The organism is Paenibacillus sp. FSL K6-1122 (genome assembly GCF_037977015.1).
GTDB classification, from domain to species: domain Bacteria; phylum Bacillota; class Bacilli; order Paenibacillales; family Paenibacillaceae; genus Paenibacillus; species Paenibacillus amylolyticus.
Window position 1 is genome coordinate 173,014 of record NZ_CP150272.1, and the last position, 57,671, is coordinate 230,684.

The 57,671-nt window shown below is 45.9% G+C and carries 47 protein-coding genes, 1 tRNA gene and 1 other RNA gene (2 of these 49 only partly in view); 42 read left to right on the forward strand and 7 right to left on the reverse strand.

All coding sequences use genetic code 11. The annotated features are described in order from the left end of the window. The 10 genes from NSQ20_RS00845 to NSQ20_RS00890 form a co-directional block, all read left to right on the forward strand. On the forward strand, positions 1-1,367 hold the 3' portion of the coding sequence (locus NSQ20_RS00845) for a tetratricopeptide repeat protein (protein ID WP_340031609.1). It extends 367 nt beyond the left edge of the window; only the last 1,367 of its 1,734 coding nucleotides appear in the window; its start codon lies beyond the left edge, outside the window; it ends in the stop codon at positions 1,365-1,367. Positions 1,368-1,538: 171 nt separating this feature from the next. Next, complete coding sequence (gene trxB / locus NSQ20_RS00850) at positions 1,539-2,498, forward strand: thioredoxin-disulfide reductase (RefSeq protein ID WP_340031610.1); 960 nt, start codon at positions 1,539-1,541, stop codon at positions 2,496-2,498. 162 nt (positions 2,499-2,660) lie between these two features. Then, positions 2,661-3,692: an AI-2E family transporter gene (locus tag NSQ20_RS00855; protein WP_036616412.1), complete on the forward strand. Its 1,032-nt coding sequence runs from the start codon at positions 2,661-2,663 to the stop codon at positions 3,690-3,692. Positions 3,693-4,140: 448 nt separating this feature from the next. Beyond that, positions 4,141-5,091 carry an ROK family glucokinase gene (locus NSQ20_RS00860; RefSeq protein ID WP_340031611.1) on the forward strand — a complete coding sequence of 317 codons (951 nt, stop codon included), beginning with the start codon at positions 4,141-4,143 and terminating at the stop codon, positions 5,089-5,091. 51 nt (positions 5,092-5,142) lie between these two features. Further along, positions 5,143-6,042, forward strand: a complete 900-nt coding sequence (gene rapZ, locus NSQ20_RS00865; RefSeq protein ID WP_017691251.1) for an RNase adapter RapZ — start codon at positions 5,143-5,145, stop codon at positions 6,040-6,042. Positions 6,043-6,055: 13 nt separating this feature from the next. Beyond that, positions 6,056-7,042, forward strand: a complete 987-nt coding sequence (locus NSQ20_RS00870; protein WP_017691250.1) for a YvcK family protein — start codon at positions 6,056-6,058, stop codon at positions 7,040-7,042. 6 nt (positions 7,043-7,048) lie between these two features. Further along, positions 7,049-7,987, forward strand: a complete 939-nt coding sequence (whiA, locus tag NSQ20_RS00875; protein ID WP_036616210.1) for a DNA-binding protein WhiA — start codon at positions 7,049-7,051, stop codon at positions 7,985-7,987. Between the two features lie 254 nt (positions 7,988-8,241). Then, a complete protein-coding gene (locus tag NSQ20_RS00880) occupies positions 8,242-8,511 on the forward strand; it encodes an HPr family phosphocarrier protein (RefSeq protein ID WP_017691248.1) in 270 nt (89 codons plus the stop codon). 157 nt (positions 8,512-8,668) lie between these two features. Then, complete coding sequence (locus NSQ20_RS00885) at positions 8,669-9,421, forward strand: SIMPL domain-containing protein (protein ID WP_047841458.1); 753 nt, start codon at positions 8,669-8,671, stop codon at positions 9,419-9,421. Between the two features lie 387 nt (positions 9,422-9,808). Continuing rightward, positions 9,809-10,906, forward strand: coding sequence for a DUF4163 domain-containing protein (locus NSQ20_RS00890; protein ID WP_340031613.1), 1,098 nt, complete (start codon positions 9,809-9,811; stop codon positions 10,904-10,906). A 167-nt stretch (positions 10,907-11,073) separates the two neighbouring features. Here the strand turns inward: NSQ20_RS00890 and clpP are convergent, their stop codons facing one another. Continuing rightward, positions 11,074-11,670: an ATP-dependent Clp endopeptidase proteolytic subunit ClpP gene (clpP, locus tag NSQ20_RS00895; protein WP_017691245.1), complete on the reverse strand. Its 597-nt coding sequence runs from the start codon at positions 11,668-11,670 to the stop codon at positions 11,074-11,076. A gap of 176 nt (positions 11,671-11,846) precedes the next feature. Continuing rightward, a tRNA-Arg gene (locus NSQ20_RS00900) sits at positions 11,847-11,921 on the reverse strand. Between the two features lie 458 nt (positions 11,922-12,379). Here NSQ20_RS00900 and NSQ20_RS00905 point away from each other — a divergent pair. The 27 genes from NSQ20_RS00905 to NSQ20_RS01035 all read left to right on the forward strand — a co-directional run bounded on the left by NSQ20_RS00905 (position 12,380) and on the right by NSQ20_RS01035 (position 45,056). Further along, complete coding sequence (locus tag NSQ20_RS00905) at positions 12,380-13,405, forward strand: sugar-binding domain-containing protein (RefSeq protein WP_036616216.1); 1,026 nt, start codon at positions 12,380-12,382, stop codon at positions 13,403-13,405. Between the two features lie 106 nt (positions 13,406-13,511). After that, a complete protein-coding gene (gene gap, locus NSQ20_RS00910) occupies positions 13,512-14,519 on the forward strand; it encodes a type I glyceraldehyde-3-phosphate dehydrogenase (RefSeq protein ID WP_017691243.1) in 1,008 nt (335 codons plus the stop codon). Positions 14,520-14,670: 151 nt separating this feature from the next. Continuing rightward, positions 14,671-15,852, forward strand: coding sequence for a phosphoglycerate kinase (locus NSQ20_RS00915; RefSeq protein WP_036616219.1), 1,182 nt, complete (start codon positions 14,671-14,673; stop codon positions 15,850-15,852). A 36-nt stretch (positions 15,853-15,888) separates the two neighbouring features. Next, on the forward strand, positions 15,889-16,641 hold the full coding sequence (tpiA, locus tag NSQ20_RS00920; protein ID WP_340031614.1) for a triose-phosphate isomerase: 753 nt from the start codon (positions 15,889-15,891) through the stop codon (positions 16,639-16,641). 1 nt (position 16,642) lies between these two features. Further along, the gene (gene gpmI / locus NSQ20_RS00925) at positions 16,643-18,187 is read left to right on the forward strand and encodes a 2,3-bisphosphoglycerate-independent phosphoglycerate mutase (RefSeq protein WP_036616224.1); all 1,545 of its coding nucleotides are present in this window, start codon (positions 16,643-16,645) and stop codon (positions 18,185-18,187) included. A gap of 239 nt (positions 18,188-18,426) precedes the next feature. Beyond that, a complete protein-coding gene (eno, locus tag NSQ20_RS00930; protein ID WP_036616228.1) occupies positions 18,427-19,713 on the forward strand; it encodes a phosphopyruvate hydratase in 1,287 nt (428 codons plus the stop codon). A gap of 211 nt (positions 19,714-19,924) precedes the next feature. Continuing rightward, positions 19,925-20,158, forward strand: coding sequence for a preprotein translocase subunit SecG (gene secG / locus NSQ20_RS00935; protein ID WP_036616231.1), 234 nt, complete (start codon positions 19,925-19,927; stop codon positions 20,156-20,158). Between the two features lie 560 nt (positions 20,159-20,718). Further along, positions 20,719-23,514, forward strand: coding sequence for a ribonuclease R (rnr, locus tag NSQ20_RS00940; RefSeq protein WP_340031615.1), 2,796 nt, complete (start codon positions 20,719-20,721; stop codon positions 23,512-23,514). A 260-nt stretch (positions 23,515-23,774) separates the two neighbouring features. Continuing rightward, the gene (gene smpB / locus NSQ20_RS00945; RefSeq protein ID WP_036674736.1) at positions 23,775-24,257 is read left to right on the forward strand and encodes an SsrA-binding protein SmpB; all 483 of its coding nucleotides are present in this window, start codon (positions 23,775-23,777) and stop codon (positions 24,255-24,257) included. Between the two features lie 597 nt (positions 24,258-24,854). Continuing rightward, positions 24,855-25,219, forward strand: a transfer-messenger RNA (tmRNA) gene (gene ssrA / locus NSQ20_RS00950). An 87-nt stretch (positions 25,220-25,306) separates the two neighbouring features. Beyond that, a complete protein-coding gene (locus NSQ20_RS00955) occupies positions 25,307-25,504 on the forward strand; it encodes a hypothetical protein (protein WP_340031617.1) in 198 nt (65 codons plus the stop codon). Next, positions 25,497-25,709, forward strand: coding sequence for a dephospho-CoA kinase (locus NSQ20_RS00960; RefSeq protein WP_235200845.1), 213 nt, complete (start codon positions 25,497-25,499; stop codon positions 25,707-25,709). Before NSQ20_RS00955 ends, NSQ20_RS00960 begins: the two co-directional genes overlap by 8 nt. A 113-nt stretch (positions 25,710-25,822) precedes the next feature. Continuing rightward, complete coding sequence (locus NSQ20_RS00965; protein ID WP_235200846.1) at positions 25,823-26,068, forward strand: hypothetical protein; 246 nt, start codon at positions 25,823-25,825, stop codon at positions 26,066-26,068. A 538-nt stretch (positions 26,069-26,606) separates the two neighbouring features. Next, positions 26,607-27,533, forward strand: a complete 927-nt coding sequence (locus NSQ20_RS00970) for a metal-dependent hydrolase (RefSeq protein WP_036616243.1) — start codon at positions 26,607-26,609, stop codon at positions 27,531-27,533. Between the two features lie 130 nt (positions 27,534-27,663). Then, complete coding sequence (locus NSQ20_RS00975; protein WP_340031619.1) at positions 27,664-28,371, forward strand: uracil-DNA glycosylase; 708 nt, start codon at positions 27,664-27,666, stop codon at positions 28,369-28,371. Positions 28,372-28,478: 107 nt separating this feature from the next. Then, positions 28,479-28,841, forward strand: a complete 363-nt coding sequence (locus tag NSQ20_RS00980) for a hypothetical protein (RefSeq protein ID WP_036616245.1) — start codon at positions 28,479-28,481, stop codon at positions 28,839-28,841. A 638-nt stretch (positions 28,842-29,479) separates the two neighbouring features. After that, entirely contained in the window at positions 29,480-31,510 is a 2,031-nt protein-coding gene (locus NSQ20_RS00985; protein WP_036616249.1) for a sensor histidine kinase, read from the forward strand. Further along, the gene (locus NSQ20_RS00990; RefSeq protein ID WP_036616252.1) at positions 31,501-33,267 is read left to right on the forward strand and encodes a response regulator; all 1,767 of its coding nucleotides are present in this window, start codon (positions 31,501-31,503) and stop codon (positions 33,265-33,267) included. The genes NSQ20_RS00985 and NSQ20_RS00990 overlap by 10 nt, the downstream gene beginning before the upstream one ends. A 153-nt stretch (positions 33,268-33,420) precedes the next feature. Continuing rightward, complete coding sequence (locus NSQ20_RS00995; protein ID WP_036616255.1) at positions 33,421-34,734, forward strand: extracellular solute-binding protein; 1,314 nt, start codon at positions 33,421-33,423, stop codon at positions 34,732-34,734. Between the two features lie 147 nt (positions 34,735-34,881). Then, positions 34,882-35,751 (forward strand): sugar ABC transporter permease, encoded by an 870-nt coding sequence (locus NSQ20_RS01000; RefSeq protein ID WP_036616257.1) that lies wholly within the window; start codon positions 34,882-34,884, stop codon positions 35,749-35,751. Between the two features lie 15 nt (positions 35,752-35,766). Continuing rightward, positions 35,767-36,642: a carbohydrate ABC transporter permease gene (locus NSQ20_RS01005; protein ID WP_081746063.1), complete on the forward strand. Its 876-nt coding sequence runs from the start codon at positions 35,767-35,769 to the stop codon at positions 36,640-36,642. 186 nt (positions 36,643-36,828) lie between these two features. Further along, positions 36,829-37,470, forward strand: a complete 642-nt coding sequence (locus tag NSQ20_RS01010) for a polysaccharide deacetylase family protein (protein ID WP_036616259.1) — start codon at positions 36,829-36,831, stop codon at positions 37,468-37,470. Positions 37,471-37,602: 132 nt separating this feature from the next. Next, complete coding sequence (locus NSQ20_RS01015; RefSeq protein ID WP_036616261.1) at positions 37,603-40,407, forward strand: AAA domain-containing protein; 2,805 nt, start codon at positions 37,603-37,605, stop codon at positions 40,405-40,407. A gap of 116 nt (positions 40,408-40,523) precedes the next feature. After that, the gene (locus NSQ20_RS01020; protein WP_340031621.1) at positions 40,524-41,777 is read left to right on the forward strand and encodes a mechanosensitive ion channel domain-containing protein; all 1,254 of its coding nucleotides are present in this window, start codon (positions 40,524-40,526) and stop codon (positions 41,775-41,777) included. 383 nt (positions 41,778-42,160) lie between these two features. After that, positions 42,161-42,610, forward strand: a complete 450-nt coding sequence (locus NSQ20_RS01025; RefSeq protein WP_127546376.1) for a hypothetical protein — start codon at positions 42,161-42,163, stop codon at positions 42,608-42,610. A 181-nt stretch (positions 42,611-42,791) separates the two neighbouring features. Continuing rightward, the gene (locus NSQ20_RS01030; protein ID WP_340031622.1) at positions 42,792-44,036 is read left to right on the forward strand and encodes a macrolide family glycosyltransferase; all 1,245 of its coding nucleotides are present in this window, start codon (positions 42,792-42,794) and stop codon (positions 44,034-44,036) included. Between the two features lie 165 nt (positions 44,037-44,201). Beyond that, positions 44,202-45,056, forward strand: coding sequence for an aldo/keto reductase (locus tag NSQ20_RS01035; protein WP_340031623.1), 855 nt, complete (start codon positions 44,202-44,204; stop codon positions 45,054-45,056). A 117-nt stretch (positions 45,057-45,173) separates the two neighbouring features. On the opposite strand, the gene NSQ20_RS01040 is transcribed toward NSQ20_RS01035, so the two are convergent. After that, on the reverse strand, positions 45,174-48,347 hold the full coding sequence (locus tag NSQ20_RS01040) for an alpha-mannosidase (protein ID WP_051447420.1): 3,174 nt from the start codon (positions 48,345-48,347) through the stop codon (positions 45,174-45,176). Positions 48,348-48,546: 199 nt separating this feature from the next. On the opposite strand from NSQ20_RS01040, the gene NSQ20_RS01045 reads away from it, so the two are divergent. Next, positions 48,547-49,470 carry an AraC family transcriptional regulator gene (locus NSQ20_RS01045; RefSeq protein ID WP_340031624.1) on the forward strand — a complete coding sequence of 308 codons (924 nt, stop codon included), beginning with the start codon at positions 48,547-48,549 and terminating at the stop codon, positions 49,468-49,470. A 201-nt stretch (positions 49,471-49,671) separates the two neighbouring features. Here the strand turns inward: NSQ20_RS01045 and pdxA are convergent, their stop codons facing one another. From pdxA to NSQ20_RS01065, 4 genes are all read right to left on the reverse strand, one after another. After that, positions 49,672-50,673: a 4-hydroxythreonine-4-phosphate dehydrogenase PdxA gene (gene pdxA, locus NSQ20_RS01050; RefSeq protein ID WP_340031626.1), complete on the reverse strand. Its 1,002-nt coding sequence runs from the start codon at positions 50,671-50,673 to the stop codon at positions 49,672-49,674. After that, positions 50,670-51,965 (reverse strand): four-carbon acid sugar kinase family protein, encoded by a 1,296-nt coding sequence (locus NSQ20_RS01055; RefSeq protein ID WP_340031627.1) that lies wholly within the window; start codon positions 51,963-51,965, stop codon positions 50,670-50,672. The genes pdxA and NSQ20_RS01055 overlap by 4 nt, the downstream gene beginning before the upstream one ends. Before the next feature lie 95 nt (positions 51,966-52,060). After that, positions 52,061-53,047: a 2-keto-3-deoxygluconate permease gene (locus tag NSQ20_RS01060; protein ID WP_091038675.1), complete on the reverse strand. Its 987-nt coding sequence runs from the start codon at positions 53,045-53,047 to the stop codon at positions 52,061-52,063. A gap of 166 nt (positions 53,048-53,213) precedes the next feature. Further along, positions 53,214-54,896, reverse strand: a complete 1,683-nt coding sequence (locus NSQ20_RS01065; RefSeq protein WP_340031629.1) for a PrpR N-terminal domain-containing protein — start codon at positions 54,894-54,896, stop codon at positions 53,214-53,216. 228 nt (positions 54,897-55,124) lie between these two features. Between NSQ20_RS01065 and NSQ20_RS01070 the strand changes: the two genes are divergently transcribed. The 4 genes from NSQ20_RS01070 to NSQ20_RS01085 form a co-directional block, all read left to right on the forward strand. Continuing rightward, positions 55,125-55,343, forward strand: coding sequence for a hypothetical protein (locus tag NSQ20_RS01070; RefSeq protein ID WP_340031630.1), 219 nt, complete (start codon positions 55,125-55,127; stop codon positions 55,341-55,343). A gap of 305 nt (positions 55,344-55,648) precedes the next feature. Continuing rightward, entirely contained in the window at positions 55,649-56,353 is a 705-nt protein-coding gene (locus NSQ20_RS01075) for a PspA/IM30 family protein (RefSeq protein ID WP_340031631.1), read from the forward strand. A 36-nt stretch (positions 56,354-56,389) separates the two neighbouring features. After that, positions 56,390-57,421 carry a hypothetical protein gene (locus tag NSQ20_RS01080; RefSeq protein ID WP_047841485.1) on the forward strand — a complete coding sequence of 344 codons (1,032 nt, stop codon included), beginning with the start codon at positions 56,390-56,392 and terminating at the stop codon, positions 57,419-57,421. Beyond that, positions 57,418-57,671, forward strand: partial view of a TPM domain-containing protein gene (locus NSQ20_RS01085; RefSeq protein ID WP_340031633.1) — the start only. It continues 547 nt past the right edge of the window; 254 of the gene's 801 nt are visible here — the first part of the coding sequence; it begins with the start codon at positions 57,418-57,420; its stop codon lies off the right edge, out of view. Before NSQ20_RS01080 ends, NSQ20_RS01085 begins: the two co-directional genes overlap by 4 nt.

The window sequence follows — 57,671 nt, forward strand, 5'->3', positions numbered from 1 at the left end:
AAGGTCAGTTCATGACGGAAGCCGAAGAGATGATGGAGCTTCTGTATTATGAGCTGGATCGTCCGACCAAACTGAATCGAATCAAATCACGCAAAGGTGTAGTGGAGCACGATCAGGCACGGGAACTGCTGGAAGAAGGAAAATTTGCACAGGCTGCTGAATTGCTCGAAGGCATGTCCTCTGATTATCCTGATTACTTGGCTGCCCGTAACAATCTGGCACTCGCCTACTATTATATGGGTCTGTTTCCCAAAGCAAAAGAGACTATTGCCGAAGTGCTTGAACAGGAACCAGGGAATCTGCATGCACTCTGTAATCTGGCCATTTTCCATCAAAATGAGAACCGGGCTGATCAAGTGCTGCTTCTGATCAAAAAATTGCGGGTCATCGTGCCATTCCAGCACGAACAAGTCTACAAACTGGCGACAACGATGGGGATTCTGGGCCAACACGATACGGCTTATGTTCACTTCCGGCGTTTGCTCAAGGACGAAGAGACAGCTGCTGATCCGGCACTTGCTCACTATGCAGCCGTGGCGGCTTATAATACAGAACGTTATGATGCTGCTGACCGTTTATGGCATCATGTGTCCAAGCTTGATCCGGGTTCCGAAGTATCCCGGTATTATCTGTCAGGTCTTGAGGCTGTAAAACAAGGCGAGCAAGAGCCAGAGAAGCTAAGTTATCACTATCATCTGCCATTTGATGAGCAATTCAGACAGTGGGAGAACTACGGTAGTGGCATACCTGAAGAAATGAAGAATGATCCACTGATTCGCTCATCCTTCTTCTGGGCATTGCGTCATGGTGATCGGGCAACCAAGCTACAGGTTATTCATGCGCTTGGGATGATCGGTGACTATGAGGTGCAGCAGGCTCTGCAATCCTTTATTGAAGAGCCTGGAGAAGAAAAGGATCTGCTTGAGGCAGCACAAACTGTACTGAACGAATTGAAATCGGCTGAACATGAGGATCGGAATTCTCAGGTGGTTCGACCCTTTTCTCCTGTAGCCTTGAAGTCTATTGGGAAGGTTCCATCCACATCAGAGCAATCGGACACTGGATCAACTTCCCATTGGCAGGCTGTTGTTGATCGTGCGTTACAGATGTCTGAAGCAAAGGCTGAGTTGCAGCAAGAGATGGAACGGCTCTGGACGGATTATGTATCCCGGGTACATCCGGAAGTTCCGGGTACGAAGCAGATTGAGGGTTGGGCTGCAGGACTTGAATATTTGGCAGCGAAGAATCACAGTCGGCCCGTTACCTATCAAAGCATTGCTGAGCGGTATGGGATATCGGCATCAACGGTTAGCAAGTATGCTAAACAGATTCATTCGGTTTGTAACAGCAAGCCACCACTAGTATAGAAAGTTCGCTTCAACTCGTTTTCAGAAAGACATCATCAGGTGAAGGATACAACAACCGGGAAAACGGGTAAACTTAACGAATGGGCTTCGTAAACGCCTGTAGGATATCATCTTGGCAAGTTCATCGCTAGTACAACACATTCTCACCTTAATTAAGGAGGCTGTATCTATATGTCTAAATACAGAACGATTGTGATCGGAACGGGACCTGCGGGTCTGACAGCAGCGATATATCTGGCTCGTGCTAATCTGAAACCACTGGTTATCGAAGGTCTTCAGCCGGGTGGTCAATTGACGACGACAACGGAAGTTGAGAATTTCCCCGGTTTCCCGCAAGGTATCATGGGTCCGGAACTGATGGACAACATGCGTAAGCAAGCTGAACGTTTTGGAGCGGAATTCAAAAACGGTTGGGTGGAAGAGGTTGATGTCAGCAAACCGCCCTTCAAGGTCAAAGTTGGAGGAATCGGTGAACTGGAAGCTGAATCGATCATTATCTCCACAGGTGCTTCCGCTCGTTACCTCGGTATTCCGGGCGAGCAGGAAAATGTGGGACGTGGTGTAAGTACATGCGCGACATGTGACGGTTTCTTCTTCCGTGGCAAAAAAATCGTGGTCGTGGGCGGTGGAGACTCCGCGATGGAGGAAGCGAGTTTCCTGACTCGTTTTGCAACAGACGTAACATTGGTTCACCGCCGGGATGAATTACGTGCATCCAAGATTATGCAGGATCGGGCTCGCAGCAATGAAAAGGTGAAGTGGGCGCTGAACCGTACTCCACTCGAGGTCGTACCAGAAGCTTTGGGTGTCAAAGGGCTGAAAGTGCGCAACAACGAGACGGGGCAGGAAGAGTTGCTTGAAGCAGATGGCGTATTCGTTGCCATTGGTCACACACCGAATACCGGATTCCTGGGTAATGCGATTGCACTGGACGAACATGGCTATGTTGTCGTTAAACCCGGAACAACGGAGACCAATATTCCAGGTGTATTTGCCTGTGGCGATGTTCAAGATACGAAGTATCGTCAAGCTATTACGGCTGCAGGATCAGGATGTATGGCTGCAATGGATTGTGAGAAGTTCCTTGAAGGAAGCATTGTCCATGATTGGAGCGAAACGTTGGATAAATAAGCATTACATGCGTGAGGTTAGGCATATGCTGGGAATAAGAGACAACGGGAAGTCTCATGAAATGAGAGAAGCCGGAAGGCTTCTCTTTTTTTGAAACTACAGTGGGCATGAGATCGTATACATATAGGGCATATTAGCTGTGAGGTGAAGATTTTGGGGGAAATGATAAAAGATTGGTTACAGAATGCGACAGTGAGACGATTTTTGATCCTGCTCTTGTTCTGTTTAATTTTGTTCAGTATGGGGAGTATGCTGCACATGATTCTGCTGTTGTTCCTGGTGACGTATGTCATGAACAGGTTACAGCATTTCATTACAGGTGGTTTAAATCGGTTGTTTCCAATCAATTATAAAGTTGTAGTCATCCTACTCTATATGATTGTGATCGCAGTCATTGTGCTTGGCATTTCCAGATATTCACCACGGATCGTGGATCAGGTCGTCCAGTTGACAAACGAGATTATGAAATTTCTGGATAGTGCAGATGGTGATAATTTTGCATCCAAAATTGCGGGTTATCTTCAATCCTTCGATATTAAAAATTACACCAATGATGCATTGAAATATATTTTCGCTTTGAGCAAATGGCTGGAGTTTATTCTGCTCGTCATCATTCTGAGTCTGTTCTTCTTGTTGCAGAAGCAGGAGATATCCAAGTTCACGTCCAAGTTCAAAACAAGTAAAATTGGATGGTTCTACAATGAAGTTGCTTATCTGGGAGACAAGTTCGTGTCTTCTTTTGGTAAAGTCATTGAGGCACAGCTTCTTATTGCGGTGTTTAATACGGTACTGACGATACTGGGCTTATGGATTCTGGGTTTCCCGTATCTGTTCGCTCTGACCATTCTGGTGTTCATGCTCAGTCTGGTTCCCGTTGCGGGGGTTATCATCTCACTTGTACCGCTCTGTCTGATTGGGTATCAGATGGGTGGACTGAAATTAAGCATTATTGTGATCATCATGATTATTGTTATTCATGCTTTGGAGACGTACTTCCTGAATCCAAAACTGATGGCACACAAGACCAAATTGCCAATGTTCTACACCTTTATCGTACTAATTCTGTCGCAACACTTCCTGGGGATCTGGGGACTGATCATTGGTATTCCGATCTTTGTCTTCCTGCTCGATATTCTGGATGTGAACAAGATGGAGAAGACGGAAGAGCCGGTACGTGTGGAAACGAAGTTATAACGTAGAAAAATCAACTGAGTCAGCCCAATTTCTACAATTTCAGATTTTCATAAAAGTAAGGGAGCCTTCCTGTGGATGGAAGGCTCTTTTTTTTGTTGGCAATACCGTCATTAGATAGCTTTCTGCGTAAGAATGGCAGGTGGTGGGGTGCATAAGATGAGTCACCTATATGAGGGGACGATGTTGATCTTTTATGAATGGAACGAGTGAAGATGCAATATCATGAGTTGAGGCTTCCTCTGTTATGGGGAGGAAGGAATAAAGCGTGCGTTTATAAATGAAGGTAATGAGGATGTATACGTATTCAAAAACGGTGCGTGATGTGGTTCACAACCCCGGCGGAGCAGGAGGTACTAGAGGTCTTCTCGTCTTGACCCAGGCGTATCCTTCAATTATAGTTGGTACGTAGGACTTAAACTATTTTAGATAGATAAAGGTGGCTTGCAGCATGTCTGAGAAAATCTACGTTGGGGTCGATCTCGGCGGAACAGCAATCAAGGTCGGTATATGCGATGAACAAGGTCAGCTAATGCATACGTATGAAGGACCGACTGAAGTGGATAAGGGCGTAGACACGGTCATCGCCAACATCGAGAAGTATGTCCGACATATCGTAGCCGAATCACCTTACAGTTGGGAACAGCTTGAGGGTGTAGGTGCTGGAGTGGCCGGTTTCACGAATGTACGCGAGGGAATTATCGTTCATGCCCCTAACATCGGATTTCGGAATGTGGCCATTCGTTCGATTCTGGAAGAACGTCTGGGCAAGCCAATCAAAATAGATAACGATGCAAATGTGGCTGCACTGGGTGAAGTATGGGCAGGTGCCGGCAAAGGCATAGACAACTGCGTATGTTATACACTCGGTACGGGTGTTGGCGGAGGCTTGATCCTGAATGGTAACATTTATCAGGGTTTCTCCGGTATGGCGGGAGAACTGGGTCATATCAGTGTTGTACCTGATCTGGAAGCCATCAAATGCGGTTGTGGTAAAATGGGATGTGTAGAAACAGTATCGTCTGCAACGGGTATTATCCGTATGGCAAAGGATGCCGTAGAGCGCGGGGATCATACGTCACTGGCACTCGTCGACAAGATTGCAGCCAAAGAAGTATTTGATGCTGCCAAGGCAGGCGATGAAGTGGCACAGCGCATTGTGAATCGTGCGGCCTTTTACCTGGGCAAGTCCATGGCTACTGTAGCAGCTGTCATTAACCCGGAGATGTTCATCATCGGTGGCGGCGTATCCAAAGCGGGCAATTTCTTGTTTGATGAAATCCGTACTGTGTTTGCTAAGTTGACGCCAGAACCGTTGCAAGATGGGGTTCAGATTCTGGAAGCTACACTTGGTAATAATGCAGGTATTGTGGGTGCAGCAGGTCTTCTCTTGCGTTCCTAGTATCCTCGTAACAATATATGAAGACAGCAATATGATAAGGAGGGGACATTTATGCTTGAAGGTGAAGGATCACCAGGCACAGGCGCCACGCTCATTATCATTACGGGCATGTCCGGAGCAGGTAAAACCATTGCAGTACAAAGCCTGGAGGATCTGGGTTTCTTCTGTGTGGATAATCTGCCGCCGGTATTGATTCCGAAATTTGCGGAACTAATTGAACAGTCAAACGGCAAGATTGGTAAGGTTGCATTGGTTATCGATCTGCGCGGGCGTGAATTCTTTACGGCTCTGTCCGAGTCTTTGAACTATATTAAAGATCATTTTACCATTCATTGCGAAATTTTATTCCTGGATGCTACAGATTCTGTACTTGTTCAGCGTTACAAAGAAAGCAGGCGCAGACATCCTTTGGCTCCTGAGGGCATGCCGCTGGACGGCATCCGACTGGAACGCAAGATGTTGGAGGAACTCAAAAACTCTGCGACTCAGGTACTGAATACAAGTACAATGAAGCCTGCTCAACTGAAAGAACGCATCATATCCCGTTTTTCTCATCTGGAAAGCCAAATGCTGTCGGTGAATATTACGTCGTTTGGATTCAAGTATGGGATTCCGATTGATGCTGATCTGGTGTTTGATGTACGTTTTTTACCGAATCCGCATTATATTGATCATTTGCGACCGAATACGGGACAGAATAGTGATGTGTATGAATATGTTATGAAATGGCCAGAGACACAGGCGTTTCTGACCAAGCTGCTGGATATGCTGCATTTCCTGATTCCGCAATACCGGAAGGAAGGCAAAAGCCAGGTTATTATTGGAATCGGCTGTACCGGAGGCAAGCATCGTTCGGTAGCAATATCGGAATATTTGGGCAAGATGTTGGGAAGCAGCGAGACAGAAGCTGTTACCGTAAGCCATCGCGACGCTGACCGGGACCGTCATTGAAGAGGGTGAAGGGATGAAAGAGGCCGGACCACGAAGAGAACGTCCGAGAATAGTTGTAATGGGCGGCGGAACCGGATTATCCGTGATGCTGCGCGGTTTGAAAGAGAAGCCGCTGGATATCACGGCCATCGTCACAGTTGCAGATGACGGTGGAAGTTCAGGCATCCTGCGCAATGAGCTACAGATGCCGCCTCCGGGCGACATTCGCAACGTGCTTACGGCACTGGCTGATGTAGAACCATTGCTTTCAGATATGTTGAAGTACCGTTTCAATACAGGCGCGGGGCTTGCAGGCCACAGCTTGGGAAATTTGATTTTGGCTGCAATGACGGATATTTCGGGCGACTTTGTGACCGCAGTGCGGGAGCTTAGCCGCGTGTTTGCCGTTCGAGGTGAGGTATTGCCAGCCGCAGGCCAGGCCGTTGTGTTGCATGCCGAGATGGAAGATGGGACAATTATTACAGGTGAGTCCAAAATCCCTGAGGCGGGTGGACGCATCAAACGTGTTTTCCTTGAACCGGATCACGTGGAGCCGTTGCCAGAGGCAGTAGAGGCCATTCGTCAAGCTGATGCTATTCTGATCGGGCCAGGCAGCCTCTATACAAGCATCCTTCCCAATTTACTCGTACCTAAGCTTGCAGAAGCTGTGGTAGAGGCTGATGCGGTGAAGATGTTTATCTGTAATGTGATGACACAGCCGGGAGAAACAGATAACTATACGGTAAGTGACCACCTTAAGGCGGTACACGAGCATATAGGTCATCAGCTCTTCGACTATGTTATCGTAAATAATGGTGATATTCCGCTGCAAGTGCAAAATAAGTATGCGGAAAAAGGAGCAAAACCGGTTGTACTGGATATGAATGTACTCGAAAGTGCCGGTTATCAGGTGGTTGCAGATACCCTTGTTCTGTTCAAAACCTATCTGCGTCATGATGCTGACAAGTTAAGTCATCACATCTACCAACTGGTACAAAATTGGATGTTACGGAAGAGGTGAAGTCCCATGTCGTTTGCAGCACAGACCAAAAAAGAGTTAACCATGATCGAGAGCGAACCGTGCTGCGAAAAGGCGGAACTTTCAGCCCTCATCCGTATGCTTGGTGCAGTGCAGTTATCGAATAAAAAAGTGATCTTGGATATTTCGACGGAGAATGCCGCGATTGCAAGACGGGCATACTCTCTGCTTAAAAAGCATTTTCAAGTGCATACGGAATTACTGGTCCGCAAAAAAATGCGGCTGAAAAAGAACAATGTATATATTGTTCGTATTCCAACCATGGTGCAGGAGATTCTCAATAGTCTTCATATTGTATCTGAGGGTTTTCTCTTTACCCCAGGGATCAGTACGGAATTGTTTCAGCAAAACTGTTGTAAACGGGCCTATCTTCGCGGTGCATTTCTGGCCGGTGGATCGGTTAATAATCCGGAAGGTTCCTCGTACCATCTGGAGATTGCGTCCATGTATGAAGAGCACTGTCAGGCACTGGTTGATCTGGCCAATGAATTTCATCTGAATGCCCGGTGTATAGAACGGAAAAAAGGATTCATCCTATACATTAAGGAAGGCGAGAAAATCATTGAGCTGCTCAGCATTATTGGTGCTCATCAGGCCTTGTTCAAGTTTGAGGATGTACGAATTATGCGAGATATGCGTAACTCCGTTAACCGGATTGTCAATTGTGAGACCGCCAACCTGAACAAAACGATTGGAGCCGCGGTAAGACAAATCGATAATATCCGGTTGTTACAAAAGGAAGTTGGTTTGGAATCGCTGCCTGAGAAGCTTCGCGAAGTGGCGGAGGTTCGACTCGCTCATCCGGATATTAACTTGAAGGAAGTTGGCGAGCTCCTTAAAGGTACAGTCAGCAAGTCGGGAGTGAACCATCGGCTTCGTAAAATTGATGAGCTGGCTGAGAAAGTACGCACAGAACGTTATGGTTAAGACGGAGTAGGGTAAAGTAACAAGGTCGGCTGTTTCTGCTGAACAGAAAGGTCGGGGAAGTCAACCGTTAAGGATCTAGGGGACTTACTTAGGTCATTGGATGCGCTGTGCAAAAGATGAAATAGGGCAAGATAATGGCCGTCAAAGCACCCTGAGTTTTTTCTTCTAGTGTCCTGCACGGGTTAATGGTATAATGTTGTTTAAATATAATTGTGTATTTAATGTCCAGATTTCATAATAGGGGGTAAGTTTCCATGACAAAGCACCCGGTAGTTGTCCGTTTGAAAACGGGTCTCCATGCCAGACCTGCGGCACTGTTCGTTCAAGAAGCGAATAAGTACTCGTCTGAAGTGTTCGTCGAGAAGGACGACAAAAAAGTTAATGCAAAAAGTATCATGGGGATCATGAGCCTTGCAATTAGCACAGGTACGGAAATCCAGATTAGTGCAGAAGGTGCGGATGCCGAACAGGCTGTAAACGCTTTAGTTAGTCTGGTAAGCAAGGAAGAGCTCGAAAACCAATAAGATATGATCAATCCAATGAAGAAGTCCCGAAAGGGGCTTTTTTTGCGTTTTTCACGTTTATGCTATCGTCAAGTGCAACATTATGGAATTTGTCCCGTCTGTTAAGGTATCAAATCGTTTAAAGTTTGAGATGTTAACACATAAGGAGGCTATCGTGATGGGTAAACAATGGATGAAACCGTTTGGTGCGGTGCTGGTGGCAAGTACGTTGCTTGTTGGAGGAACAGCATGGGTTGCACCAGGTAACTATGCTTACGCTGCAGAGGTTCAGGGAGTACAACAGAATGTGATTAATGTTGTGGGTAAAGGTGAGATTCAGGTGAAGCCTGATATCGCGTATCTGTCTATTGGTGTGAACAGTACTGCAGAGACAGCTGCATCTGCTCAAAAAGCGAATGCTGCCAAAGTTCAAAAAGTATCCAACTTGCTTAAGAATACGTGGAAGATCAGTGCAGACGACATTCAAACGAGTCAGTTCTCTGTACAACCCAACTATACGTATAGTGAAAAAGACGGACAACAAATTAAAGGATATACAGCGCATCATACGCTGACAGTCACATATCGTCAGATGGACAAGATTGGCGAGTTGCTCGATGCTGCTTCGGGTGCGGGTGCCAACAATATTGAAAACGTACGCTTTACTGTAGAAAATCCGGAAAGTTATGAATCCCAAGTGATTGAAAAAGCTGTTGCCAATGCAGATGTGAAAGCGGGCGCCATTGCAAAAGCAGTTAAACGTCAACTGGGTGCTGTTCTTTCCGTGAGCCAAGGTGATGCCAATGTGCCTGTATTCTATGCAAGCGAGGCGTTGATGTCCAAAGCACAAGATACAGCAGGTGGTACTGAGATTGAAACAGGCCAGGTTAAAGTAAGTACAATCCTGAATATCACGTATGAAATGAAATAAACAAGATCGAACTAAGGATTGTAAACTCAAGAACCTTTTTAAGTGTCATTTGAAGGGTACAACGAAATAATGACAAAGACTTTGTCCTGTGGACAGAGTCTTTTTTTGTTGGAAAAGCAAACTTTGATGAAGTTATATAGAAGGGTACCTTTTTGAATCGGCATGAAATGCTGTATATTGGTATCTTTTTTGTATAGTTGTTCGTGACAAAAAGGTCATATCCCCTTATATTTTCCTACTGATATTCATCAACATTGTAACTCGAGCTGTAAACCTTTCCGAAATCGGGTTAATTATAATAGAGAGGTGAGCGTATGAGATATACGATCAGGTCAGGATTACATACGCAATGATCCCTAATTGTGAATTCAGAGAGGAGTTTTATATATGACATCATGGAAAAAATGGACAAGTGCATTGCTCGCAGCAGGAATTATTGTAGGTAGCGGTTCGGTGTGGCAGGACAGTTCGGTTCAGGCGGCATCGGTATCCTCGAAAGTGACAACCACAGCTGAGGTGACCCTGAAGTCGGGTGGAAAAACACTGACTCAAAAAGGACTTCTTCAAGGTGGTTCAACTTGGGTATCTCTTACGGCAGTTAAAGATGTGGCAGGTGGAACGCTGAAATATGATGCGAAAACCAAGTCATATACGGTAACAGCAGCCAACAATGCGATGACCGTTAGCCTGATGGATGGACAGCCAAACGTTTATATTAACGGTTATTACCCTCAGGTGGAAGCAAAATTGATTCAGGGTCGATTATATATCCCATTCTCGGCAATGAGAGATTATCTGGGTGTACAGGGGAATTGGGATGGCAAAACCAAAACGTTGACACTCAGCAAGGTGAAAGAAAATAACGTTAAAATTAAAGCGGCAACAGTTAATGTTACTGTAAAAAATGCTGAAGTAGATGTTCAATATCCGCAAGTGAGTGGACTTGCCAGCAAAGAAGCTGAAGCGGCGATCAACAAAGTGCTGAAAGACGAAGTGGATGCGTATGTAGCTGACTTCAAGAAACAGACATCTGAATTCGGCGGTGCAACAGCCAACCGTCCATATGCATTTGAGAGCTCTTATGTAGTGACGTACAACGAAAAAGGCGTGCTGGGACTCATTACACAACGATATGAGGATTATGCTGGCGCTCATGGCATGACATACCGTACGGGCCACAGCTTTGCACTGGACACAGGCAAGGAACTTACGTTAGATGATGTGCTGCAAAATAACAAAACCATGCGTGAGACGTTGAGTAAAAAAGTGGGTGAACAACTGAAAGCCCGCGGCGGGTACCTCGACGGTTACAAAGGGTTAAATAAAGATCAAGATTTCTATGTGACACCAACGGGTGTAGTTGTGTTCTTCCAGTTGTATGAGTATACGGCGTACGCAGAAGGATTCCCTGAAATGCCATTTACGTATAAAGAGCTTCTCCCTAAAGGCACAGAACCTTTCAGTAATGTATCTGGAACCAAATAAAGAATCATTATTGTGCACTCTTAAGTTTTCTTCCTTATAAAATGAAAAAAGAAGCCCCCATCATAATTATGATGAGGGCTTCTTCTCGTATAGACAACACAATTATATGTTGCTGATTACGTTAGGTGTTGATTATGTTAACGCATAGACCGTGGTCTACGTCACACTTAGATGCCTTGTGATCCTACGTTTTCGATGACTTTATCAATGATACCGTAATCGGCGGCTTCAGCAGCACTCATGAAGTAGTCACGATCTGTATCTTTCTCAATCCGCTCCAGCGGTTGACCTGAACGCTCAGAGATGATGCGGTTCAACGTATCACGCATTTTCAGGATGCGGCGAGCACGGATTTCGATGTCAGAAGCCTGACCTTGTGCACCACCAAGTGGTTGGTGAATCATAATTTCACTGTTTGGTAATGCAAAACGTTTACCTTTTGCACCGGCATTCAACAAGAATGCACCCATGGAAGCCGCCATACCTACACAGATGGTAGATACATCCGGTTTGATGAATTGCATTGTATCGTAAATCGCCATACCGGCTGTAATCGATCCGCCTGGGCTGTTGATGTATAAGTGAATGTCTTTCTCCGGATCTTCCGCAGCCAGGAACAACATCTGTGCCATAATGGCATTAGCCACTACGTCATTAACATCGCTACCAAGGAAAATAATACGATCCTTCAGCAATCTGGAGTAGATGTCGTAGGCGCGCTCACCCCGGTTGCTCTGTTCAACGACCATTGGAATAAAACTCACGTGAAAAACCTCCTTGGAATGTAAATGTTATTGGTGTTTATACTTAAACTGTTACCGTATTACCCACATAATAAACAATTCCAAACAAAAAGTCAAAGAAAGTCAAACTAACTTGCAAAAAAAAGAAACCTTTCCGGTTTCATTGGTTAAATGGGTTATGAGCTGTTAAATAAAAATGGCGCGCCCGCCAAGAATCGAACTTGGATCTCAGGCTTCGGAGGCCTACGTCATATCCATTGGACCACGGGCGCACATTAATTTGCTACCAATTTATGTAGCTTTCTAAATATATGACAGCAATAATGATTATAGCTCATGAAATATTTAATTGCAAGCAGTTCGTTGTGGTATTGGTTTGGATTAACCTAAAAATGATCATGATGAAGAAGAGTGGATAAAGAGTGCATTTAAGTAAATGCTATTAGAGGTTTTGGACATGCCGTATGAAATGTAATTCTGAGCGATATGTAGATTGAATTCATTTGTTTCTTCTATATATGGTATGTGTGAGCTAGTCCTAGATCATGGAAGTCTGGGATTGTGAAAATAGGCGCGTACAAACGCTGAATGCGTGTCGAAATAACACGTTGAAACACTTGCATGTCGCGTCAGTTTTAGGTAGAATAGACGTGGGACTTAAAAAGTTAACCCGGGACGTTTTAGGGCCACGAAAGAGAGCTTAGAACGAGAACTTGCGGGAGTGGAAAGCATGCGAACGATTTTAGAAGTACAAAAGCAGCTTCTGCCTGATCTCATGGATATCTTGAAAAAGAGGTATACGATTCTGCAACAGATCATGTTATCGGATGTGATCGGACGGAGAACGTTAGCTAATTCCATGCAGATGACCGAGCGGGTTCTGAGGGCTGAGACCGATCTGTTAAAGGCTCAGGGACTTATTGAAATTGACAGTGCAGGAATGAAGATCAGTGAGGCAGGGTATGATTTGCTGCAGCAGTTAGAGCCCGTAGCCAAAGAGCTGTTCGGATTATCCGAGCTGGAAGAGCGCATCAAGCAAGCCTACGGTCTGCAAAAGGTAGTTGTGGTTCCTGGTGATTCGGACGTTTCTCCATTTGCCAAAAGGGAACTGGGCAGAGCCGGAGCGAAGGCTCTCGGCAATATCATGAGTGACAACGACGTTGTCGCCGTTACTGGTGGTTCAACAACGGCCGAAGTCGCAGAACAACTAAATCCGCCAACATCGCTCAAAGGTGTCTGGTTCGTACCAGCACGCGGTGGACTTGGAGAAAGCCTTGAAATTCAGGCTAATACGATCGCATCCACAATGGCAAAACGGGTAGGGGCGCAATACAAACTCCTGCATGTACCGGATTTGCTCAGTGATCATGCCTATGAATCATTAATCCAGGACCCTAGTGTTCAGGAGATTCTGCAGCTGATCAGGCAATCACGGATTGTTATTCATGGAATTGGTGATGCCGTAGAGATGGCCAAAAGACGCAAACTTGCGACGGAGATTATAGATGAACTTCAGGAGCAAGGGGCCGTATCTGAATCTTTCGGTTATTACTTTAATGATCAGGGTAAGGTGGTACATACCATGCTTACATTGGGTATGCGACTTCAGGATATTGAACGAACCGATGTTGTGATTGGAATTGCAGGTGGCAAAAGCAAAGCTGCTGCTATACATTCCGTGTTACGATTTGGTCAGGAAGATATTCTGATTATTGATGAGGCTGCTGCCGAAGTCATCGTTGCTGAAATGGAATAAGGTTTTACTTTGTATCACAACTATTGTTGTCTTGACGGACTTCACCGTCTGTCTTGAATATATAAGTTTCATAAAAAATTAATCAAAACTTGGGAGGAACTTACTCATGATTAAAGTAGGTATTAACGGTTTTGGACGTATTGGACGCTTGGCATTCCGCCGTATTCAAAATGTAGCAGGCATCGAGGTAGTAGCAATCAACGACTTGACTGACGCTAAAATGCTCGCTCATTTGCTCAAATATGATACAACTCAAGGTCGCTTCGATGGCGATGTTGAAGTACACGATGGCTTCTTCAAAGTGAACGGCAAAGAAGTTAAAGTATTGGCTAACCGTAACCCGGAAGAACTTCCTTGGGGCGACCTGGGCGTAGATATCGTTCTGGAATGTACTGGTTTCTTCACAACTAAAGAAGCAGCTGAGAAACACTTGAAAGGTGGAGCTAAGAAAGTTGTTATCTCCGCACCAGCTACTGGCGACATGAAAACCATCGTTTACAACGTAAACCATGAAATCCTCGACGGTACTGAAACTGTAATCTCCGGCGCATCTTGCACAACAAACTGCCTGGCACCTATGGCAAAAACACTGCAAGACAAATTCGGAATCGTTCAAGGTTTGATGACTACAATTCACGCTTACACTGGCGACCAAAACACGTTGGATGCTCCACACCCTAAAGGTGACTTCCGTCGTGCTCGCGCAGCAGCTGAAAACATCATCCCTAACACAACTGGTGCTGCTAAAGCAATCGGTCTGGTAATCCCAGAACTGCAAGGCATCCTTGATGGTGCAGCTCAACGTGTACCAGTAGCTACTGGTTCCCTGACTGAGCTCGTAACTGTTCTGAACAAAAAAGTAACTGCTGAAGAAGTTAACGCAGCTATGCAAGAAGCTTCCGATCCAGAAACTTTCGGATACACAGAAGACGAAATCGTATCTTCCGATATTCAAGGAATCACTTTCGGTTCCCTGTTTGATGCAACTCAAACTAAAGTTCTGACTGTTGGCGACCAACAATTGGTTAAAACTGTAGCTTGGTATGACAATGAAATGTCCTACACTGCACAATTGGTTCGCACTTTGGAGCACTTTGCAAAAATGATTAAGTAATATCTGTAATAACATAGAGCGGAAACAGATGCTATATTGTTTCCGCTCTTTATATATCTACATTTTGCAAATTTCTCAAAAACACCAGGATTGACGAGGGATTTTAGCTCTTGATTGGTCCACCAAATACATGGGTGCGGAGGAAATACAGATGAACAAAAAAAGTGTACGCGATATCGAATTGACAGGAAAACGGGCTTTTGTCCGTGTAGATTTCAATGTGCCGCTCGAAGATGGTAAAATTACAGATGACAAACGTATTCGTGCAACGCTTCCTACAATCAACTTCTTGATTGAAAAAGGCGCTAAAGTCATTTTGGCAAGCCACATGGGTCGTCCTAACGGCGAAGTGGTTGAATCCTTGCGTTTGACTCCAGCAGCTGAGCGTTTGTCTGAATTGCTTGGTAAAACAGTTGTTAAAGCTGACGGTTCTGTTGGTGACGCTGTTAAAGCTCAAATCGCTGAACTGAACAACGGCGACGTATTGTTGCTTGAAAACGTTCGTTTCCACGCAGGCGAAGAGAAAAACGATCCGGAACTGGCAAAACAATTTGCTGAACTGGCTGACGTTTTCGTTAACGATGCGTTTGGCGCGGCTCACAGAGCACACGCTTCGACTGAAGGAATCGCTCACTTGCTTCCAGCAGTGTCCGGTTTGTTGATGGAGAAAGAACTTGAAGTGTTGGGTAAAGCAATCTCCAACCCTGAGCGTCCTTTCACAGCTATCATTGGTGGATCCAAAGTTAAGGACAAAATCGATGTAATCGACAACCTGCTGAACATTGCAGACAACGTAATCATCGGTGGCGGTCTGACTTACACGTTCTTCAAAGCACAAGGACATGAAATTGGACAATCCTTGCTGGATGACTCCAAACTTGATGTTGCTCTTGGTTTTATCGAAAAAGCGAAAAAATTGGGCAAAAACTTCTACCTGCCGGTAGATATCGTAGTGTCTGACGATTTCAGTGCGAAAGCAAACACACAAATCGTTGACATCGATGGTATCCCAGCAGATTGGGAAGGTATCGACATCGGTCCTAAAACACGTGAGATCTATGCTGATGTAATCAAAAACTCCAAATTGGTTGTGTGGAACGGACCAATGGGCGTATTTGAAATCGAGCCATTCTCCCACGGTACTCGTGCAGTAGCGGAAGCTTGCGCTGAGACAGAAGCTTACACTGTAATTGGTGGCGGTGACTCCGCAGCAGCAGCTGAGAAGTTCAAATTGGCTGACAAGATGAACCACATCTCTACAGGTGGCGGTGCATCGCTCGAGTTCATGGAAGGTAAAGTACTTCCAGGCGTAGTGGCATTGAACGACAAGTAAGTTTTAGTAGCCTATAGCATGAAGGAGTTGAAACCCATGAGAACACCGATTATCGCAGGTAACTGGAAAATGTTCAAAACGGTTTCCGAATCCAATGACTTCATTCAGGAAGTTAAAGGAAAAGCGGAAGTTGAAGGCGTGGAAACTGTAATCTGCGCACCGTTTACAAATCTGCCATCCCTGGTAGAAGCTGTTAAAGGCACAAAAATCAAAATTGGTGCACAAAATCTTCATTTTGAAGATAACGGTGCATTCACAGGTGAAATCAGCGGCGTGATGCTGAAAGACCTGGGTGTGGATTATGTCATTATTGGTCACTCGGAGCGCCGTCAATATTTTGCGGAAACCGATGAGACTGTCAATAAAAAGTTGCATGCAGCATTCCGTCACGGATTGACTCCAATCTTCTGCCTTGGTGAGACGCTTGAAGAGCGTGAAGCGAACCAAACAAAAGACGTATGCAAAGTGCAAACAGTAGCTGCTTTTGCAGGTCTGTCTGCAGAGCAAGCGGCACAAGTTGTTATCGCTTATGAGCCAATCTGGGCGATTGGTACAGGCAAATCCTCCACTTCCCAAGATGCGAATGAAGTTATTGCTTACATCCGTACGCTAGTGAAGGATCTGTACAACGAGACGGTTGCGAATGCAGTTCGTATTCAATACGGCGGCAGTGTTAAACCAGAGAACGTAACAGAATACCTCGGACAAAGCGACATCGACGGCGCACTTGTTGGCGGTGCCAGCTTGCAGCCGGCTTCGTTCATCGCGCTTGTTGAGGGGGCGAAGTAAGATGACAGCTCCAAAACCTGTAGCACTGATCATCATGGATGGCTTTGGTCTGCGTAACACGGTGGAAGGCAATGCGGTAGCGCAAGCCAAGAAACCGAACTACGACCGTTTCATGAGCCAATTCCCACATACAACGCTCACTGCTTGCGGTGAAGCTGTAGGTTTGCCAGAAGGGCAAATGGGAAATTCCGAGGTAGGTCACCTGAACATTGGTGCCGGCCGGATCGTATACCAGGATTTGACCCGTATCTCCAAATCCATTCGTGACGGCGAGTTCTACGACAATGAAACACTTGTCAAAGCCGTTCGCGAAGCGAAACAAAGCGGCAAAAAACTTCATCTCTACGGCTTGTTGTCTGATGGCGGCGTACATAGTCACATCGACCACCTGTTTGCTATGCTAGATCTGGCCAAAAAAGAAGGAATGAATGATGTATATATTCATGCTTTCATGGATGGCCGTGATGTTATGCCAGACAGTGGTAAAGACTTCATGCAGAAACTGATCGCCAAGATTGAAGAAGTCGGTGTAGGTAAAATCGCTACGGTTCAAGGTCGCTATTACGCGATGGACCGTGACAAACGTTGGGAACGGGTTGAGAAATCATACCGTGCCATCGTTTATGGAGATGGACCAAAATACACTGATCCACTCAAAGCGGTTGAAGAATCGTATGAGAAATCCGTATTTGATGAATTCGTTGAACCAACGGTTATCGTTAAAGCGGATGGTGAGCCGGTAGGTTTGGTTGAGAGCGGCGATTCCGTTATCTTCCTCAACTTCCGTCCTGACCGTGCGATCCAGTTGTCGCAAGTATTCACGAACCAGGATTTCCGCGGTTTTGATCGTGGTCCGAAGTTCCCTGTGGGCTTGCACTTTGTATGCTTGACTTTGTTCAGCGAGACAGTTGAAGGTTATGTGGCTTATTCGCCGAAAAACCTCGACAACACGCTGGGTGAAGTTCTGGTACAGAACAATAAAAAACAACTGCGTATTGCAGAAACTGAGAAATACCCGCACGTTACCTTCTTCTTCAGCGGCGGTCGTGATGTGGAGCTTCCGGGCGAAACTCGTGTACTGATCAACTCACCAAAAGTTGCAACGTATGATCTGCAACCAGAGATGAGCGCTTATGAAGTAGCTGACGCATGTGTTCGCGAGATCGAAGCAGACAAACATGACGCCATCATTCTGAACTTTGCTAACCCTGACATGGTTGGACACTCCGGCATGCTGGAGCCTACCATCAAAGCGGTTGAAGTAACAGATGAGTGCATGGGCCGTGTTGTGGATGCAGTACTTGCCAAAGGCGGCGTTGTACTGATCACGGCGGATCATGGTAACGCGGATATGGTGTTCGATGAGAAAGGACGTCCGTTCACAGCTCATACAACGAACCCGGTTCCATTCATCGTTACCGATGCAAATGTAACCCTGCGTGAAGGCGGAATCCTGGCAGATATCGCGCCAACGATCCTTGACCTGATGCAATTGCCTAAACCGGCTGAGATGACAGGTACATCCGTCATCGCTACCCGTAAATAAGTTACGCAACAACATATATAATTGGACGGTTTGGCGTTTGCACATTGAACGAAGGCAGCAGAAATAGTCTGAAGAAGCGAAGCGCTCGCCTTTATCACATGATTTCAACTTATGAAAATAAGTTCAAAGAAATCAGGGGATAACAGCGATTGGAAGACGATTCTGCTGATGTAGTAAAATAAGAGCAAACACAAGTTGGTCCAAAAATTAAATCCCAACTATAAAGGAGATTATCACAAATGACTATTATTTCTGACGTGTACGCTCGCGAAGTCCTCGACTCCCGCGGTAACCCTACAGTAGAAGTTGAAGTATACCTGGAGTCCGGTGCAATCGGACGCGCAATCGTTCCATCCGGTGCATCCACTGGTGCCCACGAAGCCGTTGAGCTTCGCGATGGCGACAAATCCCGTTACCTCGGTAAAGGCGTTCTGCAAGCTGTTAAAAACGTAAACGAAACAATCGCTCCAGAAGTTATCGGTATGGATGCATTGGATCAACTGGGTATCGACAAATTGATGATCACTTTGGATGGTACGCCAAACAAAGGTAAACTGGGCGCTAACGCAATCCTGGCTGTATCCATGGCAGTAGCTCGCGCAGCTGCTGACGCTCTGGACCTGCCATTGTACGTTTACTTGGGCGGATTCAACGCTAAAGCATTGCCAGTTCCAATGATGAACATCATCAACGGTGGTGAGCATGCTGACAACAACATCGACGTTCAAGAGTTCATGGTTCTTCCAGTTGGAGCACCAAGCTTCAAAGAAGCTCTTCGCGTAGGGGCAGAAATCTTCCACAACCTGAAATCTGTATTGAGCTCCAAAGGCTTGAATACAGCTGTAGGTGACGAAGGTGGTTTTGCACCGAACCTTGGTTCGAACGAAGAAGCAATCACTACAATCATCGAAGCAATTGAAAAAGCTGGTTACAAACCAGGCGTTGACGTATTCTTGGGTATGGACGTTGCTTCCACTGAGTTCTACAAAGATGGTAAGTACACACTTGCTGGTGAAGGTAAATCTTACACTTCCGCTGAGTATGTTGATCTTCTGGCTTCATGGGTTGAGAAATACCCAATCATCACAATCGAAGACGGTATGTCCGAAGATGACTGGGATGGTTGGAAATTGCTCACTGAGAAATTGGGAGACAAAGTACAACTCGTTGGTGATGACCTGTTCGTAACAAATACTGAGCGTCTGGGCAGAGGTATCAACGAAGGTATCGGTAACTCCATCCTGATCAAAGTTAACCAAATCGGTACATTGACTGAAACATTTGATGCAATCGAAATGGCTAAACGCGCAGGATACACAGCTGTAATCTCTCACCGTTCCGGTGAGTCCGAAGACAGCACAATTGCTGATATCGCTGTTGCAACTAACGCTGGTCAAATCAAAACGGGTGCTCCTTCCCGTACAGACCGTATCGCGAAGTACAACCAATTGCTCCGCATTGAGGATCAACTGGGTGAACTGGCTCAATACAATGGTCTTAAAGGATTCTACAACCTTAAAAAATAAGCTGGATATCCAGCTTTTACGGGCAAGCCGGGTAACCGGCTTGTCTTTTTTATTGCAACGAAGTAATGGTATAACGTAAGGATCACGCAGATGGTGAAATTTAGGGCATTGTAAAACCTGTACTACTTGTAGTACAACCATAGCTATGTTACAATTAAAGTAACTGTTTTTATGGTGAGATGTATGCCCACATGGGTAGGAGGTGGAAAGAATGGATATTGCTTTGAAATTGCTGCTCGTTGTTTTCTCGATCGGTCTAATCACTGTAGTATTGCTGCAGCACGGGAAAAGCGCTGGTTTGGCGGGTGCCATCTCCGGTGGTGCGGAACATCTTTTCGGTAAAACGAAAGCGCGCGGATTGGATCTCTTCCTGCAACGTGCAACGGTGGTACTGGGTGCAGGATTTATGATTTTGTCTATTGTTGTTACGGTGGTTTCCAAGTAAGATTCGGAACTGCTGTTCAATGAATAGCTTAAGCTAATGGCTTAATTGATGAACCTTCGTTTCGTGAAGAAACGGGGGTTTTTTAATAAATTCTTACGCGTCCAAACTTTTCCAACAATTTAATCTATAGACTCCATGATTTTCGGTCTTCTTCTCACTTCTGTTTGGTTTTCCTTCCTTAACATGCAACACACCCCTATCATGTATGGTATGTCCCTCGCTTATTCGTTACGCGAACTCACTCCCTATAATGAATGTCATGTGTACAGAAAATTTTCGGATGTAGTCCTTTTCCAGATGCGCACAGCACGTGTATCGCATAAAATGCTGTAGAGATACGTGAAAGCGTGATTTTAGAGGAGCGCCCGGCAACTGTGGTTTTTTTGCGAGGTACGGATGGGCCGGATTGAATTCGTGTATACTAGGGTATGAGATAGTATGGTTGTACTACTACACTCTTCACAGCAATGATATTGTATTGCATGAAAAAGGTAAGAATTCCGATACATAAAGAGATGAGACTTGCTTACACTTTTATGTTTCCCGAGGTGAATATATTAATGATAACAGAACAACAATTGCTCGACTTCATGCGGGATACCGCTTATAAACCTATGACTTATCAGGAGTTGGAACAGCACTTCGCTATTGAAGATGCAGCTGATTTCAAAGCTTTTTTGATTATGCTTAATACGCTGGAGGAATCCGGTAAAGTTTTGCTGACCCGCAACAATCGCTATGGCATGCCAGAGCGCATGGATTTGGTACGTGGACGTTTACAGGCTCACGCCAAAGGTTTCGCTTTCCTTATCCCTGAGGATCGGGAGCACCCGGATGTGTACATTCACGCCAATGATATGAAAAGTGCGATGAATGGTGATACGGTATTGGTTAAAGTCACATCTCAAGGACCTTCAGGTGGTCGTTTGGAGGGTGAGATCGTCCGTATTGTTACTCGTGCTGTGACACAAGTCGTTGGTGTGTTCCAGAGCCATGAGGTGTACGGATTTGTCATTCCGGATGATAAACGGATTAATCGCGATATTTTCATCCCACGTACCAACTTTGCTGGGGCGGTTGATGGACAGAAGGTCGTAGCCAAGATCGTCAGCTATCCGGAGGGCCGTGCGGCTGCCGAAGGTGAAGTGATCGAGATTCTCGGTCATAAGGATGAGCCGGGTATTGATATTTTGTCCGTCATTCGCAAGCATCAGTTGCCTGAAGCTTTCCCTGATGAAGTGGTAGAAGAGGCGGAAAAAGCACCCGACTCCATCACGGATGAAGAGATTGTACAACAGGGTCGCCGTGATCTGCGCGGACTTAACATTGTCACGATTGATGGCGAAGATGCCAAGGATCTGGATGATGCTGTAAATGTAGAGAAACTGCCTAACGGGAACTACCGTCTGGGTGTTCATATTGCCGACGTTGGCTATTATGTGCAGGAGAATTCCAAGCTGGATCAGGAAGCCTACAACCGTGGATGCAGTGTGTATCTGGTAGACCGGGTTATTCCTATGCTGCCACAACGTCTGTCCAACGGAATCTGTAGTTTGAACCCCCAGGTAGACCGCCTGACCCTGTCTTGTGAGATGGAGTTTAACGACCAGATGAAGGTTGTTAAACATGATATTTTCACGAGTGTAATCAAAACCAAAGAGCGGATGACGTATTCCAACGTCCGTAAAATCCTTGAAGGTGAAGAGCCGGAATTGCTCGAACGTTATAAGGATCTGGTAGATGATTTCCATCTGATGAAAGAGATTGCCTTGAAGCTGCGTGCTATGCGTATGCGCCGTGGTGCGGTTGACTTTGATTTTGAAGAATCCAAAATCATTGTGGACGCAGAATGCAAACCGGTAGATATCGTGAAACGGGAGCGTTCGATTGCCGAGCAAATCATTGAGGAATTCATGTTGGCAGCGAACGAAACAGTGGCAGAGCATTTCCATTGGTTGAAGGTTCCGTTCATCTATCGTGTGCACGAAGATCCCGATCAGGAAAAACTGCAAAATTTCCTCGCCTTTGCGGCGAATTTTGGACACCAGGTCAAAGGACGTGGCAATGCGATTCATCCACGTGCGCTTCAATCGTTGCTTGAGGATATCAAAGAAACGAAAGAACAAACTGTGATTAGTACGATGATGCTCCGTTCGATGAAACAGGCGAAGTATGATTCTGAAATGTCGGGTCACTTTGGCCTCGCGGCAGAATTCTATAGTCACTTTACGTCTCCAATTCGTCGTTATCCCGATCTTGTCATTCACCGGGTGATTCGCGAAGTCATTGAAAATAATGGTGCATTGCCGGAGAACCGTCAGGAGTATTTGGCAGCACGTATGTCCGATATTGCGCAGCAGTCTTCTGAACGTGAACGTGTGGCGGTAGAAGCTGAGCGGGATACGGAGAAAATGAAAAAAGCCGAGTACATGCTCGACAAAGTAGGCGAAGAGTTCGAAGGCATGATCAGCAGTGTGACCAGCTTTGGTATGTTCATTGAGTTGGAAAACACGGTTGAAGGCTTGATTCGCCTGAGCGCACTCACGGACGACTATTACCATTTTGACGATCAGCATATGGCTCTGATTGGTGAACGTACCTCGAAAGTCTTCCGCATCGGTGATGAAGTGAAGATCCGTGTGGCACGTGTAAGCATGGAAGAGTATACGATTGATTTTGAAATGGTAGATATGAAACCTCGCGGTGAACGTCCTGGCGGCTTCGGTGGCGGACGTGGCGGTAAAGGTGGACGCCCAGCAAGTGGTGGCGGTCGCGGCGGTGCCAAGGGTGGACCGGGTGGTTTCGGCGGTTCACGTGGCGGCAAAGGCAGTTCGGCAGGTGCTGGAGCCAGCCTTGGTGGCAGATCAACGGAAGAAAGCAGCAAAGGTGGACGTGGCGGTCGCGGTGGAGCAGCAAGTGCAGGCGCGGGCGCAGGCTCATCTGGTGGCTACGCAGGTAAAGGCGGCGGCAAACCTAAAAGTGAGCGTCGTGCTGGTGATGCTGGTGGATCAACTGGTCGGGGCAAAGGCGCGGTGAGCTTTGGTTTTGGCTCAGGTAAAGGCGGATATAGCTCTACATCGGGTGGATCGGATAGTAGTTCAACCGATGGACAAGGAAGTGGCCTGAACAGCGGCAGCGGTCGCGGTGAAGGAAGCTTTAAGTCCGGCAAGGGCGGCGGTAAAGGTGGCAAAGGCGGAAGTGGGCGCAAAAACACTTCGCCAAGCGGCGTATTTATTGGAGAGAATGCAACTCCTGGTGGCGCTCAGGAAAGCGGAGCACCACGACGCAAGCGGAAGAAGAGCAAAAGTGCAGCTGGTAACGGCACGGCAGCTTTTGTACGGAAAAAGAAAAAATAAAGCTAACGTAACTTGGAGAGATGGATTACAATTCGTTCCTTCAGGTTAATCGTTGGAGAAAATAGCCACTTCAGCCGGTGTGTTGTTTCGCACAGTCTGGAAGTGGTGTAATGAGGAGGGGCGGCAGAGGTCGCCTCTTTCTTGATTTTAACAGCCGTACTTGCTACAATTAAGGTCTGGCACGTGGTACCTTGGTGCAACATTGGGTGCGCTGCTATAGAGCATGGTACCGGCTTATTTTACGGAGAAGGAGTGAGGACATGGGCAAGAATGATGGACAGAGTAAAGTGCTCGCACAGAATAAAAAGGCTTCCCATGACTACTTCATTGAAGATACGTATGAAGCGGGCATGGTGCTTACCGGAACGGAGATCAAATCTCTTCGTAACGGCCGTGCGAATATTGGTGATGCATTTGCCACGATTCGAAACGGTGAGATTCATATTCACAATATGCATATTAGTCCTTTTGAACAAGGGAACCGAAATAATCCGCTTGATCCAACACGTACGCGCAAGTTGTTGATGCATAAAGTGCAGATCCATAAGTTGCTTGGGCTGTCGAAACAGGATGGGTACAGCATTGTGCCGCTGAAGATCTATATCCGCAATGGTTATGCAAAGCTTTTGCTCGGACTGGGTAAAGGTAAGAAGCAGTATGATAAACGGGAGACTGCCGCGAAGCGCGATGCTCAACGTGATATCCAACGGGTACTGCGCGAGAAGCAGAAGGTTGCGCGTTAAGTGGAGCGCTGGGCGTAAATGCTTTACTTTTCAGTGTAGAAGATATTTTTTGTGATGAAGTTAGGAAGATTGATGTATGAGTTAAGAAGTCTCAAGGTTTGTCCTGCAATGGGCAAGATTGAGGCTTTTTTATTTTTAGTGGAAAGGGGATGTGGTGTGAGTTGGTGTGAAGTGTATCGTATTGTGTGGTGATTTCCTTTGATATGTGTTGAAGTGAAGTCGGTAGGAGCATGGAGCTTGGCGCGTTGATGAATCTAAATTTTTAGCTTTTGCGTAGTTTGCCTGAAACGTGGGTAAGATACTTAGGTGCCGTTGTTCGTGAGCCGATCTGGGTAAACTTTACTTCCGATTGGCGACGCGGTATAATATGTAGACGATTGAGCCTATTGTATTGGATAACCTTGTACACATGCTCAGCCCGCTGGAATGTCTTCCAGCAATCTGCACTATTTCGGTGATGTGTCCTGTGTTATGATTACTCATGTAGCAGACAGGAATGCCGAGTTTGAAAGAAGCATCTTTTTACCTTGGAGGAAAAAGATGTGTAGCACCTTTGCTCCGTATTCACGGATTAATCCTGGAGCCCTTCTTCATTGAGGGGGCGTTTATGGATTCGACGGGGATAGTTCGAGCATGGGTAGCGGGTAGTGGGGACGCGTCCGCTTTATCAACGCTAAAGCCTATTAAACGGCAAACAACAAACAAACTACGCTTTCGCAGCCTAAGAAACTGTGTGCGTGCTTCTACCCTGCATTGCCCATGTGACAGGGATAGGGGCTAACTAGTAGTGGGATACGCTGTCACATCTCCGCCTGGGGTGTGCTGAAGAAGACAATCAGGCTGACCCAACGTATAGCCGGTTACGGGGCGATACTCGGGTGACATCAAAACTGTGACTACACCCGTAGAAGCTTATGTGCCGTTATCTTCGGACAGGGGTTCGACTCCCCTCGCCTCCATTAGAGTCAAGAAACCATCAACTAGTAATCTGGTTGGTGGTTTTTTAGTTTATGATATAATAAACAGAAATTTAGATTGGGGGACTTCAAGTGTTGGGAAATCGAGAACAGCTCCAAGAGATTTTGAAAAAAGCAAATCAACATGCACGGAAACAAGCTAAAGAATCAGGTGCCTCTATTTATTATATAAAGAACAACAAACGCGTTCGTGAGGATGCTGCCGGTAATAAATTCGAAATTACATTTGATGCTACTGGAAAACGGCAGGAGTTTAAATATCATGAGTGAAATCAGACCAGTCATGACTGTGTTTGCGGGTACAAATGGAGCAGGGAAAAGTACACTCAGTATGCAAATGAGAGAGTGGCTTGGTGAACTGGTTGATCCGGATCAAATTGCAAGAGAGTTGAAGCCAGAGAATCCGCGCAGTGCTGACCTGTCTGCTGGCAGGGAAGCTGTGAAAAGAATCCGATCTCTCATTAAAGTGGTGTAAACTTCGCTATTGAAACGACATTGTCCGGATCATTTGTTTTAAAACATATGGAAATAGCAAAAGAAAACAATTATGAAATTGTCGTTTATTATATCGGTCTTGAGGATGTTCAAATGCATATAGATCGTGTAGCCTCTCGTGTTGAACAAGGTGGACATTGGATTGCAGAAGAAGACATTCGTTATCGATATGACCAGTCATTGAAGAACCTTAAACCGGCTCTAGCCATCGCAGATCAGGTTATCATCATTGATAATACATACGAGCCTTTAATTGTTGCAGAAATCATACAGAGTAAATTGATCTATTGTGTTGAGTCCATACCTGCTTGGGCTAATCCTGTTCTTGTGGGTTACTGATACACGGGACATCACAGCAGTGACTATACCCGTAGAAGCTTTTGTGCCGTTATCTTCGGACATGGGTTCGATACCCCCTCACCTCCATTAGAGTAAGCAAAATCCACCAACCATTGTTCTGGTTGGTGGATTTTTATTTTATGATATAATAACCTAAATTATATAAATGGAGGAAATCGAGGTATATATAGGTCGAAAGCAGCTCTCAGAAAGTTTATTAGGTACATTTAGGTTCTGAAACGTACATAGGTATCTATAGCCTGCTTTACCTAGACCAAATTATGATAATAGAAAATACATACGGGCCATCCATTGTTATGAGGATTTTTAATAGCTTGTTGATTCTATTTTGTGGAGCCTACGTTGATTTGTGCTCGAATTTAGTATTAAGAAATTATTAGGTAACATCCATACAGAGACTACTCCCCGCAGACCTTTGGAAGAGGTTCGACTCTCAGGTCTTTTATATGAAAAAATAATATATAATGTTTAACATTAAATACAATATTTATAATAATAGAGTAAAGGAGTAGTTATTTTGGATCCGTATTTATATTTGTTTTTTCATGTTCTATCACATGCTCTTCTTGGGGCGGTAATTGCATATTGCTTTTTGCCAAGGGATACATGGAAAAATCTTATGATATGTCTATGTTCGGGTGCTCTGTGTGGAATAATTCCTGATATTTTTGGGGATAGAAGTGTAGCTCCGTGGTCCCATTCTATATTGTTTACACCCCTTTTAGCTTTAGGAATAGCATATTTGACAAAACTGTTCTATAAAAAGACAAGTTTCAAATTAATCTGGGGATCTTCTATTTTGTCTGTCTTGTTTGGACACTTATTTTTAGACTATATGGGACATGATTTACCAGCATTCTATCCCTTTAGCGATAAATCATATATTATGGAAGCCATTACATTGGGAGATCCATGGATATGGTTTCCGTTAATTATTGGTCTTGGATTGAGTGTTTTTTTGAGGAACAAGCCTAAATTACCTGTAATTACTTCGATACTATTCATATTGGTATATTTAGTTTTTCGAATAATATCCAAAGAAATAATCGAGCACAAAGTTCAAGTTCAACACCCAGTTCCTGAAAAGTCATATATTATAGTGGAGCCCGATAGTCATTATGAATTTCCTTTAGATCCCAGAAAGTGGTTAGAGTTCAGGTTTCGAGTCATCAGTCCTCATTTCTCTAAAGGTGGTGATGCGGGTATACTGGGAGAGAAATCAGACAAACTATTCTGGTACGATTTTTATCCAGTAGCCTTTGAGATAAATTTATCAAGAGGAAAGTATGTTTCAATAAATTTACAGGATTCTAAAGTTGTGATATCTGTTACTAAGGAATGGAAAGAAGCGGGTTCTAACTTTATTCAGGGAAAGTATGATGGAAACCTTCTTACCTACAAAGAAACCACCAATGGTCAGTGGGAAGAAGTTATACCGCAATAGTTTTCTACAGTTTCTATCCACCATCAACCAGCGGTCTGGTTGGTGGTTTTTCTGTTTATGCTATAATCTTTGTAACATAAGTTGATGCTAGCCCGATATACTCTGTATCTCCCAAAGGAGGCAAAGAAGCATGAGCCAAACGCAGCAGCAGATCCGCGAGTTTGTTGCAGGGGTGCAAGCATATGTCTCGCCAGTAAATGTGATTAATCCTTGGAGAGATTATGTGACGGGCTATGATATCGGCCCCGAAGCGGTGGAGATTCGTTCTGAACATTTGGTCAGGTATTTGGAACCAAGAATATCCAAGGCTCGGTACATTTTTATTGCTGAAGCCGTGGGCTATCAAGGGGCGAGGTTCTCCGGCGTACCTTTGACGTCCGAGCGAATGGTTACCGGGAATCACTCGCTGGTGAATCACCAGATGATTTTTGCAGGTGAGCCGGGTGTTCGAACAAGCCTGCCCAATATCGTCAAATCTAACCGAAGTCAGGCACTGTATGGTTTCGCAGAACCGACAGCATCCATTATATGGGGTGAAGTGTTATCCAGTTCAAGGTGGAAACCAACGGACTTTATATTTTGGAACATCTATCCCTTTCATCCATATCAATCTGCCGAAAACAGGATGACGAATCGTACGCCGACTTTGGCAGAGTTGGAGGATGGTTTGCCGTTTGCCAGACAGCTTATGCAACTGAATCCTGATGCTCACATCGTGGCTATTGGCAGAAAGTCAGCAGACACGTTAAGCTCCCATCTCATTAAACATCACCATGTTCCCCATCCTGCAAATGGAAGGGCAGTACAATTCCAAAAAGCAGTAAGGTCAATGATCTAGCCATTTTGAACTGGAGAAATGTAAGGCTGACATATGCGTTTTTATCGTCCAAGTGCCCTCCACATAACGTATTGCCCTATCATATAAAGATTGGTTGGTGAAGCTGAATGAATGAAAAATACTGGCTTGTGGTGCAATATCCGCTGAAGAGCGCGCAGGGCAGCAAACGAGATCATTGGTTGAAGGAGAAGGTGATGGAATATCTGGAAACCGTTCTGACCCAAGCTGAGTTGGGAGAGGTGGATGGATGTGACCTGGGCAGCCGTATGGCTGATCCGAAGGAATATGTAATGAACATTTTCTGTGTGGTAACGGATGAAGATCGGAGCATAGCGCTAGTTAAAAAAGTGCTGAGAGAGAGTCGGTTGGATTATACCCGCATCCAAATCGCTACGATGCCATATGGCACAGAAGGAAGCTACACGCTGAAATATGCCTCCAAAAAAGGCGTTACCGAATTCTCGCTTTGATCACGATTCGCTGTTTCTTACCATAACGAACTCTGTACTTGTCCTGCCCGAGGGCAGTTTGCCCCCAACATTTTCCCCACTTAAATTCATCATACGAGAAGACCATAATTGGACTCCCCAGCCTTAACCACTCGATCAACACTCTGTAAGTAGTAAGATTATGCCCGTAGATATTGTAATCTTGCTCAAAAGTATGCCATATCAAGGTAGACGTTTACCATCTTCTTTTGTGTACTCAGATCCTCCGTCTCTCCCCCGCTTCTCTCTCCACCCGGCACAAACCACAACTTATTATCTGTACCTCCAACATTTTATAAAGCAGTACTTCTTGCGGCTCCAATTAGGGGCCCCTACCCGCAGCATTCACCACGATCAGATCCCCAAAGCCTCATTTCACTTCACTCAGTCAAGCTATATCCAAGCGATAAAAAGAGTTGAGCCTCCTCCATGCACAGTCCTATAATATACAATTGTATAAAATCCGAGAGAGTGGTGGATATCACAACAGGTCATCCGATCACAACCGATAAACCCATCACACATCGGAACCAAAGGAGGGTCACAGTGAATCAAAGAGCCAAAGATGCAACAACAGATGAAGGAGCAAGAGAAGTAACAGAAGGGGATGAAAAATAGAAGTGAAAGCAACAGCCCAATCAGATATTGAGAGCGATGCAGAAGCAAACGCAAATGCAAAAGCGAACACCAGTGCAATGAAGAACAATTGGACGCCCCGTTTCAAAGAGTTTATCCAACGCAAGCCCAAGACGCTGGCTTTTAAAATTCCGTTTGCCTACTTTGTCATTATTCTGCTAACGGTGGCGTTTAGTGCGTTGGTTTTGAATCGAATCTCGGAAAATGATGCGCAGCGAAAGATCAATGAAGCATCACTACAGACGATTACATCCATTGAGACCAACGTTAATCTGATGATCGAGAACGTGAACAATTATTCGAAAATGATTTTCTCCGATCCCAACTTGCAGAACCTGCTGCGGCAGGGCAATGTGTACTCCAATTTACAGACACAGTCCAAGGTCAGCGCGTATTTAACCAATCTTATGCAAGCGGTTCCAATTATCGATTCAGTATATATTTACGATAATTCGGGGCACCGATTCTCGGTTGGTACACAGGAATGGCCCACGTTTATGGAAGCGAATGTGAAGGAAGCGCCGTGGTACGAACAGGCACTGAAGCACAACGGACGATATCTGCTCAGGTTGAATAGTGGCAACAACGACAGCGGAGTTTCGGCAATGGGGGAGAATGATGGGCAAGAGGTGGTGTCGTTTATTCGCCTCATTCGGGATTTGGATGATACGTCTCCGCTTGGATTTCTGGTCATGAACATCAAAGGCAAATCAATCGCTCAGGCCTATGCCAACCTGTCTGCACCGGATTCATTTCAGGTGGCCATCCTGGATGAGCATCAGCGGGTGATTGCAACCAACGCTACCGATGGAAAGAAGTCCGTGCCTGCTGTATCCGGCGAATCCATATCTGCGGCTTCTGGACAGGAAGGGATGTACGAGATGTTAGAGGCCAATCAGGCCAAGTTAAAACAAACATTTCAAGAGCAATCCTCCGGCTTCATCACCTTGCAATCGGGTGGTCAGGAATATGCGGTTACCTATCGTTCGTCTGGTGATGATCAGTGGAAATTCATCAGCATGAGCCCATACCAGGCTACCGATACCCGCAATAAATCCATGGTGCTGCTTGCGCTGATCCTACTGGCGGTAAACGGGACTGTCTTTTTTGTCAGTTCATTCATCATCTCGCGCAGCGTCATTAAGCCGATTCACAAGCTGCTTCGCTCCATGCAGAAAGCGCCAAGTGGCAACTTCCGCAAAGTGACGGTTGAGCTGAACAGTTACGAATTCGCACAGCTATATGGAGGATACAACCAAATGATTGAGCAGATTGACCAGATGCTGAAACGCATCATTCAGGAGCAGCAGACGATCCGCCGAGCAGAGCTGAATACACTTCAGGCGCAGATCAAGCCACATTTTCTATATAACACACTTGATTCTATCACTTCCCTGGCGATGTCGGGTATGAATGATAAGGTATGTGAGCTGTTAGAAGCGCTCGGAAGTTATTATCGGCTGAGTGTCAGCAAAGGCCATGAACTGATCACGGTGCACGAGGAGGTTGAGATTGTACGCAATTATCTGACGATCCAGCAGGTGCGATATCCCGGTGTATTTGAGGTGCAGTACGATATCGATTCGGGCTGTGAACGGGTGATGATTCCCAAGCTTGTGCTCCAGCCGCTGGTGGAAAATTCTCTTTATCATGGTATCCGTCCCAAAGGCAGCCCAGGCACGATACGCATTCAAGCTCGTCGATCCAAGGAGGGGGTACTTCTAACGATCACTGACGACGGAGTCGGTATGTCCGGGGAAGACGTACAGCAGATTCAACGCACAGAAATGAACAGGTTTAACCGTTCTAACTCATCTAATCGCTCAAACTCATCTAATATTTCTAGCCCTACCTATAACGCTAAACACAATCCAAGCTTTGGCTTATGGGGGACGATGGAGCGGCTTCGCATTTTTTATGACAGAGAAGATGGACTCAAGCTGCAGAGCGAGGTTGGAAAAGGAACAACCATTATCATAACGATCCCGAAGGGAGCCGATGAATCATGGAACTAACTGTGGAACCATTAAAGGTATTGATTGTGGATGACGAGTACCTCATCCGAAATCTGCTGCGCATGCGTATCGATTGGGAGCAGCAAGGCATGACTATCATTGGCGAGGCCTCCGACGCTGCAGAGGCTTTGGATCAGGTTGAACTGTTGCGTCCGGACATCGTGTTCACGGATATATACATGCCAAAGATGGACGGCATTGAACTAAGTGGCATCCTCATGGAGCGTTACCCGAACATAAAAATCGTGGTTGTGACGGGACATGATGAATTTGAATATGCTCGTCAGAGTGTGAAGCTGGGCATATCCGATTTTATTTTGAAACCCATCCGTGCTTCTGAGTTATTACAGGTTACGACGAAGCTGCGAGTGGCAATCGAGCAGGAGATGGGGCGTGAGTACGAGCTGATGAAGCTGCGGGAGGAGATGAAGCAGAGTTTGCCTTATCTCAGGGAGAGGTTTGTAAATCAATGGTTAAGTGATGTGATACCTGAGGATGAACTACAAGAGAAGGGGCGTTTCTTCGGCATTCCTATCTCGTCTGGCGAACCAGGATTACGCATCGCAGTAATGGAGGTGGAGGTTGCTGTACCGCAAGCGAAGATATCTGCACCAGAGGTATATCCACATCTGTCCGAACCATATCACCAAACACCCGAAACACTCCAAACACATGAAGCACATCGAGGACCCCAACAACAACATGGTCAGCCCCAATTAAGCCAGCATCAGACTGAGGCCCATCGACAACCCGCTGAGGAAATACATATTTTGCTGCGCATGGTAGGCATGAAGCAGGTGCAGGCATTTTATCCGCAGGATTCGCAAACCATTATCGTCATGGACCCACATAACCGGATAGTTGTACTCTCGCTTGGTGCGGATACGGAATTTGCCGATCAGGTACAGCAGCTTCAGGAAGAACTTCAACATACACTTAAGCTCGAAGGGTGTGAAGTTGATGTGACCGTAGGGATTGGGCAATGGAAATCAAGATGGGGAAGGGCCTGTGTGGGATACCGGGAAGCTTGTCGCGCACTCGATTATCAGGCGTTTGTGGGGAAAAATCAGGTCATTTGCTTCGAGGATCTGGTCATCGAAGGCGGAAAGAGGCCCTACCACTCGGATGCTCAGTTGCTCCAACAACTGCAATTTTACGTCAGTGTTGGTGCGGGGGAAGAAGCCGTATTGTTGCTGGAGCGGATGCTGTCTGTGCCGTTCTCGGACGTTTCACAGTTTCGGATGGCAGCCATGGATGTGGTTACGGAGTGCCAGCGTGCCGCCATAGAGCAACAGCTTGAGGGAGAGTACGCATTGAACAAAGAGGCCGTTGCGGCCATTTTTACAGCAGGTCATCTGCCTGAACTAAAAAGCATGCTGGAGCAGCATGTCCGCACGGTATCAGATGTCATACAAGCCAAACGACAGGCCAAGGAAGGCAATCTGATTGACCGGGTGATGGCTTATCTTGAAGAGAACATGGGCAATGCGGAAGTGGGGCTTTCCAGCACTGCGGCTGCTTTTTACGTAAGTTCGGGCCATCTGGGGCGGCTGATGAAAAAAGAAACCGGGCAGACATTTGTGGAATATATGACGCAGCTTCGTATGAGAAAGGCCGAAACGTTGCTGAAGCAGACCGATTTAAAGGGGTATGAGATCGGGCAGCAGGTAGGCATCCCGGACCCGCATTATTTCAGCGTCTTGTTCAAAAAACATATCGGTCGGTCCATGAACGAATATCGGAATGTAAAAACCTGAACAACGAGAATGTAAACCCCCACATTACCAGTTCCAATTCCACATATGTTCGAATATTACAAATCGATGCCTGTTTTCTAAATGGAGAACAACGCACAGTTCGCCTAAAATATGGGCTAGAACGAACTAAAACACATAGGGAGGTCCATAGAGATGAAAGCGCTATTAAAAAAATCAGCAAGTCTAATTCTGACTCTGGGAATTGTAAGCAGTCTGGCGGCATGTTCATCCGGTTCGTCCGGTGGTACACAGGGGGAAAGTAATGGCAAGATCAAGCTGACGCTATGGGATCAATCGGTTGGCAATACCGATCCTTCGGCCAAGCTGTTGCCCGAGATTGTTGAGAAATGGAACAGCGAGCATCCGGACATCCAGGTTGAACGTACGGGCACGACAGGAGAACAGTATAAAACCAAAGTCAAAACATCGATTGCGGCTGGTGAGGCGCCAGACCTGTTCTATGGCATGGGTGGCGGCAGCTTCATGCAGCCGTACATCAAATCCGGCAATGTGCTGGAAATTTCAAGTTACCTGACGGACGATATCAAAGAACGAATGGGCCCGGGAATGGCTGAGGCCATTAATATGGACGGCAAAATCTACACATTGCCCGTGTACACACATATCGCCAATCTTTACGTGAATACAGAACTGTTCGAGCAGGCGGGTGCCAAGATTCCGACCACCTATAACGAACTACTGGATGCAGTCTCCAAGCTGAAAGCGGCAGGAATCACACCGGCTGTGATTGGAGAGAAGGACCGCTGGCCGGGCATGTACTGGTACGACATTATTGCGATGCGTCAGGCAGGCAATGCTGCCGTGATGGAAGCCTTCAAAGATCCGTCAAAGTGGGATTCGCCCGACTTTGTAGCCGCTGCGACTAAGATGCAGCAGCTCGCGCAAGCAGGAGCGTTCAACAGCAGCATGTTCAGCATGAGCTATGACGAGATGCTTGGGGCATTTAATGCAGGCAACGGGGCGATGATGTTCCAGGCCAACTGGGTGAATGCAGGAATTGAGGACCCGTCCTCCGCAGTCAAAGGCAAAGTGAAAGTGATTCCGTTCCCAGTGTTTGAGGATGGCAAAGGCACAAATACCGAAATCTTCGGCGGAGCCGTCGATGGTTTCTACATCAACCAGAATACCAAGCATTCGAAGGAAGCCGTGGAATTCCTCATGTATCTGAGCGAGCAGCTTGGTACACAAGGTTTCCTGGCTGGAGCCGGTCTGCCAAGCTGGAAAACAGATGCACTCGACACATCCAGCCTGTCCTCCCTTGATCTGTCTGCGGCAGATATTATGAAAACGGCGACCTCATTCATCGCGTGGTGGGATAACATTCTGCCAGCGGAGTCTGCCGAAGCGCACAAAAACTTGATTGCCCAGCTGCTTGCCGGCGATGTAACACCGGAGGAGTTCTGCAAACAGATGGCACAGCTCAAACCAACAGAGCTGAGCCTGTAGGTCGCGCAGGTTAATATGTGCGCAACTGTAATCCTTACATGTGTACGCTTGTGAGCTTGCCAAGCTGAAGCCTGCTAACAATGAAGATGAACCCAAACAAGGCGTGGTCCGGAATATCCCGGTCACGCCTTTGAGAGGAGAACAACAATGAACTCTGTATTTTCCAATAAAGGTACGATAGCCGTCTTTGTACTGCCCACACTGATTCTCTTCTGCGGCATTGTGCTCATTCCGATCTTTGTCTCCAGTTATTACAGTCTGCTGGACTGGAACGGCGTAGGCAGGGGTACATTTATCGGCCTGGACAACTATGTAGAGATGTTTAAGGATACCCGTGTGCTGAATTCGATCAAGAACTCCCTGTTATTCGCGGGTGCTTCGGTGTTCATTCAACTGCCGATCTCGCTGGTGCTCGCACTGATTCTTGCGTCCAACGTCAAGGGGGAAGGCTTCTACCGGACCGTGTATTTCATCCCGGTGTTGATCTCAACGGTGGTTATTGCCCAGTTGTGGTCAAAAATCTACAATGCCGATTACGGCCTGCTGAACGTGCTGCTGCAAAGTATCGGTTTATCCAACCTGGCGCAGGACTGGCTGGGGCAGAAGGACACCGCGCTGGCGGCATCTTTTATTCCAACCTTGTGGCAGTACGTGGGGTATCACATGCTGCTGATGTATGCAGGTGCGAAGTCCGTGTCTCAGGATGTGCTCGAAGCGGCTCGAATGGATGGTGCTTCCCGTATTCGGACGGCGTGGTCCATTATGATCCCGCTGATGAAGCCAATTCTGAAGGTAAGCCTTGTTTTTTCGGTCATCGGTGCATTCAAGGTGTTTGACCTGATCTATGTGCTGACAGGTGGCGGGCCATTTTACACCACTGAAGTGCCAAGCACGCTGATGTACGCTACCATTTTTGATACGTTCCGGTACGGATATGGCAGTGCGATCTCGGTCTTTATCATTGTGGAGTGTCTGGTGTGTACGATCCTCATTAATTCATTGTTCAAAACGGAGTAGAGGGAGGCATAAGGCATGAGTAGCGTAGAAGTCATGTTGCAAAAAAAGCCCAAGCCGAGGTCCATCTCCGGACCGATCGGGAAAGTGTTCCTGCAAGCGTTTCTGATCCTCGTTGCGATTGTGCAGATCTACCCGCTCATCTGGCTGGCGCTGTTTTCCCTGAAGGATAACAGTGAGATTTTCAGCGGTGATGTGGCCGGGTTGCCCAAAGCGTTTCTGTGGAGCAACTACACCAAAGCAATGTCCGATGGCCATGTGCTGACCTATTTTATGAATAGTGTGCTGGTTACTGCGGCCTCCATTGTCTTGGTACTGATCCTGTCCTCCATGACGGGATACGCAATCACAAGAATGAACTGGAAGCTCAGCGGGTTGACGATGACGATTATTTTGCTGGGCATGATGGTGCCGATTCATGCGGCGCTGCTGCCATTGTTTATTATTTTGAAGAATCTGAGCCTGCTCAACAGTTACTGGTCTCTGATCATTCCCTATGTGGCATTTGGCATTCCGATGGCTGTATTCATTCTGGGCAGTTTTTTCAAAGGTATCCCAAGAGAGATGGAGGAGTCGGCGGTTATCGACGGCTGCGGCATATACCGGACGTTTTTCTCCATTATCCTGCCTCTGGTAACCCCGGCTATATCAACGGTAGCCATCTTCACATTTCTGTCATGCTGGAATGAGCTGATGTTTGCAGTTACGTTTATCAATAACACGGCTTACCAGACGTTGACGGTGGGTATGATGTCGATGGTGGGAACGTACATTACGCAATGGGGTATCATTGGTGCTGGACTGATGATTACGACAGTGCCAACGGTGGTCATCTATCTGCTGCTGAACAAACAGGTGCAGAAGAGTATGATCGCAGGTGCAATCAAAGGTTAGCTGGAGGCTGGACTGGAGGGCGTGGCGGTAGAAGGGCTTGCTGCTCGTGCGCTGTACTCTCTTTCTGGTGGATATCGGCTTGATTTGGGATTTCGCAAGGTGTGATCTCTGGACTAGACCGGAGCCTGTGGTCATGGAATAATAAGGGGGTATGTAGCAGGCAGTTGCAGAGAGGGGTCATTATTTATGGTCAATATCGCGATGGTAGAGCAGGAGTCAGTTCGAAAAAAAGTTGTGGCGTTCACGTTTGATGATGGGCCGCATCCGGTGTATACACCTCAAGTGCTTGAGATTTTCCGGCGTGCCGGTGGGCGTGCGACGTTTTTCATGATTGGCCAAGAGATGGAGACTCACCCGGAGATTGCCGCGGAGGTGCACCGTGAAGGGCATGAGATCGCCAACCATACGTACACGCATCCGGATCTGACCAAGTTGACGCTGGAGGAAGCCGGGGAGGAGCTGCAACGCGCAGAAAATCTTGTTCAAGAAGTTACGGGGCAACCTGCCCGCTGCTTCCGCCCGCCGTATTTTGGCATAAACGATGATATACTGTCTCTGGCGGCGGAGCGTGGATATCGGACGATTGGTGCGGTAAACGGTGATGCAAGGGATTGGGACAATCCCGGCGTTGAGCACATTCTGGAGCATACCCGGTCTGTAGTGAAACCCGGCAGCGTGCTCATATTCCATGACGGGTACGGGGATCGTTCCCAGACGGTGGAGGCGGTTCGTGTGCTGGTGGATGAACTGGTCGCGGAAGGGTACCGTCTGGTGACGGTGAGTGAGTTGTTAGACATTTCTAGTGAGCATGATATAAAGACGACATAATCAAGTGGGCCCATCATTCTTTGAATGATAGGGTCCTTTTTTGTTTGGGAGAAGTACAAAAAAGGAATATGTTGCTAGTTTATAGAAGCTTAACTATAGTTACCATAACAATATGAAAATAGTGAGGCTATTATGGATCTGGATAAAATAATGATTATCATTAAAGGTAAAGAAAAGACAGAGGAGGTTTCCTACTATAAGGTGGGTCCTTCTGGGGTACAGATTATATACAGAAATTTAGATATAGAGTATAACTACCGCACTCAAGATGTGCTTATTTTTCAGGAGCCATACATTCAAGAACCAGGAGATAACATAGCTATTTATCACGATGACGTACCGTTTAACAATGTTAAGCGTGTTTGGGACTTCGGTGTTAAAATTCGAATATGTTTTGGGAATGCAAGTACGCGTGTCTATGATAAGGATCGCATTCGATTTGAGCAAAATGTATTGAGTCAGCCGGAGGCCAAATTTATTTTAGAATACTGGCGTGAAATATCAACATATGTAAAAAATAAAGATGAAGTAGAGGAACTGGGAACACATAAGGATAAAGAATCGTTTCTTTCCAAAGAATTTGCCAAACTGAACTATGTCGATCCGAATAGTGTCCTAGGACAGATTATCCAGAAAAAACCGATAAAGCAGGAAAAGATGCTAACATTAGACCCTGTTTTTCCCTTCAGTTTTAACTTGAGTCAAAAGAAAGCTCTTGAGCATGCATTGACTAGCAACATCAGCATCATTGAAGGTCCGCCTGGTACAGGTAAAACCCAAACCATCTTGAATATCATAGCAAATCTGGCAATAATGCAAGGCAAGAAGGTTGCTGTTGTTTCCAGTAACAATGCAGCTGTCCTAAACGTACAAGAGAAGCTGGAACGAAAAGGATATCATTTCTTTGTGGCCAGTTTGGGGAAGCAAGAGAATAAAAAGAAGTTTTTTGCAAATTTACCGAAGGTGAACATGTCAGATTGGGATGTTGATATCTCGGAGTCAGAGTGTAGAGATCGAATTAAGAATCTTGACAAGCAGATACACCGTTTGATGGAAATGGATCGAGAAAAAGCACAGTGTAAGCAGAAGCTCTCAGCATATTTGCTTGAGCAGGAGCATTTTGAGCATTACTTTGCACGACAAGATGTCTCTCATATTGAAAAATTATCATTCTACAAACAAACTCCAAATAAAATTTTGGAATTTATGAAGGACAGTTTTCTTGCTGTAGAAATAAAGAAAAAATACAAGTTGTTCTATCCGTTCAAATTATTTTTTAAACATGGTTTTACAGATTTTAAGAGGTTGAGAAAGCAAGGGCATGATGTCATTCTGAATTACCAAAGGCAGTTCTATGTTTTGAAAATAGAAGAGCTTTCAAATCAAATTCTGAAGATTGAGGAGGAACTGAAATCATACAATTATCAGGACCTGTTGGATGATCATCAGCACTGTTCCGAAAATCTTTTTAGACTTGAGTTACATAAGAAATACCATAATCGCTCCGTAATCCAATCAAATGAGAAATCGTATATTCATTTAAATTTGTTTAAAGATTTTATTGAGAACTACCCTGTTGTGCTTAGTACGACACATTCATTGAGAAACTGTGTGCCCCCTAACTATATGTTTGATTATTGTATTATAGATGAGTCATCACAAGTTGACTTGTTAACAGGAGCGCTTGCGTTGTCCTGTTGTAAACATGCCATCATTGTGGGGGATACGAAGCAGTTACCTCATATTGTTGATCTCAAAATTAAAGAGAAACTCAAAAATAGCTTATATCCTGATATGAGCAGTGCATATGATTATTTTGAACATAATGTATTATCTTCCCTATTGGCTTTGTATGGTGATACCCTCCCAAGCGTAATACTACGAGAACATTATCGCTGTCATCCTGCAATTATAGAATTCTGTAACAGGAAATATTACAATGGTGATTTAATTACGTTCACTGATCCACAAATGTCTGATTCTCCACTTATGATCTATAGAACAGCAATGGGAAACCATATGAGAAAATTGACACATGGGAAGAAGGGGAGGTTTAATTCAAGGGAACTTGAAGTTATTGAGCAGGAAATCCTTCAGGCAGGGCTGGATGTTGTTGACATTCCTTCAAATATCGGCTTCACAACACCGTATCGCAAACAGCTGGAGAAAGCAGTTCAGCATTTTACAGTCAATATTGAAAGCGACACGATTCACAGGTATCAAGGTCGAGAAAAGGATACTATGATTATGTCAACGGTTCTGGATCGGACCAAGTTGGGGAATATGGGAATGAAATTTGTTAATAATCCTAACTTGATTAACGTTGCTGTATCACGTGCCCAGCGTCAGTTTATTCTGGTGACAGATCATTCTGCATTCCACAAATATGGGAATGAAGTGGGAGACCTTATGCGTTATATGGAATACAGCACACTGGATGACAATGTCGTGGAGAGTGAGATTGTATCCATTTTTGATCTGTTATATCGGGAATATTCGGAGAAACTTCGAGAGTTTCGAAATCGTGCGAGCCATTATAATAACTCAAGGCACAAAAGCGAGAACTTAATGGAAGCACTTCTTACTCAAATACTGGAAGAGCCGCGGTTTAAGGATTTTACATTATCAAGTCAGGTATACCTAATGAACATTTTCATGGATCTTGATCGTTTAAACGAGGAGGAGCGGAAATTTATTAAGCATCGCTCCTCTGTTGATTTTGTGATTTATCACAAGCTAGATCGATCACTTGCATTGGCGATTGAAGTGAACGGCTTTGAATTTCATGAAAATAAACCCGATCAGATAAAAAGGGATGAAATTAAAGAAGCTATTTTCAGAAAATTCGGACTCACTCTGGCAAGGTTCAAGACAAATGAGAGTGGCGAGGAACAGAAAATTATAAATTTATTGAACGGTATGACCGATCTTGAGTAAGTTTTATATCCATGGCAGGGGTCGAGAAACTGAAAAAAGTTTTACGCGTATTTTTGCTTACCATCCTGATCTACTTTATAATAATAGGCTAAACTAGATTATGTCAGGAGGAAACAATGGACTTTATCAGAAATCAACTAGAAGAACTCGGCATGAGTGGACCCTCCATTGGTTATCTTTCAAACATCATTATGATTATTTTTATAGCAGTGATCTCGATATTGGCAAATGTGATTGCTAAGCGAGTGGTACTGAAGACGGTTCATCGTATCGTAAGTAACAACCGTTTCAAGTGGGGCCATATTGTGGTTCAGAAAAATCTATTTCAGAAGCTGTCGCATCTTGTGCCAGCCATTATAATCTATTATTCTGCTTATATTTTCTCGCCCTATCAGGCCATAATTGAAAAATCAGCAATGACCTATATGATTGTTATTATGATTACGGTTCTGAATGCTCTGCTGAATGTCTTCGATGATATCTATCGTACCTATGAGGTGTCTAAGATTCGCCCAATCAAGAGTTACATTCAGGTAGCCAAGATTGTCCTGTTCATTATCGGGGGCATTATCGTCATTTCCAGCCTGATCGGACAGAACCCGCTCATTATCCTTAGTGGACTTGGGGCGTTATCGGCGGTATTAATGCTCGTATTCAAAGACTCAATCCTGGGCCTCGTGGCCGGTGTACAGCTATCGTCAAACGATATGGTGCGTGTTGGTGACTGGATCGAGATGCCAAAGTATAATGCGGACGGTGACGTCATCGACATTACTTTGAATACGGTAAAGGTTATGAATTTTGATAAAACCATTACGATGATTCCCAGCTACGCCCTCATTTCAGATTCGTTCCGTAACTGGAGAGGCATGCAGGTGTCCGGCGGCAGAAGAATTAAGCGGAGTATCTACATTGATATCAGCAGTATCCGTTTTTGTACGGAAGAGATGGTGGCTGAATTTGAGAAAATCCACTACCTGACTGATTATGTCACGGAAAAATTAAAGGAAATTCAAGCGTACAACCTGGAGCACGAGGTGAATACCGAAAGCAACGTGAACGGCAGACAACTGACAAATGTCGGTGTATTCCGGGAATATATCCATCAATATTTGAGGAATCATCCAAAAATCAATAAAGATATGACGATGATTGTGCGACAATTAGCACCGGAAGATCGCGGGCTGCCTCTGGAAATCTATGCATTCAGCAATGATATCAACTGGGGTGTATATGAGAACGTTCAGGCGGATATCTTTGACCATATCTTCGCGGTGGCGTCAACATTTGGACTACGGGCCTTCCAGAATCCAACCGGACATGATATCGTGCAACTGAAAGAGGATAAACAATACTCGCGAGAGTATTAAGAGGATTCATCAAAATAGATGTGACGGCCACCATATTGGTGGTCGTTTTTACGTTTGGATGCCCCTCCAATTTGGCCAAGGGTGAGAACACGTCGAGTGTTGGTAAGTTGGCTAATTTTTAAAATCACAGGAACACATCCAAATGTTTTATTTATGAGACTGACGGTCAGTTCATGGGATAGGGTTCAGTGCAAGATAACAAAACAGAATGTCTGCAAAAACAAGTAGACAATATGTATTTCTTTACATTATAATCTAATTAATTCCATATTTTGAAAGGAGTGATTTGGAACTTTTTCTGAGCAGGCGTGTCTAAGAACGAGGGGAAAAGCATGAAGTCTCTTTGGCGTGCTAACTTTCATAAGAAATGGAGGGAGAATGAAATGAAGAAAACATTGTATTCTGCTATTATGGTGACGCTTTTATCAGGATCGATTGTGGGTACGGCCTTGGCGGATAATTACGAGTCGAATGACACTTTGAGCAGCGCGTATAAAATCCCAACGCAAACGGTGGCCACTCCCTACGGTCCGGCTTACTGGGGTGGAAGTGCTTGGTCTTATCTATCTTCTCCGACAGATGTAGACTACTTTACATTCAGAGGGCATGGCAAATCTGTCGTGCTGGGTTCTCCTTCCGGCTATGATTACGATCTGTACGCCTATGACAGCGCTGGAAATTTGGTTGCTTCTTCTACGAATACGTCAGGAGCGGATACGGTTCTTGTCGACTACAATAATGTATATTTTAAAGTGATAAGCAAAGATGGACGATACAGCGATACCGATGCTTACAGCGTAACCTTTTATAAAAGGGATGTCTGGGTGCCGTGACCAGCTCGTGAGAGTAAAAAACGTTAGGTATCGTAGACTTTAATGCTTCCGTCTCATGAATAGGAACTCTACCGCCTCAATGAGGTAGTAGAGTTTTATTTATTCAAGCCAATGGTCTGGAAGAATGGGTTACCATATCCCCCACTTGAGTGCATTGGAAAATTTAATGGAGGTGAGTGCCGTGGCACGTGTATTAGTTGTGATGATCCCTGCAGAAGGCCATATCAATCCGTCGCTTGGATTAATCAAGGAACTGGTAGAGAACGGTGATGAAGTGGTTTACTGTTGTACCGAAAAATACCGGACGAAGATTGAAGCGTTAGGTGCACAATTTAAGGCCTATTCCTTCAACGAGGCAACCCTGCTCAACAACCCTGGTATGAAGCCATTTGAACTCAAGCATCCTTACCAATTTTTATATATGATATTGGCAAAAGTTATTCAACGGTTTATTCCAGATGTTCTGAATCTGATCGAACATGAAACCTACGATTATATCATTTTTGACTCCATCATAGGCTGGGGAGGACAAATTCTAGGTGAGAAGCTAGGTATACCAACGGTATGCTCAACCAGCACCTTTGTTTTTGTGGAGCCTCTTGGATCAGACAATCAACTGAAGGATGATACGGAGGAGGTCAAGGAGCTATATAATAGCATCGTGGAAATGTCCCAGCAAATAGCTTCCCAGTTCGATGTGGCTGTACCTTCCCTGGCGGAACTTTCAGGGCATTCAGGACAACTGAAGATTGTCTATACAAGTCGTTATTTTCAACCCATGGGGGACAAGCTGGACGACAGCTTTGTGTTCACCGGCCCATCCATTATCCCACGCAAGGATGCGCCAGCTTTTGCAAATGAATCTCTGCATGCTCTTTATAAGCAGGTCGTTTATATTTCGATGGGAACCATTTTAAATAAAGATCTTGATTTTTATAAGCTTTGCTTTACGGCCTTTCGTAATTTGCCTGTGCAGTTTATATTATCTTCTGGGAAGGATACCGATATAGAGCCCATTGCTGATCTCATTCCTGACAATTTCATCATAAGACCCTATGTCCCTCAACTGGAAGTGTTGCAGTGTGTAGATGCTTTTCTGACCCATGCAGGCATGAACAGTACCAGCGAAGCTTTGTATTACAATGTACCATTAATCATGCTTCCGTTAACATCGGATCAGCCGCGTGTAGCAGGCCGGGTACAGGAGTTGGGAGCAGGGGTCATCGTGGACAAAAATAACCTTACACCCGATGTGCTTAGAAACGCAGTATTAGAAGTGCTCGGTAATGCCTCCTACAAGGAGCATGCTGAGGTTATTGGGAAAACGTTACGCGATGCTGGCGGGTATAAGCAGGCTGCTATGGCTATTAAGAACTTTATAGGCAATCAGCCGTTATCGGCGACGCCCATCTCTTCGTTTGAATGAAAAGGAGAGCGTTCTTCATGAGAGCTAGAAGAGGAAGCCGTCACCCGACTAAAACGGAGTGGTGACTTCCAATTGATTCAAGCGCGTATGGAGGGGTAGATAAACGGAGAGGGGCATTATTTTTACCATATTGTTCGTATACCTTTTGCAAAGGAGAGTCTTCAGATGAATCATCAAATTCCGGAATATACATTGAACGATGGCTTGAAAGTGCCTGCAATTGGATTTGGTACCTATAGTTTAAAAGGTGAAGAAGGCGTTGAATCGATCGCGTCCGCAATGGATACGGGTTATCGATTAATTGATACGGCGTATAACTATGAGAATGAGGCAACGGTGGGCAGAGCAATCAAACAAAGCTCCATCGCCAGAGAAGAACTGCTCATTTCCTCGAAGCTGCCGGGGCGTTATCACGCTCATGATAAAGCACTTGTGGCGATCCAGGAATCCCTGTACAGAGCGGATCTGGATTATTACGACCTGTATCTGATTCACTGGCCCAATCCGAAAAAGGACATGTATGTCGAGGCATGGCAAGCACTGATCGAAGCCAAAAAACGTGGATATATACGATCCATTGGAGTCAGCAACTTCCTGCCTGAGCACAATGATCGGCTGATTAAGGAAACGGGGATAGCGCCGAGTCTGAATCAGATTGAGCTGCATCCGTTCTTTGACCAAGCCGATCAGCGGGAACAGGATACGAAGCATGGCATCGTGAACGAATCCTGGAGTCCGATTGGACGTGGCAATGATGCCGTACAGGATATTCTGAAGGATGAGAACATTCTTCGGATTGCGGAAACGCATGGCAAAACGCCAACCCAGATCATTCTGCGCTGGCATGTTCAACTGGGTTCCATTCCCATTCCGAAAGCCGGCTCCTTGCAGCATCAACAGGAAAATATCGATATATTCGATTTTGAGTTGAGCACAGAAGAGATGCAGGTCATCTCTGCATTTAATCGTCCGGATGGACGTTTGTGGGATCAGGACCCAAGCGAGTACGAAGAATTTTAAAGAACGACAAATGAAGGGCTGCTCTCATGTCAGATATGACAGGAGGCAGCCCTTTATTGCTTTATTGTTGAAGCATATTAAGCAATGTTGCAGTTTTTCATGTTGCGTAATTTCTGTTTACTGTTCAGCAGGGATACGGAAGGTCAGAATCTCATACGGTTTGATATCAAAAGAAATTCGACCATTTTCCACGGCGCATTCCGCTTCGTTATTCTCGAGCAAATCACACGCGTACGCCGTAGCACCTGCTCCCTCAGGCAATTGCAGGGAAGCACGGCTGCGGCGGCCATGTGCTTCGTAGACTCGGATGATCATATCATCGTTGTTCTCGGCTTTTTTGATAACCTCCAGCACGACATTATCCTGATCGACCGATGCAATTGACCATGTTCCCGGCAACGTACCGGTTTGCGGACTTACTTCACGGGCAACCAGCGGACGGTTGAGATCATAAGCAGCTTGGATGACACGTCCTTCACGGAAGTCGCCCTGATGCGGATAGAGCGCGTAGGTGAATACGTGCTGCTCTTTGTCGGCATTTTCATTCGGGTACGTTGCGCTCTTGATCAGCGACAGTCGCATCACCGAGTTATGAATATCATATCCGTATTTGCAGTCGTTCAGCAGAGCAGCACCGTACCCGTTCTCCGCCAGATCGGCCCACTTCTGCCCGCATACTTCAAACCGGGCTTGATCCCAGCTCGTATTACGGTGGGTAGCACGCTCAACGTTGCCATACTGGATTTCGTAGACGGCCTTTTCACTCCAGATATCCAGCGGGAAAGCGGCTTTCAGCAGCAAATGCTCCTGCTTCCAGTCCACAAACGTACGGAAATCAATCCGGCGCGTATGCGCGTAGAAGATGATTGTCTGCTCAATGACCGAGTCCAGGAACTGTCGCTTCACTTGAAGCACGGAACGTACCGGCCCACTTTCAACCCACTCCAGCGACTGCAGGTCATTAATCTCCCACATATGCTGTTCATAATAATCGTCAATGTTCCATGCCTCGTATTCCGCAGGTCGATCCTCGAACACTTGCAGCACGTTACCACGCTTGCCAGACTGAAGCAGCTCACGGCCCTCCAGCTTGTCCCATACGGATGTGAACTCGGCACTTTCATTCAGGTGAATATTGTACCAAGGTGTATGGATGTGGCGCCGATCTGCTTCCCACTGTGCAACCGATACGCCCGCAACAAGCTCGTCTGTCAGATCTGGTGTGATTCGGAAGGATTTATACCCGGATGCAGGCACGTTCTCTGCAAGGAACACAAGTCCGCCTTCGGGAGTCCGCTGGCTTGGTACAGGGCGATCTCCATCATAGACGGTTACTTTTCTCGCAAAAGCAGGCAGTTCAACCACATCCGTCCGTACAAATCCGGTCGTGTTGAATACTACAATGGCTTCGCCATCAGATGTAATTTGGCTTGCAATGCCGTTCAGCGCACTGTCTTTCAGCTCATCCGTGACACGCAGAACTTCTTCATACTGCTCCTTGGAATCCACATATACCTGCTCAATGGAGCTGCCCGGGAGAATATCATGGAACTGGTTCAGCATCGTGAGCTTCCACGCATGCTCCAGTGCATCGGTTGGATAGGCCGCATGTGCATTCGCCTGACGATGAATCATGGCATATAGTTCGGCATCGGCCAGCGCAAATTCGCTATGACGGTTATACCGTTTGTTGCGCGCCATGGAAGTGTAGGTACCCCGGTGATACTCCAGATACAGCTCACCCGACCAGCGAGGAACGGAAGGAACATCAGCCAGATTTTGCTCCAGCTTCTCGAAAAACTCGCGTACAAAGGTGCGTTTCACCGCGGGTACACCCGGCAATCCGACATCGAGTCGTCTGCCATGCTCCAGCATCTCTTCGGTTGGTCCGCCGCCGCCATCTCCAAATCCGAAACATTGAAGCACATCTGCATTGATGTTTTTGTTCTGGTATCGCTGCCATGTACCTTTCACTTGCGAAGCATTAAATCGTCCATTATAGGTCGTTTCGAAGCGACGCTGCCTGAAATCAGGGTGTTTGTCATAGTCTGTTGCTGTGATAAAGTGGGTCAGGACCTCTGATCCGTCGATTCCTTTCCAGTACATCGTATCGTTTGGAATTTGGTTTGTATCATTCCAGGCAATTTTGGTTGTCATAAAATAATCAATGCCGCTCTTGCGCATAATCTGCGGCATCGCTGCACTATAACCAAATACATCCGGCAACCAGAGCACACGGTTCTCCACACCGAATTCTTCCTTGAAGAAACGTTTCCCGTATATAATCTGACGAATCATGGATTCACCCGAGATCAGGTTACAATCGGCTTCCAGCCACATTGAACCTTCCGCTTCCCAGCGGCCTTCGGCCACCTTTTCTTTGATTTTTTCATATAGGGACGGGTAGTCTGCTTTCAGGTATGCATACAGCTGGGGCTGAGAGGACATAAAGGTATACTCCGGGAACTTGTCCATCAGATACAATACACTCGCGAAGCTACGAATGACCTTCTCCCGAGTCTGATCCAGCGTCCACAGCCATGCCACATCGATATGCGTGTGTCCGATACAGTGCACGGTAGGGATGTGATCACCGGCAGGGCGGATATCACCATAGACATGATCTTGCAGATATCGGCGCGCTTCCAGTACCGACGCATGGAATTCTGCACTGTTTTCCTGACGCAAATCCAGCAAATTCACGGCTTTATTCAGATGTTCGACCAACTTCAGGCGCTCCAGATCATCCTCACGCAACAGATCCGCAGCATCCAGCGCAGCCTTGAGATCGTAATACAAATCGGAGACTTGCTGATGATGCTCGGCGATATATACATTTAGAAAAACATCCGCAGCAGACGTACTGCAATACGCATATAATGCCAGTTCGAATTCATCACCTTTTGCCGCAGCGGGTGTCAGGTCAATTTCCGTATGGTTCACGTCTAGACCGCAGATCAGTTCCCCATTGAGGAATGCTAAGAATTGCGGATTATCGTAATTCCAGATGTCATCAGCACCAGTAACGATGGTACATACGACCTTTTTTCCTTCCAGATGGTCCGGGATTCGAATGCGGGTTTTGAAGCAACTGTGTACATCTTTGCCACCCCAGCCATCACCCTTACGGAATACGTTCCAGGAGGAAGGGTCCTCATGCACCAGTTCCCAGGAGTGGTATCCACTTTCTTTATGATAAAGCTCAGGGATATATGTCTTTGAGGTTAGTCGTGCACGTTCCAAGTGTTTCACAATGGTATGGATTCGAGTATATAAGGAATTCATTTTCATGTTGGTTTCCCACCTTGGTTTGTAGTAAGTACAGGCTGTAGTCGTTGTTGGGGCGAAAATACTGCAAGCGCTAACATATCAACTCTATCATAACAAAAGAGAAATGGGCGAAACTACGTATTGTATGCTGAAAATAACGTCTTTTTATTGCATTTCATGCTAAAATAAAATCATTAGAATCAGGATAGGGGGCATGTCCATGACACCATCGGTTTTGGCATACGAGCAAGGATATGCGATCCATGTGAACCAGCCTGGAGATTCACTTTTTTATCATCTGGATTATGACGAGCGCTCCCATGAACTGAATATGGAATTTCAGCATTTCCATGATTTCTATGAAATCTGTATTCTTCTGGATCGAACAGCTGCGCACATCATTGAAGGCAGTTTATATGAGATCCAGCCTCTGGATATCGTTCTGCTGCGGCCTTCATTGCTGCATAAAACGCAATATCCGAAGGGTGCCCCGCCGAAACGATTGATGATCACCTTTGCCATGCCACGTAATACACCTGGTCTTGAGAGCGGTTACACAGAGCTGTTTTCGATTTTTAATAAACCGGTCCCGATATTCCGATTTACAGAAGAAAGACGCAAGGAAGTCCTCGCGCCGATCAATGATATTTTTGCTATATCGCAGCAGTCTTCTGTCCTTCAATCGGTTATGATTCATAGCAAGTTCGTGGAGTTTCTCTGTGCTCTTCATCGTTACTCACCAGAGAACGGGTATGTGCGTGAAGAGACTGGATCAACGATGTCCAGGCGCATGTATGCCATTGCCTCTTATATTCACAGCCATTATCAGCAGGATTTATCTTTGGACGAGGTATCCAAGCGCTTTTATGTAAGTGCCCATCACTTGTCTCGCCAATTCAATAAGGTTACCGGCTTCACCTTCACAGAGTACGTGCAGATGACCCGTATTCGGAATGCCCAGCAAATGTTGCTGAATTCGAGTGAGAAAATCACAGATATTGCTGCACAGTGTGGGTTCACAAGCTTTTCCCAGTTCAACCGCATCTTCAACAAACAGAACGGAATGTCACCAAGTGCATATCGCCGAAGCAGACGTTCGCAGAGCGAGCGTGAAGTGATATCCTTGGGTAGGCCTGAGCGCTGACTGAAGACAGAGATGATCGGGAAATGTCCATGGAGATGTGCTGCATGAATGGCGATAGCCACAAATATATGAAGATATAGAAAAGGGCAAACCCTCTAAGTTACAAAGGGATTGCCTTTTTCCTTCTATTATATAGATTACGTATGCCTAATGATGGTTGAAAAACGAGAATTATTCATATACCCCGTATAACGGTTACTCTTAAAGTCGATCCTTCGGCGCCAGCTCAATAGCGGAGCGGATGGCAGCCAGCATGCTTTTATCATCTGCGATATTTTTGCCAGCGATATCAAAGGCCGTACCGTGGTCAACAGACGTACGGATGATACCACCTTTCAGGCCAACGGTGATGTTCACACCTTCCTCAATGCCCATCACCTTGATCGGTGCATGACCTTGGTCGTGGTAGCAGGCTACAACGATATCGAAGTCACCGCGACCAGCGCGGAAGAAGAGTGTGTCCGCCGGGAGTGGACCAACGACGTTAATGCCTTCCTGCTGCGCACGCTCAATGCCGGGCTGCAGTTTCTCTTCTTCTTCACCATTACCGAACAAGCCGTTCTCTCCGGCATGAGGATTGATTCCGCATACGGCAACGCGCGGATTCTCAAAGCCTGCTTTTTTCAACGTATCATGAGCAAGCTTCACGACGGTGTAGGTTCTTTCCGGGTTAATACTCGCAATGGCATCGATCAGACCCATGTGTGTTGTCAGGTGAATAACGCGTAGATTCGGCGTGGTCAGCATCATCGAGAAGTCCTGCGTATCCGTCAGGTCAGCCAGAATCTCGGTGTGCCCCGGATACAGGTGCCCCCCTTGATGGAGAGCTTCTTTATTCAAAGGTGCGGTGCAGATGGAGTGAATCTGCTGTTTTTTGGCAAGATCAATGGCTTTGGCGAGAAACTGGAATGCTGCATCTCCAGCCACGGCAGATACTTTACCGTATTCCAGATCCGCAGGAACGAGGTTCAGATCAATCACATCCACAGTACCGAATTCATACTTGGCTTCAGAAGGCTCTTGAATCGCATTAACGTTCAGACTTGAGCCGATGACAGGCAACACACGCTCCAGAATCTTCGCATCACCGATAACGAGTGGATTGCACTGATCGTACATTTCTTGATGACCCAGTGCTTTCATAATAATCTCCGGTCCAATACCTGCTGCGTCGCCCATCGTAATTCCAATTGTAGGTTTCATACGAGAATACCCCCTTTTAATTTTTGAATCGCATGGATAAAGACATCCGGTTTACCGAATCCGCCTGCTTTGGTAATCACATGCAGATCATCAATCCCTATAAACTTGGAGATCGGCACGCCGATTTCAAGCTCATCCAGCAGCTCGAAGCCGCTAATATTCCATTTCAGACAGATTTGTTTAGCTGTATCACCGCCGGTCATGGATACCCCTTTGAACACTCCTTCTTCCAGCAGTCTGGCACAGATCTCACCCATCGCAAGTACAATCTCGTTGCTGACTTCCGTGTGATTGAGACCGCGAATTTCGCCCGTTGCTCGTGCCAGTTCGATATCTACCTGTTCAGCCGTGGAGTAGAGGACAACATCTTGTCCTTCCAGCGCTTTGTCTCGGACCTCGTTATAGACACGTTCCATCTCTTCCGCGCGGTCTGCGGTTGCGGATACCGCTTTGAAAGAATGGAAGGAGACTGAAGCTACGCGGGACTTGCGCATCAATCGATGCAGCTGCTCTCGGGAGTTTTTGTTCACGCTGCCGACCACCGTTAGAATTGGACCGGAATTCTCCGGGATCTCAAGTGATGCAGCCCTGGATTCCAACTCGTAATGCGCGGGGAGATAATTGGCAATACCCGCCGAACCTGCCCAAGTAAACGTATACTCCAACTCGCGAGTCATCTGCAGAATCAGTTCCAGATGTCTTTCTTCGGTGGAGTCCACCATTACATACGGGATATTATTTGTTTTCAACTGCTCTAGCTTGGTGCGAATATGATTCTGCCCGGCTTCCAGATCGGCGACGGTGATTTCGCCAACTTCGTACTTGGTCTGTTGTTTCAACAAGTCCGGAAGGTAGGAAATCGTTACAGGTGTCTTCGGATCATGGGCAATTTCAGTATCTGCCAGCGGAACGCCGTTCAGGTAATGAATTCCTTCCAATATCGTCCGGTTATTTTTGGGATAACCCGGGGCAATCATCATAAAGTCCGGCTGTACGACATCATATACAGCATCAATCTCGATGCCGATATTACCACGCATGGTGGAGTCCATTTTTTTGAAAATCGTCTCAAATCCGTTGTTCGTCAGCAATTCAGCAGCCCGATATACACGGTCATACGCTTCCTGCGAGGATATGGAACGACTATCTGTATCAAAGACGACGGCATCGTAACGTGTAAGAGGGCCTTCATCTATATTAAAAAGAACACTGGTCTTCAAGCCGTGACGGGCAAGCTGCACCCCGCTGTCATTGGCACCGGTCAAATCATCTGCAATAATGGCTAATTTCATGCAGTCATCCCTCCTTGTAAGCACAATTTAATAAAAAGTCCGTTCAGATCATCCATTAAGCACAGATTAAGCACATTAAATCAGGTGATACCCATTTATGTGGTTGGTCGTTGATTGTATTTCTCGACTCCACCTGATTTCTCCAGTCGTTTGGAGAGGAACCCGATGAAGATCGGCAACAGGATGGCTGTTGTTACAACGCTCGCTGCAATTTGTACCGTAGCAATCTCGGCAATTGGGCCAAATGAAGCATTAGCAGCCACGATGGCAGCAGGTGTACCTACGGCATTCCCGGCTGTTGAACCTTCGGAAGCACCCACGATGGGGTTCCAGCCGATGGCTTTAAAGAGCAGGAAACCGATTCCGCCCGTTAATAACACGGTTAACACACCCAGTAAAATTCCGCTAAGACCACCTTGAATGATGGAGGAGAAGCTAATGTTCATACCCAGAGCAAATGCAAAGAACGGAACAAGTTTGTCACTGCCTTTATGCAGCCATTCCGCCAGATTGCGGTCCAGATTACCAATAATGACACCAACGATGAGTGGAAGCAATACCGCAACAAAGGCCATAGGGGAAAACATACCGTTCGCAAAACCCATCGCACCAAAGACGGAGAGCGCTACCATGGTCAGGAAAGGACCATCACTGAGTGCCAGGAAAGGGTAGGCTGCTTTGTCATCTTCTTTCCCGTATTGGCCGGCGAGAGCAATGTACAAACCGCCGTTGGAGTTAGTCATCGCAGCAATAATGGCAAGCGGGGCCAGGCCGAGAAATAACCCGTTTGAATCCGCGAACAAAATAGCGATAAAACCAAGGGCTGCACCAATCACCCATTTGAACGTAAGCAAGGTCAAACCTTTGCCGACAGAGGAACCTGCTGTTTTAAACGTAATCTGTGTACCCGCAATGAACAGGAACAGGGCAATCAAAGTACTGGCACTGTTGACAAAAAGCGCTTCCGTGAATCCGCCAATGCGCAAGGCATTCGGGAAGAATGTATTGATGGTTGCACCAAGTAACAGGGGAACGACCATCATACCGCCAGGGATGCGATCTAAAGTTGCTTTAATGTTCATAGTAGTAGCTCCTTATGAAGTAATCGTTTTTATGAAGCGCTTGCAGGGATTATATTATCCCATATCGTTTAATATAGCAACAATAAATTATTGTAAATTTTAAATACATACGTAACTGTTTAAAAATGCAACACATAAAAGCAATAAAAAAGACGCAAACTTAAAGTTAATCTTTAAGTTTACGCCATAATGTGGCCCGGTTAATCCCCAGACGCTCTGCAGCCTTCGATTGATTGTTATTTTCCTCCTGAAGCACGATCTGAATAACTTCCTTCTCAATCTCCTTCAGCGTACCGTTCAACTTCATTGGGCTTGAAGAAGGTTGCTGATCCAGCAAGCGGGACAAGGTAGCCGTGGTGATTACATAATCTTGTTCGTTGAGTGCAGCCTGCTTGATCAGATGTTTCAGCTGGTTGACATTCATATGTGTGATCTGATCTTGGATCAGCTGCAGAGCATCTTCTTTGATTCTCACCGCAGTAGTTCCGTATTTGTGGTAGTAATCCGTCAGGAAATGCTGCATCAGTGGAGCCAGATCCTCTGGTCTATCCGCAAGATTTGGCATCATGATTGTATTAAGCTCCAGATCAAGTGACCACTGCGGGTTCATTATCTGTTCCCCGAGTATAAACACCCCAATCTGATTTTGAAGGCAGCTCTGGATAAAGGCGAGCAACTCCGGATCTTCCATACGTGTTTCCATGTGGTTAATCTCTACATTTCTAACCTTGGTGAGTGGTATCTTGTGCAAATGACCGGGCGGAACTTGCGAGAGATCCATCTGTAATAAGAGTCCGCCACCGGAGTACATCTGATGAATATGTTTGACCAGAAAAGATTTACCGGAATCTGCTTCACCCCGCAGATAGATCGGTTCATGATTCTCGTAGAGTGCCCGAATGTTCTGTAATACCGCCTGCATGGCAGGGGATTCGGCAACGATAGGCTCCATCGATGCGTCCGTAAACGTTGTTATGCCGAATTGTGCAAAGGCATAGGGTTGTCCTTTTTCCAGCATATATACCTTGTAGTTCTTGTTGTCCAGGGTCGTTTCATAGGCGTTAACCGTGAGCTGGTAATCGTCCACCATGAACACATTTTGGATCTGGGATTGATGGAACTCCAGACTGGTATTGGTCAGATATATGTGATTATCGGTCAGCGGATTTTTCTCAAAATCGGTCAGGTTCTCGAATACAACTTCATTCCGTTCATTTAAAATAAGTAAATTGGGATGTTCCCGTGTAACCAGGTCATTCAGGATGATCGATATCGCATGATTTTTGCTCAAATAACGGTAGACCAGCTGTGCATCCTCCATCGCTCTAAGGATGGATTCCTGTCCAGATTGGATTAACAATCCCTCCAGACCATAGGTCTTCGCAGTGTTGACGGTGATCACATCTCCGACAATCTGTCGGTACCCGGAAGCTTTCAACTCCAAGAGTAATCGGGCGACATCTTCCGAGCTATGTATGGTATAGACCTTGAGGGGCAGATCCATCAGATCAATAATCGATTGTGCACCAGAGGTGATGTTGGAGAAGCCAACAATGGCTGTTTGGCCGTTAAACTGGCTTGCCAGTGTAAGTGAACGAATCATATCATAGCCCGATAACTGCACATCAATGACGGGAATGGTCACTGCTTTTTTAATGAGTTGGGCGGTTCCGCCGCGGCTGATGATAATCTCTGCACCGTTTTTCTCAGCTTGAGTTGCTAATTCCACACCGTTTGCCAAGTCGCCCACGTCCGTCTGAATGGTTAACTGGGGAAAGCGAGGAATGCACTCTTGTATAATAGGAATCATCGATTCGTAGGGAGCAATAAAGTGAACTCGTGTACGCATAATTTTCCTGCCTTTATAGAAAACTTTGATCCCCTTATTATAGCCAACTTGCGAAGGAATGGCACCTATGGGGGAAGCAGCCCTGTTGTGTCTGCAAAATGCCTGTGTGATATGCCTTCATAACTCTCCGAGTGGAATGTGATGAAGTACACTGAATCGAATCGTTATCTATCTCAAAATTAATGCATAATTGCACATGATAAGTGTGGAGAAGCGAGGAGATTTCATATGGGAGACATTCATAAAGTAGCTGAGCCGGATCACATCATTAAGGATGTTGTCGGAAAGTTTTCGTGCAGGGTACTGTGGAGTGAGGGCCGTCCATGTCTGGAGTATCAAAGGGAAGAGGATGTAGCGTTAATAAGCGAATACGCCCATAAAACGTATAACGTTGAACTATTGGATGTGTTTTTCACAGCGGTGGAGAGTCTTCCGGTGGAGCCATAGTTAGGTAGGGATTTGTGGAATAGGAGCAAAGGACTAAAACCCATAATACCGATCCAAATCGGATCGCAGATGAAAGTATGCAATTCATTAACGAACTGTGATTGAGGAAGAATGATACTGATAATTATGAGTGATTTTTTTGATTATAAGGCGACACTATAAGTGCTCGTCTTTTCTTATATTACGTTTTTATAGTATGGATTTGGATCGTAGTAACTCCACTTGCCATCGTGAAATGTGAAACGTATGTGGGCGTATTCATGTATTATAGTATACATATGAACTTTTCGGAGGAGGAACAAGTAATGGGAATCTTATCGAGGTTTAGAGACGTGATGAAGGCGAATGTGAACCACATGTTATCTCGGGCGGAAGACCCGGAGAAGAGCGTGAATGAGTATATGCGAAGCCTGAGCAGTGATCTGGGTCAGGTGAAGGCTGAGACAACGGCGGTGCTGTCAGATGAGAGCCGGGCGAAGCGAGCATTGGATGAGTGCAGCGCCGAGGTCAAGAAGTTACAGCGGTATGCGGAGAAATCGGCGGAGTCGGGAGACGAAGATAAGGCCCGCGGTTTTCTGGAGAAGAAAGTGAAGCTGGCTGACAAATTGAATGAATTACAGGCTGCCTATGAACGTGCTTCCGCCAAAGCGAAGATGATGAAACATATGAACGATAAACTGGTTGCAGATCTGGGGCAATTGGAGGCGCGGCATGCAGAACTGAAAGGTCGCATGGCAGATGCAAAGGCGCAGCAACAGGCCAATGAACGGAATGCATCTGCGGGCAGGGCTGATGCTGCATTGAAGGCCATGGAAGACAAGGCGAACCAGGCGCTAAACGAAGCAGAGGCACTGGCAGAACTTCGCGCTGGAGCACAGGAAGATGATTTGGACGAATTAATTGCCCAGTTGGAGAGGGACATGAACGCCCAAGCGGGTAATAATGAAAATACGTCGCCAAATGCGGAGGAAGAACTCGCAGCGATTCATGAAAAGCTGAAGAATAAATAATACGTTACACCATTTCGTTAACATTGAGGTGAGCAGATGCCGGTTATTGAATATAAATGTCCAAACTGCGGCAGTGGTATGATCTTTGACAGTGTGTCAGGTGCATTATCCTGTCCCAGCTGCGGCCGCCAGGACAACATAGAGCAGATTCCCGATCCTTTAAAGAGACAAGTATTCACCGAAAATGAAGTCAAAGAATACCACTGTAACAGCTGCGGAGCTGACATTGTCACGGAGCCGGAGACCAGTGCGACGACATGCAGTTTCTGCGGTGCGGCGGTTGTACTCAGTGATCGGCTGACGGGCAATCTGGCCCCTGCGATGGTGATTCCCTTTTCCATCAACAAGGATCAAGCCAAGCAGGCTTTCAAAAAGTGGTGCAAAAACGGCCTCTTAACGCCAAGTGGCTTCATGTCCGCCGATCGGATTCAGAGCATTACTGGTATGTACGTGCCGTTCTGGTTGTACGAGTTACATAACAAAATCGAAGTGCATGGTCGTGGCACCAAGGTCAGATCCTACACCCAGGGTGACTACCATTACACCGAAACACAGCATTTTGATATATACCGCCGAATTCGGCTGAATTATGTGAATCTGCCCATTGATGCGTCGGAGAAAATGAAGGATGAACTGATGGATAAGCTGGAGCCTTTCCCATATAATCAGCTGAAATTGTTCAAGACCCCGTATCTGGCGGGGTACATTGCGGAAAAATACAGTTATACGGACGAGGAACTTTTTCCACGGGCCAAGGATAAAACGAGATCGTACATTGATTCTTATATTGCTTCAACCGTATCCGGATATAGCAGCGTGAGCTACACGGACAAACAGATTGATACTACGCTCAAAAATGCAGACTATGTGCTGCTCCCGGTGTGGATGGTCAACTATGACTATAATCGTGCGCAGTATACCTTTGCCATGAATGGCCAGACAGGTAAAGTGGTCGGTAAACCGCCGATCAGCAAAGCCAAAGTAGCTGGATGGTTCGCAGGAGTCTCTGCGGTTTCCTTGCTATCACTGAAGCTGGTTTCCTGGATGATGGGAGGTGGATTCCTATGAGAAAAAGAACCCCTCTGGCCGTGATCGCTACGCTTATTTTACTTATGATAACCCTTGTCGCTCCGTTGATTCCCATGTCATCGGCATCCGCAGCGGAGAGCAAAAATCTCATCTACGATGAGGCCAACCTCCTGAGTGAGCAGGAGATAAGTGAATTGAATCTACTTGCGAATCAGTATGGCGCGGAACGGCAGACGGATTTTGTTATTTTGACAACAAATAATGTTGAGAATCAGGATGTTATACTCTT

Coding starts and splice junctions, on each gene's coding strand:
- smpB (WP_036674736.1), top strand. CDS start 23,775: ATGGGCAAGAATGATGGACAGAGTAAAGTGCTCGCACAGAATAAAAAG.
- NSQ20_RS01080 (WP_047841485.1), top strand. CDS start 56,390: ATGCCGGTTATTGAATATAAATGTCCAAACTGCGGCAGTGGTATGATC.
- NSQ20_RS00990 (WP_036616252.1), top strand. CDS start 31,501: ATGGAACTAACTGTGGAACCATTAAAGGTATTGATTGTGGATGACGAG.
- NSQ20_RS01060 (WP_091038675.1), bottom strand. CDS start 53,047: ATGAACATTAAAGCAACTTTAGATCGCATCCCTGGCGGTATGATGGTC.
- NSQ20_RS01035 (WP_340031623.1), top strand. CDS start 44,202: ATGAATCATCAAATTCCGGAATATACATTGAACGATGGCTTGAAAGTG.
- eno (WP_036616228.1), top strand. CDS start 18,427: ATGACTATTATTTCTGACGTGTACGCTCGCGAAGTCCTCGACTCCCGC.
- NSQ20_RS00975 (WP_340031619.1), top strand. CDS start 27,664: ATGAGCCAAACGCAGCAGCAGATCCGCGAGTTTGTTGCAGGGGTGCAA.
- NSQ20_RS01020 (WP_340031621.1), top strand. CDS start 40,524: ATGGACTTTATCAGAAATCAACTAGAAGAACTCGGCATGAGTGGACCC.
- NSQ20_RS01045 (WP_340031624.1), top strand. CDS start 48,547: ATGACACCATCGGTTTTGGCATACGAGCAAGGATATGCGATCCATGTG.
- NSQ20_RS01000 (WP_036616257.1), top strand. CDS start 34,882: ATGAACTCTGTATTTTCCAATAAAGGTACGATAGCCGTCTTTGTACTG.
- NSQ20_RS00980 (WP_036616245.1), top strand. CDS start 28,479: ATGAATGAAAAATACTGGCTTGTGGTGCAATATCCGCTGAAGAGCGCG.
- whiA (WP_036616210.1), top strand. CDS start 7,049: ATGTCGTTTGCAGCACAGACCAAAAAAGAGTTAACCATGATCGAGAGC.
- NSQ20_RS00890 (WP_340031613.1), top strand. CDS start 9,809: ATGACATCATGGAAAAAATGGACAAGTGCATTGCTCGCAGCAGGAATT.
- rnr (WP_340031615.1), top strand. CDS start 20,719: ATGATAACAGAACAACAATTGCTCGACTTCATGCGGGATACCGCTTAT.
- NSQ20_RS00915 (WP_036616219.1), top strand. CDS start 14,671: ATGAACAAAAAAAGTGTACGCGATATCGAATTGACAGGAAAACGGGCT.
- NSQ20_RS00855 (WP_036616412.1), top strand. CDS start 2,661: ATGATAAAAGATTGGTTACAGAATGCGACAGTGAGACGATTTTTGATC.
- NSQ20_RS01015 (WP_036616261.1), top strand. CDS start 37,603: ATGGATCTGGATAAAATAATGATTATCATTAAAGGTAAAGAAAAGACA.
- NSQ20_RS01005 (WP_081746063.1), top strand. CDS start 35,767: ATGAGTAGCGTAGAAGTCATGTTGCAAAAAAAGCCCAAGCCGAGGTCC.
- NSQ20_RS01010 (WP_036616259.1), top strand. CDS start 36,829: ATGGTCAATATCGCGATGGTAGAGCAGGAGTCAGTTCGAAAAAAAGTT.
- pdxA (WP_340031626.1), bottom strand. CDS start 50,673: ATGAAACCTACAATTGGAATTACGATGGGCGACGCAGCAGGTATTGGA.
- NSQ20_RS00905 (WP_036616216.1), top strand. CDS start 12,380: ATGCGAACGATTTTAGAAGTACAAAAGCAGCTTCTGCCTGATCTCATG.
- gap (WP_017691243.1), top strand. CDS start 13,512: ATGATTAAAGTAGGTATTAACGGTTTTGGACGTATTGGACGCTTGGCA.
- NSQ20_RS00885 (WP_047841458.1), top strand. CDS start 8,669: ATGGGTAAACAATGGATGAAACCGTTTGGTGCGGTGCTGGTGGCAAGT.
- NSQ20_RS01070 (WP_340031630.1), top strand. CDS start 55,125: ATGGGAGACATTCATAAAGTAGCTGAGCCGGATCACATCATTAAGGAT.
- trxB (WP_340031610.1), top strand. CDS start 1,539: ATGTCTAAATACAGAACGATTGTGATCGGAACGGGACCTGCGGGTCTG.
- gpmI (WP_036616224.1), top strand. CDS start 16,643: ATGACAGCTCCAAAACCTGTAGCACTGATCATCATGGATGGCTTTGGT.
- rapZ (WP_017691251.1), top strand. CDS start 5,143: ATGCTTGAAGGTGAAGGATCACCAGGCACAGGCGCCACGCTCATTATC.
- secG (WP_036616231.1), top strand. CDS start 19,925: ATGGATATTGCTTTGAAATTGCTGCTCGTTGTTTTCTCGATCGGTCTA.
- NSQ20_RS01065 (WP_340031629.1), bottom strand. CDS start 54,896: ATGCGTACACGAGTTCACTTTATTGCTCCCTACGAATCGATGATTCCT.
- NSQ20_RS01075 (WP_340031631.1), top strand. CDS start 55,649: ATGGGAATCTTATCGAGGTTTAGAGACGTGATGAAGGCGAATGTGAAC.
- NSQ20_RS00960 (WP_235200845.1), top strand. CDS start 25,497: ATGAGTGAAATCAGACCAGTCATGACTGTGTTTGCGGGTACAAATGGA.
- NSQ20_RS00965 (WP_235200846.1), top strand. CDS start 25,823: ATGCATATAGATCGTGTAGCCTCTCGTGTTGAACAAGGTGGACATTGG.
- tpiA (WP_340031614.1), top strand. CDS start 15,889: ATGAGAACACCGATTATCGCAGGTAACTGGAAAATGTTCAAAACGGTT.
- NSQ20_RS00870 (WP_017691250.1), top strand. CDS start 6,056: ATGAAAGAGGCCGGACCACGAAGAGAACGTCCGAGAATAGTTGTAATG.
- NSQ20_RS01040 (WP_051447420.1), bottom strand. CDS start 48,347: ATGAAAATGAATTCCTTATATACTCGAATCCATACCATTGTGAAACAC.
- NSQ20_RS00995 (WP_036616255.1), top strand. CDS start 33,421: ATGAAAGCGCTATTAAAAAAATCAGCAAGTCTAATTCTGACTCTGGGA.
- NSQ20_RS00860 (WP_340031611.1), top strand. CDS start 4,141: ATGTCTGAGAAAATCTACGTTGGGGTCGATCTCGGCGGAACAGCAATC.
- NSQ20_RS01025 (WP_127546376.1), top strand. CDS start 42,161: ATGAAGAAAACATTGTATTCTGCTATTATGGTGACGCTTTTATCAGGA.
- NSQ20_RS01055 (WP_340031627.1), bottom strand. CDS start 51,965: ATGAAATTAGCCATTATTGCAGATGATTTGACCGGTGCCAATGACAGC.
- NSQ20_RS00880 (WP_017691248.1), top strand. CDS start 8,242: ATGACAAAGCACCCGGTAGTTGTCCGTTTGAAAACGGGTCTCCATGCC.